General features: G+C 70.1%; 49 protein-coding genes and 2 tRNA genes (2 of these 51 running past the window's edge). 13 read left to right on the plus strand and 38 right to left on the minus strand.

Going from position 1 to position 56767, the window contains the following annotated elements; all coding sequences use genetic code 11:
• A protein-coding gene (locus FHR56_RS07020; protein ID WP_160947398.1) for a TonB-dependent siderophore receptor crosses the window boundary here: on the plus strand, positions 1-496 show its end. 1670 nt of this gene lie to the left of the window's left edge; the window shows 496 of its 2166 coding nt (coding positions 1671-2166); its start codon lies beyond the left edge, outside the window; the stop codon is at positions 494-496.
• Positions 497-591: 95 nt separating this feature from the next.
• On the opposite strand, the gene FHR56_RS07025 is transcribed toward FHR56_RS07020, so the two are convergent.
• Positions 592-1776, minus strand: a complete 1185-nt coding sequence (locus tag FHR56_RS07025; protein WP_160947397.1) for a hypothetical protein — start codon at positions 1774-1776, stop codon at positions 592-594.
• Positions 1777-2163: 387 nt separating this feature from the next.
• Between FHR56_RS07025 and FHR56_RS07030 the strand changes: the two genes are divergently transcribed.
• From FHR56_RS07030 to FHR56_RS07045, 4 genes are all read left to right on the plus strand, one after another.
• Positions 2164-2237, plus strand: a tRNA-Cys gene (locus tag FHR56_RS07030).
• Between the two features lie 193 nt (positions 2238-2430).
• Complete coding sequence (locus FHR56_RS07035; RefSeq protein ID WP_160947396.1) at positions 2431-3720, plus strand: Nramp family divalent metal transporter; 1290 nt, start codon at positions 2431-2433, stop codon at positions 3718-3720.
• 146 nt (positions 3721-3866) lie between these two features.
• Positions 3867-4451 (plus strand): hypothetical protein, encoded by a 585-nt coding sequence (locus tag FHR56_RS07040; RefSeq protein WP_160947395.1) that lies wholly within the window; start codon positions 3867-3869, stop codon positions 4449-4451.
• A gap of 229 nt (positions 4452-4680) precedes the next feature.
• Complete coding sequence (locus FHR56_RS07045; protein WP_160947394.1) at positions 4681-6015, plus strand: sigma-54 dependent transcriptional regulator; 1335 nt, start codon at positions 4681-4683, stop codon at positions 6013-6015.
• 101 nt (positions 6016-6116) lie between these two features.
• On the opposite strand, the gene FHR56_RS07050 is transcribed toward FHR56_RS07045, so the two are convergent.
• From FHR56_RS07050 to kdsB, 17 genes are all read right to left on the minus strand, one after another.
• A complete protein-coding gene (locus FHR56_RS07050) occupies positions 6117-6896 on the minus strand; it encodes a TIGR04290 family methyltransferase (RefSeq protein ID WP_160947393.1) in 780 nt (259 codons plus the stop codon).
• 36 nt (positions 6897-6932) lie between these two features.
• Complete coding sequence (locus FHR56_RS07055; protein ID WP_160947392.1) at positions 6933-7205, minus strand: hypothetical protein; 273 nt, start codon at positions 7203-7205, stop codon at positions 6933-6935.
• Entirely contained in the window at positions 7192-8310 is a 1119-nt protein-coding gene (locus FHR56_RS07060) for a glycosyltransferase (RefSeq protein ID WP_160947391.1), read from the minus strand. The genes FHR56_RS07055 and FHR56_RS07060 overlap by 14 nt, the downstream gene beginning before the upstream one ends.
• Entirely contained in the window at positions 8310-9401 is a 1092-nt protein-coding gene (locus FHR56_RS07065) for a glycosyltransferase (RefSeq protein ID WP_160947390.1), read from the minus strand. Before FHR56_RS07065 ends, FHR56_RS07060 begins: the two co-directional genes overlap by 1 nt.
• Positions 9394-10527 carry a glycosyltransferase gene (locus FHR56_RS07070; RefSeq protein ID WP_160947389.1) on the minus strand — a complete coding sequence of 378 codons (1134 nt, stop codon included), beginning with the start codon at positions 10525-10527 and terminating at the stop codon, positions 9394-9396. The genes FHR56_RS07065 and FHR56_RS07070 overlap by 8 nt, the downstream gene beginning before the upstream one ends.
• A complete protein-coding gene (locus FHR56_RS07075; protein ID WP_160947388.1) occupies positions 10524-11687 on the minus strand; it encodes a glycosyltransferase family 4 protein in 1164 nt (387 codons plus the stop codon). Before FHR56_RS07075 ends, FHR56_RS07070 begins: the two co-directional genes overlap by 4 nt.
• Positions 11677-12690, minus strand: a complete 1014-nt coding sequence (locus tag FHR56_RS07080) for a Gfo/Idh/MocA family oxidoreductase (RefSeq protein WP_160947387.1) — start codon at positions 12688-12690, stop codon at positions 11677-11679. The genes FHR56_RS07075 and FHR56_RS07080 overlap by 11 nt, the downstream gene beginning before the upstream one ends.
• Positions 12687-13649: a zinc-binding dehydrogenase gene (locus tag FHR56_RS07085; protein WP_160947386.1), complete on the minus strand. Its 963-nt coding sequence runs from the start codon at positions 13647-13649 to the stop codon at positions 12687-12689. Before FHR56_RS07085 ends, FHR56_RS07080 begins: the two co-directional genes overlap by 4 nt.
• Positions 13646-15766 (minus strand): NAD-dependent epimerase/dehydratase family protein, encoded by a 2121-nt coding sequence (locus tag FHR56_RS07090; protein ID WP_160947385.1) that lies wholly within the window; start codon positions 15764-15766, stop codon positions 13646-13648. The genes FHR56_RS07085 and FHR56_RS07090 overlap by 4 nt, the downstream gene beginning before the upstream one ends.
• Positions 15763-16920, minus strand: coding sequence for an NAD-dependent epimerase/dehydratase family protein (locus tag FHR56_RS07095; protein ID WP_343160760.1), 1158 nt, complete (start codon positions 16918-16920; stop codon positions 15763-15765). Before FHR56_RS07095 ends, FHR56_RS07090 begins: the two co-directional genes overlap by 4 nt.
• Positions 16907-17914, minus strand: coding sequence for a UDP-glucuronic acid decarboxylase family protein (locus tag FHR56_RS07100; protein ID WP_184502450.1), 1008 nt, complete (start codon positions 17912-17914; stop codon positions 16907-16909). The genes FHR56_RS07095 and FHR56_RS07100 overlap by 14 nt, the downstream gene beginning before the upstream one ends.
• Positions 17915-18440: 526 nt before the next feature.
• Positions 18441-18516: transfer RNA gene (locus FHR56_RS07105), tRNA-Gly, on the minus strand.
• A 36-nt stretch (positions 18517-18552) separates the two neighbouring features.
• Positions 18553-19188, minus strand: coding sequence for a CDP-diacylglycerol--glycerol-3-phosphate 3-phosphatidyltransferase (gene pgsA / locus FHR56_RS07110; RefSeq protein WP_160947384.1), 636 nt, complete (start codon positions 19186-19188; stop codon positions 18553-18555).
• A 9-nt stretch (positions 19189-19197) separates the two neighbouring features.
• Positions 19198-21057 carry an excinuclease ABC subunit UvrC gene (gene uvrC, locus FHR56_RS07115; protein WP_160947383.1) on the minus strand — a complete coding sequence of 620 codons (1860 nt, stop codon included), beginning with the start codon at positions 21055-21057 and terminating at the stop codon, positions 19198-19200.
• Positions 21054-22475 carry a hypothetical protein gene (locus FHR56_RS07120; RefSeq protein WP_160947382.1) on the minus strand — a complete coding sequence of 474 codons (1422 nt, stop codon included), beginning with the start codon at positions 22473-22475 and terminating at the stop codon, positions 21054-21056. Before FHR56_RS07120 ends, uvrC begins: the two co-directional genes overlap by 4 nt.
• Positions 22472-22960, minus strand: a complete 489-nt coding sequence (locus tag FHR56_RS07125; protein ID WP_160947381.1) for a low molecular weight protein-tyrosine-phosphatase — start codon at positions 22958-22960, stop codon at positions 22472-22474. The genes FHR56_RS07120 and FHR56_RS07125 overlap by 4 nt, the downstream gene beginning before the upstream one ends.
• A complete protein-coding gene (kdsB, locus tag FHR56_RS07130) occupies positions 22957-23739 on the minus strand; it encodes a 3-deoxy-manno-octulosonate cytidylyltransferase (protein ID WP_160947380.1) in 783 nt (260 codons plus the stop codon). Before kdsB ends, FHR56_RS07125 begins: the two co-directional genes overlap by 4 nt.
• A gap of 211 nt (positions 23740-23950) precedes the next feature.
• On the opposite strand from kdsB, the gene FHR56_RS07135 reads away from it, so the two are divergent.
• The gene (locus tag FHR56_RS07135) at positions 23951-26152 is read left to right on the plus strand and encodes a TonB-dependent siderophore receptor (RefSeq protein ID WP_237473263.1); all 2202 of its coding nucleotides are present in this window, start codon (positions 23951-23953) and stop codon (positions 26150-26152) included.
• A gap of 327 nt (positions 26153-26479) precedes the next feature.
• On the opposite strand, the gene lpxK is transcribed toward FHR56_RS07135, so the two are convergent.
• The 5 genes from lpxK to FHR56_RS07160 are packed head-to-tail and all read right to left on the minus strand — an operon-like array spanning position 26480 to position 32848.
• Positions 26480-27514: a tetraacyldisaccharide 4'-kinase gene (gene lpxK / locus FHR56_RS07140; protein WP_160947379.1), complete on the minus strand. Its 1035-nt coding sequence runs from the start codon at positions 27512-27514 to the stop codon at positions 26480-26482.
• The gene (msbA, locus tag FHR56_RS07145) at positions 27511-29283 is read right to left on the minus strand and encodes a lipid A export permease/ATP-binding protein MsbA (RefSeq protein ID WP_184502451.1); all 1773 of its coding nucleotides are present in this window, start codon (positions 29281-29283) and stop codon (positions 27511-27513) included. The genes lpxK and msbA overlap by 4 nt, the downstream gene beginning before the upstream one ends.
• Positions 29280-29717, minus strand: coding sequence for a biopolymer transporter ExbD (locus tag FHR56_RS07150; RefSeq protein ID WP_010342642.1), 438 nt, complete (start codon positions 29715-29717; stop codon positions 29280-29282). The genes msbA and FHR56_RS07150 overlap by 4 nt, the downstream gene beginning before the upstream one ends.
• Positions 29718-29721: 4 nt before the next feature.
• Positions 29722-30390 carry a MotA/TolQ/ExbB proton channel family protein gene (locus tag FHR56_RS07155; RefSeq protein ID WP_160947378.1) on the minus strand — a complete coding sequence of 223 codons (669 nt, stop codon included), beginning with the start codon at positions 30388-30390 and terminating at the stop codon, positions 29722-29724.
• Positions 30284-32848: a DNA internalization-related competence protein ComEC/Rec2 gene (locus tag FHR56_RS07160; RefSeq protein ID WP_160947377.1), complete on the minus strand. Its 2565-nt coding sequence runs from the start codon at positions 32846-32848 to the stop codon at positions 30284-30286. The genes FHR56_RS07155 and FHR56_RS07160 overlap by 107 nt, the downstream gene beginning before the upstream one ends.
• Positions 32849-33104: 256 nt before the next feature.
• On the opposite strand from FHR56_RS07160, the gene FHR56_RS07165 reads away from it, so the two are divergent.
• Positions 33105-34169: an SDR family oxidoreductase gene (locus tag FHR56_RS07165; protein WP_160947376.1), complete on the plus strand. Its 1065-nt coding sequence runs from the start codon at positions 33105-33107 to the stop codon at positions 34167-34169.
• An 822-nt stretch (positions 34170-34991) separates the two neighbouring features.
• Here the strand turns inward: FHR56_RS07165 and lolD are convergent.
• From lolD to FHR56_RS20580, 9 genes are all read right to left on the minus strand, one after another.
• A complete protein-coding gene (lolD, locus tag FHR56_RS07170) occupies positions 34992-35720 on the minus strand; it encodes a lipoprotein-releasing ABC transporter ATP-binding protein LolD (RefSeq protein ID WP_184502452.1) in 729 nt (242 codons plus the stop codon).
• Between the two features lie 16 nt (positions 35721-35736).
• On the minus strand, positions 35737-36981 hold the full coding sequence (locus tag FHR56_RS07175) for a lipoprotein-releasing ABC transporter permease subunit (protein ID WP_160947374.1): 1245 nt from the start codon (positions 36979-36981) through the stop codon (positions 35737-35739).
• Between the two features lie 23 nt (positions 36982-37004).
• Positions 37005-37457 (minus strand): hypothetical protein, encoded by a 453-nt coding sequence (locus tag FHR56_RS07180; RefSeq protein ID WP_160947373.1) that lies wholly within the window; start codon positions 37455-37457, stop codon positions 37005-37007.
• Positions 37408-37656: a succinate dehydrogenase assembly factor 2 gene (locus FHR56_RS07185; protein WP_160947372.1), complete on the minus strand. Its 249-nt coding sequence runs from the start codon at positions 37654-37656 to the stop codon at positions 37408-37410. The genes FHR56_RS07180 and FHR56_RS07185 overlap by 50 nt, the downstream gene beginning before the upstream one ends.
• Before the next feature lie 127 nt (positions 37657-37783).
• Positions 37784-38566, minus strand: a complete 783-nt coding sequence (locus FHR56_RS07190; protein ID WP_010342653.1) for a succinate dehydrogenase iron-sulfur subunit — start codon at positions 38564-38566, stop codon at positions 37784-37786.
• Positions 38567-38669: 103 nt separating this feature from the next.
• Positions 38670-40460 carry a succinate dehydrogenase flavoprotein subunit gene (gene sdhA, locus FHR56_RS07195; RefSeq protein ID WP_010342654.1) on the minus strand — a complete coding sequence of 597 codons (1791 nt, stop codon included), beginning with the start codon at positions 40458-40460 and terminating at the stop codon, positions 38670-38672.
• A 33-nt stretch (positions 40461-40493) separates the two neighbouring features.
• Positions 40494-40880, minus strand: coding sequence for a succinate dehydrogenase, hydrophobic membrane anchor protein (gene sdhD / locus FHR56_RS07200; protein WP_048488910.1), 387 nt, complete (start codon positions 40878-40880; stop codon positions 40494-40496).
• Positions 40877-41269 (minus strand): succinate dehydrogenase, cytochrome b556 subunit, encoded by a 393-nt coding sequence (gene sdhC, locus FHR56_RS07205; RefSeq protein WP_010342656.1) that lies wholly within the window; start codon positions 41267-41269, stop codon positions 40877-40879. The genes sdhD and sdhC overlap by 4 nt, the downstream gene beginning before the upstream one ends.
• A gap of 60 nt (positions 41270-41329) precedes the next feature.
• Positions 41330-41638 (minus strand): DUF1674 domain-containing protein, encoded by a 309-nt coding sequence (locus FHR56_RS20580; RefSeq protein WP_237473251.1) that lies wholly within the window; start codon positions 41636-41638, stop codon positions 41330-41332.
• Between FHR56_RS20580 and FHR56_RS07215 the strand changes: the two genes are divergently transcribed.
• Complete coding sequence (locus tag FHR56_RS07215) at positions 41540-42412, plus strand: folate-binding protein YgfZ (RefSeq protein WP_160947370.1); 873 nt, start codon at positions 41540-41542, stop codon at positions 42410-42412. The genes FHR56_RS20580 and FHR56_RS07215 overlap by 99 nt on opposite strands.
• Before the next feature lie 25 nt (positions 42413-42437).
• Here the strand turns inward: FHR56_RS07215 and ugpC are convergent, their stop codons facing one another.
• Positions 42438-43562 carry a sn-glycerol-3-phosphate ABC transporter ATP-binding protein UgpC gene (gene ugpC / locus FHR56_RS07220; RefSeq protein WP_160947369.1) on the minus strand — a complete coding sequence of 375 codons (1125 nt, stop codon included), beginning with the start codon at positions 43560-43562 and terminating at the stop codon, positions 42438-42440.
• 429 nt (positions 43563-43991) lie between these two features.
• Between ugpC and zwf the strand changes: the two genes are divergently transcribed.
• From zwf to FHR56_RS07245, 5 genes are all read left to right on the plus strand, one after another.
• Positions 43992-45428 (plus strand): glucose-6-phosphate dehydrogenase, encoded by a 1437-nt coding sequence (gene zwf, locus FHR56_RS07225; protein ID WP_160947368.1) that lies wholly within the window; start codon positions 43992-43994, stop codon positions 45426-45428.
• Entirely contained in the window at positions 45425-46432 is a 1008-nt protein-coding gene (glk, locus tag FHR56_RS07230; protein WP_160947367.1) for a glucokinase, read from the plus strand. The genes zwf and glk overlap by 4 nt, the downstream gene beginning before the upstream one ends.
• Positions 46429-47148 (plus strand): 6-phosphogluconolactonase, encoded by a 720-nt coding sequence (pgl, locus tag FHR56_RS07235; protein ID WP_160947366.1) that lies wholly within the window; start codon positions 46429-46431, stop codon positions 47146-47148. Before glk ends, pgl begins: the two co-directional genes overlap by 4 nt.
• Positions 47149-47262: 114 nt before the next feature.
• Positions 47263-49179 (plus strand): phosphogluconate dehydratase, encoded by a 1917-nt coding sequence (gene edd, locus FHR56_RS07240; RefSeq protein WP_184502453.1) that lies wholly within the window; start codon positions 47263-47265, stop codon positions 49177-49179.
• 76 nt (positions 49180-49255) lie between these two features.
• Positions 49256-49930 (plus strand): bifunctional 4-hydroxy-2-oxoglutarate aldolase/2-dehydro-3-deoxy-phosphogluconate aldolase, encoded by a 675-nt coding sequence (locus tag FHR56_RS07245; protein ID WP_160947364.1) that lies wholly within the window; start codon positions 49256-49258, stop codon positions 49928-49930.
• A 147-nt stretch (positions 49931-50077) separates the two neighbouring features.
• Here the strand turns inward: FHR56_RS07245 and FHR56_RS07250 are convergent, their stop codons facing one another.
• The 5 genes from FHR56_RS07250 to FHR56_RS07270 all read right to left on the minus strand — a co-directional run.
• Positions 50078-53194, minus strand: a complete 3117-nt coding sequence (locus FHR56_RS07250; protein WP_184502602.1) for a discoidin domain-containing protein — start codon at positions 53192-53194, stop codon at positions 50078-50080.
• Positions 53195-53628: 434 nt separating this feature from the next.
• The gene (locus FHR56_RS07255) at positions 53629-54465 is read right to left on the minus strand and encodes a carbohydrate ABC transporter permease (RefSeq protein ID WP_019796990.1); all 837 of its coding nucleotides are present in this window, start codon (positions 54463-54465) and stop codon (positions 53629-53631) included.
• Positions 54462-55343 carry a sugar ABC transporter permease gene (locus FHR56_RS07260; protein ID WP_160947363.1) on the minus strand — a complete coding sequence of 294 codons (882 nt, stop codon included), beginning with the start codon at positions 55341-55343 and terminating at the stop codon, positions 54462-54464. Before FHR56_RS07260 ends, FHR56_RS07255 begins: the two co-directional genes overlap by 4 nt.
• Positions 55340-56635 (minus strand): sugar ABC transporter substrate-binding protein, encoded by a 1296-nt coding sequence (locus FHR56_RS07265; protein WP_160947362.1) that lies wholly within the window; start codon positions 56633-56635, stop codon positions 55340-55342. Before FHR56_RS07265 ends, FHR56_RS07260 begins: the two co-directional genes overlap by 4 nt.
• Positions 56636-56646: 11 nt before the next feature.
• Positions 56647-56767: the final stretch of a glucoamylase family protein gene (locus tag FHR56_RS07270; RefSeq protein ID WP_160947361.1), read on the minus strand. Its footprint extends 1502 nt past the window's final position; the window shows 121 of its 1623 coding nt (coding positions 1503-1623); its start codon lies beyond the right edge, outside the window; it ends in the stop codon at positions 56647-56649.

Raw genomic sequence — 56767 nt, forward strand, 5'->3', positions numbered from 1 at the left:
GCGCCGGCGCAACTACCTGACCTACGACCCGGATTTCCTCCCGCGCCAGACCGGCGAGACACTGGTGCGCGGCCTGGAACTGGAGGCGGCGCTGCGGCCGCTGCCGCGGTTGCAGTTGATCGGCTCTTACAGCTACACGCCGACGGTGCACGTCACCGCCAGCAGCAACCCGCGCGAACTGGGCAAGCCACTGTCGGCGGTCTCGCGCCATGCCGCCGCACTGTGGGGCGACTACCGCTTCGACAACGGCATCCGGCTCGGCCTGGGCGCCCGCTACACCGGCGCCAACCGCGGCGACCTGGATGCCGCCCGCGCCGAGGTACCGGCATTCACCCTGTTCGACGCGCTGCTCGGCTACGACCGTGACCGCTGGAGCCTGGCCGTGAACGTGCGCAATCTTGCCGACAAGACCTACCTCAGCAATTGCGACGCCTACGACAACTGTTATTACGGTGAGCAGCGTCGGGTGACGGCCACGGCCACGTATCGCTGGTGAGGGTGCGGGTGCGATGGCGACACATGCCTATCGCGCCCGCGCCCTCAGCAAGGCGATGCGCAGGCTGCATCTCGACGAGATGCGGCGGGGGACGCTCACTCACCCGCTTTGGTTGCCTTGAAGCCGGCATGCCCACAGGCAGCGTCGTAGGCGTAGTCGCCGGCGGCGAGCAGGTGGCGCCCGCTGTTGATGTGCGCCGGCGGCGTCTTCAGCGGTCCGCGCCACTGCACGCTGTCCGGCGTCGCCGCCTTGCCGTCGCCGACCGCGAAGCCGTAGCCGAACACCGGCTGCCCCTTGGCGTCGACGACGTCGAGCCGCAGTTGGGTAGCATCCGGCACCACCCGCGTGGGGTGGCCGGCGATCTCCACGGTCTGTTGCAGGCTGCTGGGCGTGGCGGGCGGTACCATCGGGTTGAGCATCATGTAGGACACGCCGGTGTCGGGCAGCAGCTTGCCGCAGACGCGGTAGTCGCTGCCGCTACCGGGGAAGCTGGCGCAGGCGGTGGGCGCCTGCCAGTCGCTCGGTGCGGTGGCGGTGGCCGCACCGCGCTGCAGCGGCACCAGAGCGAAACCGCTCAGCGCCTGCTTGCTGACGCCCAGGGTGATGCCCTTGGCGCTGACGATGTAACCGGGGCTCATGCGCTGCGCACGCATCTGCACCAGATTGAGAAACGGATTGCGCGCGGCATCCACGCCGCGGTCGTAGCCCACGCCCATCATGCCGAAGTGCGGGGAGATGGTGCTGCAGTTGCGCAGCACCTGGGTGCTGCTGCTCAGCGCGGGGCTGCCGTCATAGCCGGCGCAGGTGGCCGGCACCTGCGCCAGCGGCTTGGGTCGCTGGGCCACGCTGGCGACATCGCAGGTGCACTGCGCGGCGAGCACGGTGATGCGGTCCACGCGCGCGGCGGCGGTCTTGCCGTCGGCGGAAACGCCGAGTTGCATCGGGACGTCCACGTACTTGCCGGGGTGATACTTGCTGTCGCTCGAATAGAAGATGTAGCCAGGCGTCTTGGAGGCGTCCCAGGCGCTGCGCAGCGCGTCGCTCAACGGCACCACCACGCCGGTGGAGCCGGTATCCACCTCCAGCACCTGGCTGCCGCTGCTGCGGCCATCGGCATCGCTGCCGAGTTGCACCCGCACCTGGTAAGCGAACGTCGGCGTGGCCTTGGAGGCCAGCGGCAGGTTCACGGTCTGCGTCTGCAGCGCGCAGGTCTGCGCGGCGGCGGTGGCGCTCGCGGCCAGGCACAGTGCGGCCCCGCTCCAGCGTGTCCATCGGTTCATGGCGATGTCTCGTTTGGGTGTGGCGCCATGCTAGAGCGCGGCAGCACACCGATCGTGCGCGGCGACGCGCCTCGTAGCGCTTGTCTACCGCCGCCGGCATGGCGCTGTGGTCGGCATTCCAGTCGGGCGGCGACGCCATGCGCATGTGGTGGTGTCCTCGGCGCGGTCTCGGTCACCCCTGCGCACGCGCAGCGCAGGGTTGCCAAGCCGGGGAGCTTGGTACACAATGCAGTCCGTTGTGCGCCGGGATGATTCAAAAACATCTTTTGAATCAATGCGTTGAACGAGAGCCGCAAGGCATCGTCCAGTTCCCGCCGCAAGGGCCCCGGCAGCGGGGCTTTGTTTTTGTCGGACGCCACTGGCGTTGCGGCAAGACGTCAGTCCACCGGCCTGGTGGCAGAGTGGTTATGCAGCGGACTGCAAATCCGCGTACGCCGGTTCAATTCCGACCCAGGCCTCCATCTTGTTTCAACGCGTTGGGCCGCTTGTTGCGGCCCTTTTGCATGATGCACCGTGCTGCCAGCGCCGAACTCGCGCTGGCTCCATGATCGCGGCGCGGTGCTGCATGCTTTCACTTCGCGTGCGCAGCAACGCCCACACGGCATTTAGGTCGGTCTACGTAGCGTCGCGGCATCACCCGAGCTGCCGATCGCGATGACGCCACCCGCTGCGCCTGCCGAATCCGCGCCTGCACCGCGGCGCAATCTGTTCCGTCTGCTCGGGTCCGGCGTGGTCACCGGCGCGGCCGACGACGATCCCTCCGCCATCGGCACCTACGCCAGCGCCGGCGCGCGCTATGGCTTCGCGTTCCTGTGGATCGCGCCGGTGCTGCTGCCGATGATGTACCTGGTGGTGTATCTGTCGGCCAAGCTCGGGCGCGTGTCCGGCAAGGGCCTGTTCGCGATCATCCGCGACCGCTACCCGCGCTGGGTGCTGTACCCGGCGGTGGCCGGCGCCTTCGTCGGCAATGTGATCGAGGCGGCCGCCAATCTCGGCGGCATCGGCGCCGCGCTGAACCTGCTTATCCCGCTGCCGGTGCCGGCGATCGTGGTGATTGCAGCGGTGACGATCTTCGCCCTGCAAGTCTTCGGCTCCTACCGCCTGCTGAAACGGATCTTCCGCTGGCTGGCGCTGGCGCTGTTCGCCTACGTCGCCGCCGCCCTGATGGCCCGACCCGACCTGCGCCAGGTGCTGCGCGGCACCTTCGTGCCGCATGCCGAGTTCAGCCGCGAGTACCTGTCGATGATCGTCGCCTGCATCGGCACCTCGTTGTCGGCCTATATCTTCACCTGGCAGTCCAATCAGGAGGTGGAAGAGCAGATCGCCAAGGGCCACCGCAGCCTTGCCGCACGCCAGGGCGCCAGCCGCGGCGAACTGCGTCATACCCGCCGCGACGTCATGGTCGGCATGCTGTTCTCCAACATCATCCTCTACTTCATCATCCTCTCCACCGCCGCCACCCTGCACCGCTCCGGCCAGACCGAGATCGCGACGGCGGCGCAGGCGGCCGCCGCGTTGGAACCGCTGGCAGGCCCCGCCGCCAAGTGGCTGTTCGCGCTGGGCGTGGTCGGCGTGGGCTTCCTGGCGGTGCCGGTGATGACCACGGGCGCGGCCTACGACCTGGTGCAGGGCATCGGCCGCGAGGGCAGCCTGCACGCGCGGCCGCGCGAGGCCAAGCTGTTCTACGCCACCATCGCGCTGGTCACGGCCATCGCCGTGGGGCTGAACTTCCTTGGCGTCAATCCGATGAAGGCGCTGGTGCTGTCGGGCATCGTGCAGGGCATGTCGGTGCCGCCGTTGCTGTTGTTGATGATGCTGATGAGCAACGACCGCACGCTGATGCGCGGCCGCGTCAACAGCCGCATCACCAACGCGCTCGGCTGGATCACGGTGGTGGTGACCTTTGCCGCCAGCGGCTGCCTGCTGGTCACGCTGTTGCTGTAGGCACGCAAAAGCTGCGCGACTGAAAAACTTTCGCCAGCGCGCTACGCGTGTCGCGCCGCGCCGGTGCACCACAGCGCACCGGGGGAAGAAGAAGATGCTGGCACGCATTCTGCGTTCCAAAGGCATCCGCTTTCGACGCCTCGCCGATGATCCTCAGCTTTCTGCAACACCGCCTGCCCGCCTGGCCGCTGCAAGATCCGGTCACCGCCGGACGCACCAGCGAGATCACGGCAGGCCAGCAGGCGCAGATCCTGGTGCTGTGGGGCGGCGAAGTGCGCAACGAGCGGGCGCTGTTCGGCCGCCGCGATGCGCCGGACGGGCCATTGATCACCAGCGAACGGCGCGACCGCACCTGGCCCGCCGCGCAGGCCGCGGTCTGGGAAACACAGCGCTGCCTGGTGCCGATCGCCGGCTTCAGTGTCGCAGGCGACGCCGCGCATGGCGCATGGATCTGCGACACGTCCGGTGCCCTGTTCGCGGCCGGCCTGCGCAGCAGCATGCAGACCCGGGACGGCTTCCATCTGTCGTGCTTTTCGCTGCTCACCGAGGTGCCAGCGACGCCGGAACTGCCGAACGAAATGCCATTGTTGATCGGTGCCGACGACGTGATCGAGTGGCTGTACCTCGACGGCGCCGAGGCCCTGCGGCGCCTGCAGCACGTGCCGGCGCAACGCTTCGTCTCCGTCGCTGCGCTGTTACGCGGCCCGCTACCGCACGAGCGCCCGCACTGAGTGCCACCACCGCACCGGCGCGGTGCAATGTGCCAAAGAACGCGAGTCGAACGCGGCATGCCGCACACATTGCACGCGCAAGCGCGCGGGACGCCGCGGCGCTTGACGACATTGCTGAAGCACCCTGGATCTGCTTCAGCATGATGAGGACACTTCTTAGCCTGTTTTCGCCTTGCGCTCACACACGCAGAGGACGATGGAATGACCTGATCCGCAGAGTGCAATCCGCATGACAAAACCCCTGCTGGCGATCGTGGAGGGCAATACCGCGTTGTCGGACCACGTGTCCACCTTCTCCCTGCGCCGCGGCCTGGCGTTGACCCGACTGCCCTCGATCGCGCACGCCCGGCATTGGTTGCAACAACAACGCATCGATCTACTGCTGCTCGATGGCGATGCCGAGCGCGTGGCGGCAATGGAGCTGATCAACAGCATGGCCGGCCGCGCCGATGCGCGCATCGTGCTGCTGGCCACCGAGGCGCAGATGCCGAAGTGGCGCGGCTTGGCCGGCGACAGCGTCGAATTGCTGCAGGCCTCCCTGCCGTGGCCGCAGATCGATGCCGAACTTGAGCAGGTCCTGCACCGGCTGCCACCACGGCGCGGCAAGGCCCGCTTCGGCCTGGTCGGCGAGTGCGCGGCGATCGCGCGCGTGCAGTCCGACATCGCCCGCGTCGCACCGCTGGACATCTCGGTGTTGATTGCCGGCGAAACCGGCACCGGCAAGGAACTGCTGGCCAAGGCGATCCACGATGCCAGCGGCCGCAGCGGGCGCCTGGTGGCGGTGAATTGCGGCGCGATTCCGCCGGAACTGCTCGCCAGCCAGCTGTTCGGTCACGAGCGCGGCAGCTTCACCGGCGCCAACCAGCGCCATGCCGGCTATTTCGAACAGGCGCAGGGCGGCACCCTGTTCCTGGACGAGATCGGCGAGATGGCGCCGGAACTGCAGGTGTACCTGCTGCGCTGTCTGGAAACCGGTGCGATCACCCGGGTCGGCAGCGATGCGGAGGTCAAGCTGGACGTGCGCATCGTCGCCGCCACCCACCGCGACCTGCTCGGCAGCGCCAGCACCCTGCGCCGCGACCTGTACTACCGGCTGTCGCACTACGTCATCGAACTGCCGCCGCTGCGCGAGCGCGGCGACGACGTGCACCTGATCGCCGATGCGTTGCTCGACACGCTCAACCGGCGTTACGGCACGCGCAAGCAGTTCGACGCCTTCTCGCGCACGGTGCTGGCCCAGCATCGTTGGCCGGGCAATGTGCGCGAACTGTCCAGTGCGGTGGCACGCAGCTACTACCGTGCCGATGGCGATGCGGTGACGGTCGAGCCCCTGCTGCAGGGCGAGGCGGCGTCGCCGGCGCGCGAGACGCATGGCCAGTACGCAACGACGGGCGACGAGGTAACCTTCCGCGTGGGCACGCCGCTGAAGCAGATCGAGCAGGAGATGTTGGCGCGCACCCTGCACGTCAACGGCGGCGACAAGTCCGCGGCCGCGCGCAGCCTGGGCATCAGCGTGCGCATGATCTACAACCTGATGTCGCGCAGCGATCGCGATTTCCGCTGAATCGCCGGCGCACCGCGGCAAGGCGGCCGCATCCAGAACGCCAGCGCCTCGCGGCTGAAGCCGCCCCTACAGCACGCTGCCCGACGTCAACCCGGCAGGCACTACGGAAGACCGCAGGCCGCGCGCAACTCGTCCTCGATCGGCGCCACCTGCCCCGGCGGCCGCGATTGCGGCCGGCACAGGTAGGTTTCCTCGGCGATGCGCGCGTCCACCGCAAATCCGGCACTGCGCAGCATGGCCTCCACGCCGGCGTGGTTCGGTGCCCACCAGTTGGTCGGGTCGTCCGCCAGGCGGTGCTCGATGAAGGCCATCTTCGGCCAGCCCGGTTCGCACATGAGGCCGCGATCGAGCAAGCCGATGTCGCGCGGTGCCGGATACACCGCCTCGCCCGGCATGGTCATGGTCTGCAGCACCAGGACGCGGCGGCACAGGCGCCGCACGATGTCCAGCGCCAACAGCGGATGCCGCAGGTGGTACAGCACACCCATCAGCCACACCAGGTCGTACTGCTCGGCTTCGCGCGCCAGATCGTACAGCTGCATCTGCCGGAACCGCACGCGCCGCTCCAGACCGAACTGTTGCGCCGCCCAACGCGCCTGCCGCAGGTAGTGCGGATTCATGTCGATCGCCACCACCTCGGCGCCGCGCCTGGCCAGCTCGAAGCTGTAGAAGCCGGCGTTGCAGCCGATGTCCAGCACCCGCCAGCCCTGCAGATCGGCCGGGATATGTGCGGCCATCTGCCGCCACTTGCAGGCCGGGAAGTCGCCGTACGGATGCGCCGGCAAGGTCTGGCGGCCATCTGGCAGGTGCAGGTTGTGGAACCACGGCCCCAGCGCCTGGATCGGGTCGGCGGGATCGGCGGACGGAACGGCGGAGTGCATGGACAAACCCTCCCGGGAAACGTGGCGTCCCGCGCTTCAGCGGTTGACCAACTTGAAGAAGCGGCTCTGGCTGCCATCGCTGGTCTTCTCCTGGTACAGGAAGGCCAGTTCCTCTTCTTCGAACTTGTCGAAGAAGTCGTCCCAGCTGATCTCCTCCAGCGCCGCATCGTCGCGGAACAGGATGCGCAGCACGCCGGCGTCCTCATCGGCTTCGGTGCCGCGCACGCTGGCCGGGCGGCCGCCGCGGGCCTCGGCCCAGCGGCGGATTTCATCGTGATCGGTGGTGGTCCTGGCGTCATGCGAGGGCATGGGGAGCGCTCCTGGCGGGGGTGGACGTGGTGGCCGCATCGGCGACGCGGTCGAGGGCATCGTGCAGGGTCTGCGCGCGATGCGCGGCGGTGTGTTCGGCGAGCACGCGGCGGCGCCCTGCCTCGCCGATCGCCAGGCGCTGCGCCTCGGGCAGGTCGCGGATCCAGCCCAGCACCTCGGACGTGCGCCGCGCGATCAGGATGTCCTTGCCGGGCGCGAACAGCGTCTCCAGCCCGTCCCATGCATCGGAAATGATCGGGGTGGCGCAGGCCGCCGCTTCGAACAGGCGCACGCTCGGCGACCAGCCCGCCAGCACCATGTCGGCGCGGGTCAGATTGAGGGTGAAGCGCTGTTGGTTGTAGAAGGCGCCGTGCTGCGCCGGCGGCAGGTGCTCGCAGCGTTGCACGTTGTCCGGCCAGACCAGATGCGGCGGATACAGGGGGCCGGCGACCACGAAACGGCCCTGCGGCCAAGCCATCGCCGGCTGCAGCAACAGCCGCTCCAGCGGCGGCTGTCGGTCGTCGCTGTAGGTGCCCATGTAGCCCAGGTCGTAGCGGTGCGCCTGCGGCTGCGGTCGGTATTGCTCCGGGTCGAACGCGCAGTACAGCGGCACGGCGCGCGGCGCGCCGTAGACGCGTTCCAACCGTTGCAGGGTCGGGCCGCCGGTGAAGGACAGATACAGGTCGTAGTGCGGAATCAGCGCCGGCGACAGATAGGCGCAGTCGCCGCGCTGCAGCGCCGCCAGGGTCACCGGCGTGTCGATGTCGTAGAAGCCGACCACGCCGCGCGCGGTCTGCTGTACCCACGCGCCCACCGCGATGCCGTCGGGCACGTAGGAGCCCACGATCACCAAATCCGCCGCGGCGATCGCCGCGGCGTGCCGATCCTGCAGTTCCTCGAGGCTGGCATACAGCACCGGCGCGCACGGCAACTGCGCCGGCGGATCCTGGTGCTCGGCGTACCACGGCACGTCGCGCTCCAGGAACACCACGCGGTCGCCACGCGCCTGCAGCGCGGCGATCAGTCCGCGGTAGGTGGTGGCGTGGCCGTTGCCCCACGACGAGCGCAGGCTCAGGCCGAGGATGACGATGTCGCGCGCGGCCATCACGCCGCCTCCCGCTGGCGCGCATCCAGCAGGGCTTCCACCTCGCGCGCGCGGTGCGTGTAGGTGTGATCGCGCAGCAGGCGCTGCCGCGCCCGCGCGCCGATCGCCTGCGCCTGCGCGGCATCGATGCGTTGCAGGTAGTGCGCCACCTGCTCGCTGTCGTGCGCGACCAGCACCTCGCGCTGCGGTTCGAGGAACGCCTCGATGCCTTCCCAGGCATCGACGATCAGGCAGGCGCCGGCGCCGGCCGCCTCGAACACCCGGGTCGGCGGCGACCAGCCGAAGCGCGCCATGCTGTCGCGGTTGACGTTGAGCACCATCCGCACGCTGCAGTTGAAGGCATTGTGGTCGCGCGTGGACACGTGGCCAAGCGTGCGCACGTTGTCCGGCAGCGTATCGTCCCAGCCGCTACCGCCGAGCAGGAAGCGCGCCTGCGGCAGGCGCCGCGCCGGCTCGAGGAAGAACTGCCGCACCCGTGCTTCGCGGTCCGGCAGCCGATTGCCGAGAAAGCCCAGATCGGCGGCGAACCCCGCCTGCGCCGGCGCCGGGTGGTGGCTCAGCGGATCCAGCGCGTTGTAGATCGGCACGCACTCGGCTGCGCCCAATGCACGATACGCCGCCACCACGCGCGGCCCGCCGCCGTAGGTCAGCACCAGGTCGTAGCGCGGGATCTGCGCGCGGAACGGATCCTCGGCATCGGCCTGCACGCGCTCCAGCGTGGCCGGTGCGTCCACGTCCCAGAACAGCACCTGGGTGCGCGAGGAGCGCAGTCCCAACACCTCGCGCTCCAGGAATGCATCGAACACGCCGACGCCGCTGGCCTTGACCACCACGTCGGCGGCGCGTGCCTGCTCCAGTGCGCGCGCCGCGTCGGCTTCGGCCGCCCCGGGATAGACGGTGACCTGGGCCCAGTCCGGATCGTCGATGTCGCGGTGCTGCTGGCGCCCGAACGCATCGGGTTCGAAGAAGTGGATGCGGTGGCCACGCTGCGCCAGCGCGTGCAGCAGGCCGCGGTAGTAGGTGGCGGCGCCGTTCCAGTACGAGGACACCAGGCTGGAACCGAAGAAGGCGATGTGCAACGGGCTAGGCATGACGGAGGCTCCGTTCGTCGGGAAGCGTGGCGCGCGGGCTGGGCGCGTCGAGTTCGGCGAGCACCGCCAGCAGTTCGTCGACGCGGTGCGCACAGCTGTGGCGGGTGCGGATGGTATGCAGGCCATGCATGCGCAGCGCCGCAGCCAGTTCGGCGTCGTGCAGCACGTCGTGCAGGTGGCGCTGCATCTGCGCGCCGTCGCGCGCCACCAGGTAATCGCGCCCGGGCGTAAACAACTGCTCGACGTCGTCCCACGGCGCACACACCAGCGGGATGCCACAGGCCAGCGCCTCGAACACGCGGATCGTGGGGATGCCGGGCAGCGCGCGCACATACGGCCGTCGCGGCACGTGCACGGTGACCCGGAAATGCGCGAACGCCTGCGGCGCGCGATGGTTGGGCAGCCAGCCGGCGTAGTCGATGCCGGCCTCGGCCAGCGCCTGCAAGGCCTGTGGCGGATAGCGCACGCCGTGGATGCGGGCGCGCAGGCGCAGCCGCCGTACCGGCTGGATCAGGAACGCGTCCAGTTCCTGCGCGCGCTCGTCGTCGCCCCAGTTGCCGATCCATAGCAGGTCGCCCTGCTGCGCCTGCCCGAGCTGCGGCTGGAACACGCGCAGATCCGCCGCCTCGTGCCAGGTCCACACGCGCCGGCTCCAGCCATGGCGCAGATACTGCTGGCGCACCGCTTCGCCGAAGGCGAGCACGCCGTCGTAGTCGGACAGATCGAACCGCGCCATCTCGTCGGGGGCGCTGACCGAACGGTGGTGGGTGTCGTGGAACAGCACGCGGCACCCGGCAGGCGCCTCGCGGCCGATCCGCGCGATCAGCGCGGGCGCGTTCCATTCGTGCACCAGCACCACGTCGGCGCCGTCCAGCACCTGCGCCAGATCCAGCGTGGCCAGGTCGTAGCGCGTGCTGCGCAGCTGCGGAAAGGCATCGGCGAAGGCCTGCAACGGCGCCTCGCCCTCCTCCGCCTGCAGTTGCGCACGGCTCCAGCTGTCGTGCGGCTCGTACACCGCCAGCGCATGCCCGCGCGCCTGCAGTTCGGCGACGATGCCACGCAGGAAATGCGCGTTGCCGTGGTTCCAGTCCGACACCAGCGAGTGATAGAACAGCACGAATTTCATGCACCGACTCCGATCGAGGAAAGCATGGGGACCGGCGGGCCGGCCCGTCCGGCCGCGCGGGGCGTGCCGCGATGCGCGATCAGCGCCCGATAACGCTGGCGGTAGGCCGCGGCCATGGCGGTGGCGGTGTAGCGCCGCGCCTGCGCAACCGCGCGCCGGGCCATGCGCTGCCGCAGCAGCGGATCGCCGATCAGGCGCTGCAACTGCGCCGTCAGCGCCCGTGCGTCGTCCGGCGCGACGTACAGCGCCGCATCGCCCCAGACCTCGCGCAGGCTGGGGATGTCGCCCAGCACCAGGGCGCAGCCGGCCTGCGCCGCTTCCAGCGCCGACAGCCCGAACGGCTCGTAGCGCGCCGGCAGCGCATACACGCTGGCGCGGGCCATCCAGCGGCGCAGACGCGACGGCGGCAGCTGGCCCAGCAGCAACGCCGGCGCGATCGGCGCGGTGCCGCCGTCCGGATGCGCCGCTTGCCCGGCGATGCGCAGCGCCCAGGGCAGCTGCGGCGCCACCGCGGCCAGCGTGCGCAGATTCTTCGCCTCGTCCCACAGCCGCCCTGCCGCCAGCACCAGGGGCCGCTTGGCGCTGGCCGGCACCGGCCGCGACAGCGGCGCGGCGCCATTGGCGATCACGCTGCACGGCACGTCCAGCGGATACTGCGCGCGCAACGCCGCCAGCATCGCCTGGGTCGGCGCGACCACGTGATCGGCCGCCGCCAGACCCGCGGCGACCGTGGCGCGGTAGTGATCCCACTCGGGCGGCAGCGCCTCGCCGCGCACCGCCTGCCACCAGGAGCCGACGCAGGAATGCGCGGTCATCAGCACCGGCGCAGGCCACGCCAGGGCGCCGTGCGCATAGTCGTTCAGATGCACCACATCCGGGCGCACCTGCGCCGCCAGCGCCTGCAGCCAGCGCCCGGCCGAGGACACATCGGCCCAGGGATCGTCCATCCACAGCAGCCGGTAGCCGCTGGCATGCAGGCGCAGCCCCTGGATCGCCGCGGCCTCGCGCCACTGCGCCGGCGTCGGGGTCGCGCCCATCGTCGCCAGTTCCACGCGGTCGCCCTGCGCGGTCAGCACGCGGCACAGGCTCAGCGCGTACTGCCACACGCCGCCGACGGTGTCGGCGGTCATCAGGATCCGCAGCGGACGCTCAGCGTCCATAGAGCGCATCCACCGTGCGAGCGACCTCGAGCAGGTGCAGCGCCGCCGGGTCGAAGCCGGGGTCGGCGCCCAGGCGCTCGGCCCAGTCCAGCAAGGCGCGGCCGCCCCAGGCGTCCGGTGGCGAGGCCAGGCGCTCGCAGCGTGTGCCGTCGAAGCGGTCCACGGTGAAGTCGAAGAACGAGCCGTCGACATTGCGCAGCGCCGCGCCGCCACCGGTGCCGTACACATGCGCCTGGATCACCGCATCGCAGCCGGCCGGCAGGCGCCAGGAACAGGCCATGCGCACGCTGGCGCCGTTGTCCATGCGCCACTGCGCGCTGGCGTAGTCCTCCACCTGCTGCACCGGCCGGGTCAGTTGCCGGCCTTGCGCGTACAGCGCCGCCTGCAGCTCGTGATGGCCGCCGCTGCCGGTCAGCCACATCGCCAGATCCAGCAGATGGATGCCCAGGTCCATCACGCAACCGCCGCCGGAACGGGCGATGTCGTAGAACCAGTCCTTGTCCGGGCCGTAGGCGTTGTGGAACAGCAGGTCGATCGCGAACACCTCGCCCAGTGCGCCCTGCGCGATCTGCTCGCGCAGCGTCGCCATGCCCTTGGCGAAGCGGTAGCTGAAATCCACCGCGAGCAGGCGGTCGTGGCGTTGCGCCAGCGCCAGCACCTGCTCGGCTTCGGCGGCGGTGCGGGTCAGCGGCTTCTGGCAGAACACCGCCAGGCCGCGCTGCAGGGCCGCGGCGGCCTGCGCGGCGTGCGCGCCACTGGGCGTGGCGATGACCACGCCGTCCAGGTCCTCGCGCGCCAGCAGCGCCTCCAGGTCAGGCAGCAGGTCGGCGGCCGGTGCGTCCTGGCGTGCGTCGAGCAGTGCCGTCGCGCTGGCATCGGCGATCGCCACCACCTGGCCCAGTCCGCTGTCGGCCAGGGCGCGCATGCGCGCACGGCCGATCCAGCCGACGCCGAGGAACCCCAGCCGCGGCGCACGCCAACGCGATTGCGCCCACGCGTTCATGCCAGCACCACGCCTTTGAGGAAGCCCTCGGGGCGCGCCTCCATGTCCGCGAACGCCTGCGGCAGCCGATCCAGCGGATAGCGGTGGGTCAACAGCGGAAACGGATCCAGGCGCCCGTCGGCGACCGCGTCCACCGCCTCCTGCAGACCACGTCGCGCCACCCGCGGATCGCGCTCGTGCGCGTTGACCACGTCCAGGCCGCGCCAGTTCCACTGCTGCATGTCGACCTGGCGCGGGCCGTCCTGGTGGTAGCCGGCGATGACCAGGCGCCCGCCTTCACTGCACAGCGCGCTGGCGATGTCGAGGGTGACCTGCTCGCCTGCGGCCTCGATCACCCGCAGGCAGCCGCTGCCGCCGGTGAGTTCGTGCACCGCGCCGATCGCCGCGTACCGATCCTCGGTGGCCAGCGTGGCGCTGGCGCCGCACTGGCGCGCGATCTGCAGCGCGTACTCACGCCGCGACAGCGCGATCACCTGCGCGCCGAGCCCGGTGGCCAACTGGATCAGCAACGCACCGATGAAGCCGACGCCGACCACTGCGACGGTATGGCCCGGCTGGATGTCGCTGCGGCGCAGGATGTTCATCGCGCAGGCCAGCGGCTCGCCGGGCAGATCGCGGCCGGACAGCGACGGCGGCAAGCGCACCAGCGCGTCGGGTTCGGCCAGGTCGTACTCGGCATAGGCGCGGCCGGACAGCAGCACGACGCGGTCGCCCGGCGCCCATTCGCGGACGTCGGCGCCGACCGCGTCGACCTCGCCCCAGCCTTCGTGGCCCGGCGCACCGGGCTCGAACGGATAGGCGAACCATGGCCGGCCGGCCCATACCGGCAGATTGGACGCACACACGCCGCAGCCATGCAGGCGCACCCGCACCTGCTGCGGCGCGGGTTCGGGGCGTGGCTGGCGCTGGGCGACGATGCGGCCCGGGCCTTCGAAGACGGCGGCATGCATGCTGTTCATGCGGCGTGGATCCTCCGTTGCGGTGGGGAAACAGGTGCGGCGCGCTCGGCCTGCGTGTGCAGCCAGCGGTGCAGCCGCGTGATGCCGGCATCGGCGCCGACGCGAGGCGACCAGCCGGTGGCCGCGGCGAAGGCGCGGGTGTCGGAGACGTAGTAGCGCTGGTCGCCGACCCGCGGCGCGGCATGCGCCAGTTCCAGGCGATGGCCGACCAGGACCTCGATCCGCCGCAGCACCTCGCGCAGGCTGGCGGCATTGGCCGGCCCGCCGCCCATGTTGAACGCCCGCCCGGACAGCCGCGGCATCTGCGCCTGGCACTGCAGGAACGCCTCCACCAGGTCGTCGACGAACAGCAGGTCGCGGACCTGGCGGCCATCGCCGTACACGGTGATCGGCTGCTGCTGCAACGCGCGGATCAGGAAGTGCGCGACCCAGCCCTGGTCCTCGTTGCCGCACTGGTGCGGGCCATAGATGCAGCTCATCCGCAGCACCACCGCCTGCAGGCCGAAGCTGCGCGCATAATCCAGCACATACTGGTCGGCACCGCCCTTGGAGCAGCCGTAGGGGCTGTGGAAATCCAGCGCGCGGCGCTCGTCGATGCCGCGCGCGCGCAGCAGCGGATCGCTGGGCTGGTAGCGCTGCGCGTCGGCTTCCAGCGGCACGTCGTCGAGCGCGCCATACACCTTGTTGGTGGAAGTGAACAGCAGCGGCGGCGGCCGCCGCGCGCAGCGGATCGCATCGAGCACGTTGAAGGTGCCGCGCAGGTTGACCTCGAAGTCGTGCGACGGATCCTCCAGGCTGGAGGTCACCGCCACCTGCGCGGCCAGGTGGAACACCTGCGCCGCCTGCGCCACCGCATCGCCGAGCAGGTGCCGGTCGCGCACGTCGCCCACCTCCACGTGCAGGCGTTCGGCGGGATAGTGGCGACGCAGCCATTGCAGGTTGTGCTCCACGCCGGGCCGCGACAGGTTGTCGTAGACGATGACGCGGCGCCCGCTGTCGAGCAGGCGCGCGGCCAGGTTGGTGCCGATAAAACCGGCGCCACCGGTGATCAGCACTGCATCGGCGCGCGGACGCGACAGCGCACGCACCGGCGCGCGGCTAGTTGCGCTGGGCGCTGTGGCGAGCGGCTCCTGGGCGACCTCCGGGCGCGGCGCGCGCGACAGGTTGGCGCCGTGCTCGTGGTGCAGCGACGCCAATGCCTCGATACCGTCGTAGCCCTGCTCGGCCCACAGCCGGTACAGCAGTTTGGCGCGGCCGCGCTCGTCGCGCAGGCCGAAGTGATAATGGCGCTCGTCCTCGTGGAAACCGTCCTGGTGGCTGATGCTGCCGTGCAGGTCGCGCGCGGCGTACCAGTACAGCCGCTCCACCGGCGCATCCAGCGTCTCGCGCAACTGCCGCACCTGCTCGATCTCGTCGTGGCGCCAGGTCGAGTAACCGGTCTCGCTGAGCCAGACCTGCGGCTGCAACCCGTGCGCGGCGAGCACCGCGCGCACCTCGCCGAGGACGTCCGCCCAGGGCCGGCGACGGAAATCCCAGGTGCCGGGGAACCCATGCACGCCGATCGCATCGATATGCGCCAGCGCGCCGCGCCGCGCCATCAGCGCCAGCCAGTTGGGATCGGTCGGGCACATGCCGCCCAGCAGGGTCTTCTTGCCCAACCGGTGCGCCCAGTGCGCGGCCTGGCCGATCATCTCGGCGAAGCGCTGCCAGTCGTGGTCCAGGTGCCAGTCCCAGTCGTTGAGGTTGTTCGGCTCGTTCCACAGCTCGATCCACTCGAAGCCGTCGCCGAAGCGCCCCACCACCTGGTCGATGAAATCGGCGAAGGCCTTGCTGTCGCGCGGCGGCGACGCGGTGCGCGGCTCCAGCCCCAGCGATGGCGGGGTGTAGCAGAAGCACGGCAGCACCTCGCAGTGCGCGCTGAGCAGCGGCATCAGCCAGGCATACCAGCGCTCGCCCTCGGCGGTGTGCCAGTCGGCCCAGGAAAACTGGGTGCGCAGCCGGCGCACGCCGAGCTCGCGCATGTCCCGCAACAGCGCATGCACGGCGTCCTCGTCGCCGATCCGCAACCATTCGATCAGGCCGATCTCGGCCAGCCGTTCGCGTGCCTGCGCGCTCATCCCTGCAACCCCCGCCGTGCCAGCTCGGCATTGGCCGCTTCGATGCCGTCGGCGGCGGTCTGCTCGCGCAGCCACGTCACCAGCTCGCCCAGCCCCTGCTGCAACTCCACCTGCGGCGTATAGCCGATGCGGTCGCGGGCCAGGGAGATGTCGGCGAAGCAGTGCCGGATGTCGCCCACCCGGTAGTTGCCGGACACCTGCGGCGGCAGGTCGTCGATGCCCATGGCCGCGGCGATGCGCTGCGCCACCTCGTTGATGCTGATCGCCTGGCCGCTACCGATGTTCAACGCCAGGCCCGCGGCGGAGTCGCTTTCGTAGGCCAGGCGGCAGGCACGGGCGACGTCGCTGACATGCACGAAATCGCGGCGTTGCGCGCCGTCCTCGAAGATCACCGGCGGTTTGCGGTTGAGCAGCCGCGCCGCGAAGATCGCCAGCACCCCGGTGTAGGGATTGGACAGCGCCTGGCGCGTGCCGTAGATGTTGAAGAAGCGCAACGCGGTGGTCGGGATCGCATAGGCCTGGCCGACGATCAGGCACAGGCGCTCCTGGTCCAGCTTGGACAGCGCGTATACCGACGAGGGTTCCGCCGGCTTGCCCTCGTCGGTCGGCACCGGCTGCAGCGGGCGCCCGTCCACGCTCGGCTCCCACTGCGCACGGCGCAGCTGCGCCAGCGGCCGTTCGCGCACCGGCACGCGTGTGCCGTCGGCATCGACGTAGGCGCCTTCGCCGTACACGCTCATGCTCGACGCCACCACCAGCCGCTGCACCGGCCGCTCCACCAAGGCTTCCAGCAGCACCGCGGTGCCGAGGTTGTTGGTGTGGGTGTAGTGGGCGATCTGGTACATGCTCTGGCCCACGCCGACCGCGGCGGCGAGATGGAACACGCCGTCCACGTCCTGCAGCGCATCGCGCACCGTCGCCGGATCGCAGACGTCGCCGACGATCAGCTCCACCTGCGCGGACAGGTAATCGGGCCGCGTGGGATTGGCGCCGTGCACCTGCGCGCACAGGTTGTCGAGCACCCGCACCCGGTAGCCCTGCGCCAGCAACTCGTCGGCCAGGTGCGAGCCGACGAAGCCGGCGCCGCCGGTGATCAGCACGCGCTTGCCGGCGTGCGGACGGCCCGTGCCGCCCCTGAGTTCATGCACAGTCACGTTGCACCTCCAGTTCCGGGATGTCGTGCAGATGCGCCTGGAACCAGGCGATGGTGCGGCGCAGGCCGTCGTCCAGCGCCACCCGTGGCTCCCAGCCGAGTTCGCGCCGCGCCAGGCCGATGTCCGGGCAGCGCCGGGTCGGGTCGTCCTTGGGCATCGGCCGGCGCACGATGCGCGAGGACGAGCCGGTCAGCGCCAGGATCCGCTGCGCCAGCTCGGCCACGGTGATCTCGTGCGGATTGCCGAGGTTGACCGGGCCGGTGAAGCCACGCGGGCCGCGCATCAATTGCACGATGCCCTCGACCAGATCGGAGACGTAGCAGAACGACCGGGTCTGGCTGCCGTCGCCGTACAAGGTCAGCGGCTGCTCGCGCAACGCCTGCACGATCAGGTTGGAGACCACCCGTCCGTCGTCGTTGCGCATGCGCGGGCCGTAGGTATTGAAGATGCGGCCGACCTTGATGTCGGTGGCGTACAGCCGGTGGTAATCGAAGAACGCCGCTTCGGCGCAGCGCTTGCCCTCGTCGTAACAGGCGCGCGGCCCGATCGGGCTGACCGCACCGCGATAGTCCTCGCGTTGCGGATGCACCTCCGGCTCGCCGTAGACCTCGCTGGTGGAGGCCTGGAAGATGGTCGCGCCGTTGCTGCGCGCCACCTCCAACAGGTTGATCGCGCCTTCCAGGCAGGTCTGCAAGGTATGCAGCGGACGCGCCTGGTAATGCACCGGCGAAGCGCAGCAGGCCAGGTTGAACACCCAGTCGACCTTGGCTTGGTACGGCTGCACCACGTCGTGGGCCACGAAACGGAAGCGCGGCTGTCCCAGCAGATGCGCGAGATTGTCCAGCGAGCCGGTCAGCAGGTTGTCCAGCACGGTGACGTCGTAGCCGTCCTCGAGCAGGCGCTCGCACAGATGCGCACCAACGAAGCCGGCGCCGCCGGCGACCAGCGCGCGCGGTGGCGCTTGGGTGGTAGGGGAAGCAATTGCGCCATCCATCATCGACTCCTCGCAGAGGCCGGGCGTCATCGCCTGGCGTGGGAGAGGTCAGCGCAAATGGCGTGCCAAGTGCGCGCGGTACGGGCCGCGCGCATGCCGATGCGGCGTCCTGTCAGGGTTTGGGCGCGAATCGTGTCTGCCGCGGCGCACGCACCTTGGCTGCACTCGTGTGGAGGGCGTGCACGCCGCCGTCAGCGGCCCGTGAAACGACGACGCCGCGTTGCAGCGACCGAGGAAAAATTTGCCAATGCCGCGACGCCGCGCCAGACAACGCGCAAACATGCGAGCCAACGGCGCGACCGTCGGCGCCGACATCGCGCCGCATCGCCGACGCGTCAGCGCTCGCTGCGCCATGCGCCGTTGGGTGCACGAGCGCCGCGCGGCACGCCATCGGTCATCGTCGGGAACGCGATCGCGTGCGCGGATCGCAGGCCTCGGCGTCGCGGCGCCCGAACGCCGGGCACAAAAAAAGAGGCTTGCGCCTCTTGGTTTGATCGGCCCTGCCGCGACGGCAGCACCGAGACTCTGGAGCGGGAAACGAGACTCGAACTCGCGACCTCAACCTTGGCAAGGTTGCGCTCTACCAACTGAGCTATTCCCGCTTGAGGCCGCGAATTCTACCGGGACCACGCAGGCTGTCAACCATTGCCTTCGATTTTTTTCGCGTTCTTTTCCGCCATGGCCGCGCGCTCGTCGTCGCGCAGGCTCGGCCAGGCCGCATGCAGGTACTGGATGCCCGACCACAGCGTCAGGATCGCCGCGATCGCCAGGGTCCAGTCGCCCACGTGGAAGATGAACAGGCCCATCCACACGCTCTCCGGCGGCGAGCCGTCGGGCATCACCGAATACAGCAGGCACAGCAGCGCCACCATCTGCGCGGTGGTCTTGATCTTGCCGATCATCGCCACACGCACCTTGGCGCGCTGGCCGATCTCGGCCATCCATTCGCGCAGCGCCGACACGGCGATCTCGCGGCCGACGATCACCGCCGCCCAGAACGCCATCCACGGCGTCGGATGGCCCTGCACGATCAGGAACAGCGCCACCGCCACCATCAGCTTGTCGGCCACCGGATCCAGGAACGCGCCGAATGCGGAGTACTGGTGGTAGCGCCGCGCCACCCAACCGTCCAGCCAGTCGGTGAACGCGGCCAGGCCGAAGATCGCCGCCGAGGCGAAGTTGGTCCAGGTGTACGGCAGATAGAACACCAGGACCAGCACGGGGATCATCACGATCCGCAGCAGCGTGAGCCAGGTGGGGATGGTCAACTTCATTGCGCTGCTCTACTCGCCTGCCGGATCGGGTACCGGCAGCCCGTGCAGGTTAGCGTAGATTCGTGCGGCCAGTGCGTCATTGATCCCTTCCACCCGCGCGATCTCGGCCTCGCCGGCGGCCTTGAGCCCGGCCAGTCCGCCGAAATGCTTGAGCAGGCTGGCGCGGCGCCGCGGGCCGATGCCGGGGATGTCCTCCAGCTTGCTGGTCATGCGCGCCTTCTGGCGGCGCCCGCGGTGGCCGGTGATGGCGAAACGGTGCGCCTCGTCGCGCACCTGCTGGATGAACTGCAGTGCCGGCGACGCCGCGCCCGGCCGCAGTTCGCGCCCGTCCGGCATCACCAGGGTCTCGTGGCCGGCGCGGCGCTCGGCGCCCTTGGCCACGCCGATCAGCAGCACCCCGTCCACGCCCAGGTCGGCGAGCGCACCCGTGGCCTGCGCCAACTGGCCGGCGCCACCGTCGATCAGCAGCACGTCCGGCAGCACCACGTCGCCCTTGCCCTCGCCTTCGGCGGCGCGACGGAAGCGGCGCTCGATCGCCTGGCGCATCGCCGCGTAATCGTCGCCCGGTTCGATGCCGCTGATGTTGTAGCGCCGGTACTGGCTGCGCACCGGGCCGCTGGCGTCGAACACCACGCACGAGGCCACCGTGGCCTCGCCCATGGTGTGGCTGATGTCGAAGCATTCCACCCGCTTGACCGGCTCGGCCAGGCCGAGCATCTCGCGCAGCGCCTCGCTGCGCGCATGCTGGGCGTTGCGGCTGGTCAGTTCGGTGACCAGGGTGGCCTGGGCGTTGCGGCTGGCCAGCTCCAGGTAGCCGGCGCGCTCGCCGCGCACGTTCCACTTCAACTGCACCTTGCGCTCGGCGGCCGAACTCAGCGCCGCCTCGATCAGCTCGGCGTCGGGGATCTCGCGGTCCAGCAGCACCTCGCGCGGCGGTGCGTGCTCGACGTAGTACTGCGACACGAACGCGCCCAGCACTTCGGCGGCGCTGTCCTCGCCGTTGGTCTTCGGGAAGAACGCGCGGGTACCGAGGTTGCGGCCGTCGCGGAACGCCAGCAGCAGCACGCAGGCATTGGCGCCCTGGGTGGCGCAGGCCAGTACGTCCAGGTCGGCGGCGCGGCCGTCCACGTATTGCCGGCTCTGCATGCTGCGCAGCGAGCCGAGCAGGTCGCGCAGGCGCGCGGCGCGCTCGAACTCCAGGCGTTCGCTGGCGGCCTGCATGGCCTGCACCAGTTCCTCGCCGAGCTGATCGCTGCGCCCTTCCAGGAACAGCGTGGAGCGGCGCACCGCCTCGGCGTACTCGTCGGCCGCCACCAGCGCCACGCACGGCGCGCTGCAGCGGCCGATCTGGTACTGCAGGCACGGCCGCGAACGGTTGCGGAACACGCTGTCCTCGCAGCTGCGCAGCTTGAACAGCTTGTGCATCAGGTTCAGCGTCTCGCGCACCGCGGTGACACCGGGATACGGGCCGAAGTAGCGCCCGGGCACCGCACGCGGGCCGCGATGCAGGGTGATCCGCGGCCATTCCTCGCGGGTCAGCAGCACGTACGGATAGCTCTTGTCGTCGCGCAACGACACGTTGTAGCGCGGCGACAGCGACTTGATCAGCTGGTTTTCCAGCAGCAGCGCCTCGCCCTCGCTGCGGGTGACGGTGACGTCCATGCGCGCCACCTGCGCCAGCATGGCCATGGTCCGCGCGTTCTTCGGCGAACCGCTGAAGTAGCTGGAGACGCGCTTGCGCAGCGCGCCGGCCTTGCCGACGTAGAGCAAGGTGTCGTCCGCGGCGTACATGCGGTAGACGCCGGGCGCGGTACTGAGATTGGCGGCAAAGGCCTTGCCGTCGAACGGCGGCGCTGCAGGAGTACTCATTCGCCGATCGCGACGTCGCGCAGTTCGCCGCTGGCGATGTCGTAGCGCAGCACCGCATGCGCGTCGGTCTCGGCGATCCACACCGTGCCGGCGCCCACCGCCAGCCCACCCGGGCCGTGCAGGCGCCGCGGCAAGGCCGCGGTGGACAGTTCGCCGCCGCCCAGGCGCAGGCTGCGCAGGCTGCCGTTGCCGCTGTCGGCGATCCACAGCAGCGGCGCGTCCGGGCTCAGCGCGATCGCCTGCGGGAACTGCAGGCGGGCGCGGCTGCGCGGCCCGTCCTCGTCGCCGAAATCCCACGGCCCCTGGCCGCCGAGCAGGGTCTGCACCAGGTCGCCGCGCAACTGCATCGAGCGCACCGCCGAGCCCAGCGCATCGCACACGTACAGCACCTGCTGCACCGCGGCCAGGCTGCACGGCTGCGCGAAGGCGGCCAGGTGGCCGCTGCCGTCGCGCAACTCCAGCGCGCCTGCGCCGGCCCGCCAGCGCAGGCTGCGGCTGCCCAGGTCGTAGCTCCAGATGCGGTTGTCACCGGCCATCGCCAGGTGCACCTGGTTGTCGGCGATCACCACGTCCTGCGGGTGGTTCAACGGCGCCAGCAGCGGTTGTTCCACCGGTCCTTCCACCGGCTCGCCGGCGCGGCCGTTGCCGCACAGGGTGTCGACCTGGCCAGTGAGCAGGTTGATTCGGCGCAGCGCATGGTTGCCGGTGTCGGCCACGTACAGCACGCCGCGCTCCAGGGCCAGCCCGCGCGGGCGGTGGAACGCCGCCTCGCCGATCGCGCCATCGATGAAGTCGGCGGTGCCGATGCCGAACTGGCGCAGCACGCGTCCGCTGGTGCTGCACTCGAGGATGCGGTGGTGGCCGCTGTCGGCGACGTACAGGCGGTCCTCGGCCAGCGCCAGGCCGGTCGGGAAGCGCAGCGGCAGGCGCGGCTCCGGGCGGGTCTCGCGGGCGTCGCGCAGGTCCTCGTCCAGCGGCAACGGCTGCCCGGCGCACAGCGCGTGCAGCGCCTTGTCCAGTTCCGCGCCGCCGATCCCGACCAGGCGCTCGCGCTCGACACCGCCGGCGTCGATCAGCACCAGGGTCGGCCAGGCCTGGATGCCGAAGCGCTGCCAGGCGGCCCAATCGGCATCGAGCAGGATCGGCGCGGACACGCCCTGGCTGCGCAGCAGCTTCAGCGCGCGCTGCGGCTCGCGCTCGCTGTCGAAGCGCGGCACCTGCACCACGATCACCTGCAGCCGTCCGGGATTGCGCGCCTGCCACTGGCCGAGTTCGGCCAAGCGCTGCGCGCACCACACCGAGGCGGCATTGACGAAGGCCAGCACCAGCGCCCTGCCCTGCAGATCGCGCAGGCGGATCGGCTCGGCGTTGAGCCAGGCGCCGGACGCGGGAAGTTCCAGGGCGGCGATGGAATTCATCGGCCGATTATGCCGGAGCCGAGGTCGACGGACAGTCGTGCCACGCTGCCGGCGGCCGCTTCGTCTACCAGTTGCCAGACCTGCTCGAACTGCGCGCTGCCGCCGGTGTACGGATCCGGGATCTCGCTCCGGCCTTGCACGCCGGCCCACGGCAGCCACAGCGCCACGCGCTCGCGCGCCGACGCCGGTGCGCGCTGCAGCACGTCGCGCAGGTTGGCCGCATCGGCGCACAGCAGCCAGTCGAATTCGGCAAAGTCGCGGTCGCGCAGTTGCCGCGCGCGCAGGCCGGCGATGTCCACGTCGTGGGCGGCGGCGCAGGCCACCGCGCGCCGGTCCGGCGGCTCGCCGCGATGCCAGTCGCCGGTGCCCGCCGAGTCGACCTGGACCAGCCCGGCCAGCGGCGAGCGCTGCAGGTGGTGGCGCAGCGCGCCCTCGGCCATCGGCGACCGGCAGATGTTGCCCAGGCACACCAGCAGCAGCTTCATGCCTGGCCGCCCTGCAGATAGGCCTCGGCGCGCGCCAGGTCCTCGGGCGTGTCCACGCCCGGCGGGAACGGCGCCGGCGACAGCGCCACCGCGATACGGAAGCCGGCTTCCAGCACCCGCAACTGTTCCAGCGACTCGATCCGCTCCAACTGCCCCGGCGGCATCGCCGCAAACCGGCGCAGGAAGCCGGCGCGATAGGCATAGATGCCGATATGCCGCAGCCACGGGCCGGGCAGCGGCAGCTGCGCCTGCGAGGCGGCGAAGGCGTCGCGGTGCCAGGGGATCGGCGCGCGGCTGAAGTACAGCGCATCGCCGTCGGCGCGGCGCACCAGCTTGACCACGTTGGGATCGAACAGGTGATCGGCCGCGTCCACCGGCGTGCCCAGGGTCGCCATCTCGGCGCCGCTGTCGGCCAGGGTCCGGGCCACCGCCACGATACCGGCGACCGGCGCGAACGGCTCGTCGCCCTGCAGGTTGACCACCAGGGTCGCGTCGTCCCAGCCGGCGATGTCGGCGCATTCGGCCAGGCGATCGGTGCCGGACGCGTGGTCGGTGGAGGTATGGGCCACGTGCACGCCGCCCAGGTCGGCCACCGCGGCGGCGATGCGCGCATCGTCGGCGGCCACCCACACCTGCTTGGCACCGGCGGCGAGCGCACGCCGGGCCACGTGGCGGATCAGCGGCTCGCCGCCGAGCGCACGCAAGGGCTTGCCCGGCAGCCGCGAGGCGGCATAACGGGCCGGGATGGCGACGACGAAGGACGGGACGGCGGCACTCATGCCGCCACCGCGCCGGCGGCGGGAACGTCGATGGCGGCGGCAGGCAGGTGCGGGAGCGGGGCGAATCCGGCCATGAATTGATCTTTCTCCGTCAATTATTGAGAATAGTTCGCATTCGCCATTTGACGACCGAACTGCCCCGGCACATGTGCCGCTGCGACAGCCTCTTGCGCGACGGCGTTGCCTCCCGCCCATTCTATAGACCCCACCGATGAACCTCCCTGCCCCCTCCTTCCGATCCGCTGCGCAGCTCCCTTCCGCCATCACGCGCCGCGCACTATGCCTGGCCATCGCCGCACTGCTTCTGCCAGCCGCGGCCAGCGCCGCCGAGGCCAGCATTGGCGCGGCCGATGCCCTGGCGACCGGCGACCGGCAACCCACCGAGTTGGAGAAACTGGATGTGGTCGCGCAGCGCAGCGACGGCTATACCCCGCCATCCAGCGCCACCGGCACCGGCCTGGTATTGAGCCCCCTGCAGACGCCGCAGTCAGTGAGCACGATCAGCCGCGAGCAGATGGACGATTTCGGCCTGGACAACGCCAACGCGGTACTGGCCCTGGCCACCGGCGTCAACGTGGAGAAGATCGAGACCGACCGCACCTACTACACCGCGCGCGGCTTCGACATCATCAATTTCCAGGTCGATGGACTGGGCCTGCCGTTCACCAACGGCGGCGCCGAGGGCGACCTGGACACGGCGATGTACGAGCGCGTGGAGGTGCTGCGCGGGGCCAACGGCCTGCTGTCCTCGACCGGCAACCCGTCGGCGACGATCAACTTCGTGCGCAAGCGCCCGACCCAGGACATGCAGGGAAGCGTCGGCGTCACCGCCGGCAGTTGGGACATGCGGCGGGTGGACGCAGACCTGTCGGGCAAGCTCAACCACAGCGGCAGCGTGCGCGGGCGCATCGTTGCCGCCGGCCAGGACGGCGACAGCTACCTGGACCGCTACTCGCTGAAGAAGCGCAGCGTCTACGGCATCGTCGAGGCCGACCTGAGCGACAGCACCCTGCTCAGCGTGGGCGCCAGCTACCAGAAGAACGAACCCCACGGCGGCATGTGGGGCGCCCTGCCCCTGTACTACAGCGACGGCAGCGCCACCCACTATGCACGCTCGACCAGCACCTCGGCCGATTGGTCGTACTGGAACAGCACCGACAAGCGCGCATTCGTGGAACTGCAGCAGGCGCTGGGTGGCGGCTGGCAGCTCAAGGCCGCGCTGAACTACCGCAAGCTGGAGTCGGCCGGCAACCTGTTCTACGCCTACGGCACGCCCGAGCGCGCCACCGGGCTGGGGCTGTACTCCTATCCTTCGCGCTACGTCAGCCACGAAACCCAGAAGTACGCCGACCTCTACGCCACTGGCCCGTTCGTGCTGGGTGGACGCGAGCACGAACTGGTGGCCGGGGTGAAGTGGGCCGGCATCGACGTCTCGCAGGTCTCCACCTACCCCGATTCCAGCGACACCAGCGCCTGGTTCGCCCTGCCCAGCCTGGAGAACTGGAGCGGCGACATCGCCCTGCCGGCGTTCACCACCGCGCCGACCGGCGCCGCGTTCGACATGATCCGCCGCAGCGCCTACGCCACTGCGCGCTGGAACCTGAGCGATGCGCTGAAGCTGATCACCGGCGTCAACCACACCCGGATCGAGAGCAGCGGCCAGAACTACGGCGTGCAGCACGTCTACGACGCCAGCAAGACCACCCCGTTCGTCGGCGCGGTGTACACCTTCGATCCGAACTACGCGCTGTACGCCAGCTATGCGGAGATCTTCAATCCGCAGACCGAACTGGACCGCAACCTGCGGGTGCTGGACCCGATCACCGGCAGCAACGCCGAACTCGGCATCAAGGGCCAGTGGCTGCAGCAGCGGGTCAATGCCTCGTTCGCCATTTTCCGCGCCAAGCAGGACAACACCGCCGAAGCCGATGCCTACGTCGGCACGCTGCAGACCTACAAGCCGGTGGACGCCACCTCCACCGGCTACGAGTTCGACATCGCCGGCCGGCTCGGCGAACACTGGCAACTCAATGCCGGCTACACCCAGCTGAGCCTCAAGGACGACGCCGGCAACAATGTGCGCACCTACGTGCCGCGCCGCACCTTCAAGCTCGCCAGCACCTATACCGTGCCGCAGTGGGAAGCGCTGAAGCTGGGCGCGACGCTGACCTGGCAAAGCGACATCTCCCGCGACCAGCAGGCCGTGGACACCAGCGGCAATGAAATTTTCACCCGACAGGACAGCTACGCGCTGCTCGGGCTGATGGCGCACTACGACTTCACCCCGCAGTTCAGCGCCACGCTCAACGTCTACAACGTCACCGACCGCAAGTACATCAACAGCCTGTACTGGGCGCAGGGCTACTACGGCGCCCCGCGCAACACCGCGCTGTCGCTGACCTACCGGTTCTAGCGCAGGCCGCTGGCGGAACGCGTCGCGCCGGGCCCCTGACGCGACGCGTGGTGCCGTCGCTGGTAATTGCGAAACGTGCGACGGCCGCTGGCGGAAGCGCGGTACGCGCGGACATCGGAACGCGCCGTCGGCGCGGCGCGACAGGTCGCGCGCCGCGCGCCGCTGCGTGCCGCGAGGACGCCGCTCATCACGGCGGAGAGTGTCTCGTAGGAGCGGCTTCAGCCGCGACGGGCCTTACCGGTAACGCCCCATCGCGGCTGAAGCCGCTCCTACGGCAGACGCTGGATCCGGCGCGACTGCGGCGGAAACAGCCGATGCGCGGCGCCGCTAGTCGCCCGACTCGTCCGCGCGGCCGCGCAGCTTGTCCAGCCGGTCCAGCAGGCCGATCCAGAACGCCGCCGGCAGTTCGGCGACCAGCGGCACGCTGAAGCACCAATCGTTGACGAAGGCGGCGCATTTGACCGCGTCCTTCTCGGTCATCAGCACCGGCAACTCGCTGCCGAAGGCCAAGTCCGCGGCGCGGTACTGGTGGTGGTCGGGAAAGGCGTGCGGGACCACGCCGATGCCGTGCGCTCGCAGCATGTCGAAGAAGCGCTGCGGGTGGGCGATGCCGGCGACGGCATGCACGCGCTGGCCGGCGAAGCTGCGCAGCGGCCGCGCACGGCCGCCGCGCAACGGCTGCGCGCTGTCGATGCGCAGGCGCATCGCCCATTCGCCGAAGCCGGCGTCGAGCGCGCCGCTGTCGCTGGCCTGGCCCAGGTTGATGACCCGGAAATCGCATTCGTTGCCGCGCGCCACCGGCTCGCGCAGCGGCCCGGCCGGCAGCAGGCGGCCGTTGCCGTAGCGGCGCTGGCCGTCCACCACCTCGATCTCGATGTCGCGCTGCAGACGGTAGTGCTGCAGGCCATCGTCGCAGACCACGATGTCGCAGCCGGCCTGCAGCAGCGCGCGCGCCGCGGCCACGCGGTCGCGGTCCACCCGCACCGGCACGCCGGTCTTGCGCGCGATCAGCACCGGCTCGTCGCCGCCCTGCTCGGCCGACGTGCCCGGCTCGATCCAGCGCGGTTCCTGCGGCTGGCTGCGGCCGTAGCCGCGGCTGGCCACGCCCGGGCTCCAGCCGGCGTCGCGCAGGCGCTGCACCAGGGCGATGGTCAGCGGCGTCTTGCCGGTGCCGCCCGCGGTGAGATTGCCCACCACCACCACCGGCGCGGCGATGCTGTGGCGCTTGCGCCAGCCGCGCCGGTACAGCGCACGGCGCAGCGCGATCGCCGCTGCGTACAGCGGGGTCAGCACGCGCGCGTGCAGCGGCGGCGCGCCCGTGCCGTACCAGTAGGCGGGGGTGTGTGGCCCGCGCTCGCTCATCCGAACTGCCTTTCGCGGAACTGCATGCTGTGCAGGTGCGCATACACCCCGCCCAGCGCCAGCAGCTCGTGGTGGGTGCCGCGCTCGACGATGCGGCCATGGTCCATCACCAGCACCTGGTCGGCGTGTTCGATGGTCGACAGGCGGTGGGCGATGACCAGCGTGGTGCGGTCGGGCATCAGCCGGTGCAGGGCGTCCTGCACCAGCCGTTCGGATTCGTTGTCCAACGCCGCGGTGGCCTCGTCGAGGATCAGGATCGGCGCGTCCTTGAGCATCGCGCGGGCGATCGCCAGGCGCTGGCGCTGACCGCCGGACAGGCGCCCGCCCTTGGCCCCGACCTGCGCCTGCACGCCCTCGGGCAGGTGCTCGACGAACTCCATCGCGTTGGCGTCGGCGATCGCCTGCTGCAGTTGCGCCGGGCCCGCCTCGCGCATCTCGCCATAGGCGACGTTCTCGGCGATGCTGCCGTCGAACAGCATCACCTGCTGGCCGACCAGGGCGATCTGCCGGCGCAGATCCTCCAGGCGGTACTCCTGCAGCGGATGGCCATCGAGCAGGATCAGCCCGGATTGCGGATCGTAGAAACGCGGGATCAGCTTGACCAGGCTGGACTTGCCGCTGCCGGAGCGGCCGACGATGGCGGTGACGGTGCCGGGTTCGGCGACGAAACTGACCTCGGCCAGCGCCGGCCGCGCCTGCCCCGGATAGGCGGCGGTGACCTCGCGGAACTCGATCCGGCCCTGCGCGCGCTCGATGCGGCGGCTGCCGCTGTCCTGTTCCTCCGGCGCGTCCAGCACCACGAACAGCCGCTGCGCCGAGGCGACGCCCCGCTGCAGCATGTTCTGCACGTTGGTGAGGTTCTTCAGCGCCGGGATGATCGCCATCATCGCGGTCATCAGCGAGACGAACTCGCCGGCGGTCAGGCGCCCGGCCAGGGCCTCGTGGCCGGCGATCAGCAGCAGTGCGGCCAGGCCGATCGCGCCCAGCAACTGCACCGCGGCCGAGGAGATGCCGCGGGTGGATTCGACCTTCATCGCCAGATGCAGGTTGGTGTCGGCCAGGTGCTGGTAGCGCTCCATCTCGCTGGCGCGCGCGCCGTAGACCTTGACCTCCTGGTTGCCGGACAGCGCCTGCTCGGCGGCCTGCATCAGTTCGGCGTTGCTCTCCTGGATGCGGTGGCTGACCCGGCGGTAGCGCTTGGCCACGCGGTCCATCACCCAGGCCAGCGGCGGCGCCACCAGCAGGATGGTGACGGTCACGGTCCAGCTGTACCACAGCATCACCGCCAGCGCGCCGACGATCTGCAGGGTCTGCTGCACCATCACCTTCATCGCGTCGACCGCGGCCTGCGCCACCTGCTCGCTGTCCGAGCCCAGCCGCACCAGCATCGAGGCCACCGGCTCGGCGTCGAAGCGGCTGCCCGGCAGGCGCAGGTACTTGTCCAGCACGTTGACCCGGAAATCGCGGGAGATGCTCCGCGCCGCGCGCCCCATCGACATGTCGGTGACGTAGCCGGCGATGCCGCGCAGCACGAACAGGCCGACGATCTGCAACGGCAGCCACATCGCCACCTCGCGATTGCGCGCGATGAAGGTCTCGTCGGTGATGGGCTTCATCAGCGCCAGGAAGCCGGAGCCGGCCAGCGCCTCCAGCAGCGCGCCGACCGCGGCGATCAGCAGCAGTCCGCGATAGCCGCCGGCATAGGACAACAGGCGGCGATAGGTCCGCCAGGGGGAATCCTGGACGGGCACGTCGGTAGGTACATTCACTTGGAGCTTCCGTCCCTGTTGACTTCGGGAGCAGTGGCGATGGCGATGCGGCGGAACCCGAGCTGGCCCAGCGCGTCCTGGGCGGTGACCACCGCCTGGTACGGCGTGCGCGCGTCGGCGCGCAGCAGTACCGGCTGCTCGCGGTCGTCGCCGGCGACCTGGGCGATGCTGCGCTTGACCGACTCCACGTCGGTGCGCAGCACTTCCTGGTCGTTGATGAAGTAATGCCCGTCGGCGTTGATCAGCACGCTCAGCGCACGCGCCGGCGGCGGCGCGTTGCGGTCGCTGGCATTGGGCAGCTGCAGTTGCAGCGTGGAACGGGCATCGAAGGTGGTGGTCACGACGAAGAAGATGATCAGCACCAGGATGACGTCGATCAAGGGCACCAGGTCGATATGCGGCTCGTCCTGGCCACGGTCGTCGCGGATCCGCACCGGCTCAGCCCTTGGCCGCCGCGGCGTTCGGCGCGGCGCCACGCGCCGGCGCGACCGGCGCCGCGGCACGGCCGTGGCCGTCCAGCGCGTCGGTCAGTGCGGTGGCTTCCTGCTCCATCTCGATCACGTAGCCGGCGATGCGGCCCTTGAAATGGCGATGGAAGATCAGCGCCGGTACCGCGATGATCATGCCGGTGGCGGTGCACACCAGCGCCTTGCCGATGCCGCCGGCGAGCTGGTTCACATCGCCCAGGCCATGGTCGAGGATGCCGAGGAACATCTGGATCATGCCGACCACGGTGCCGAGCAGGCCCAGCAGCGGCCCGGCCGAGGCGATCGTGCCCAACGCATTCAGGTAACGCTCCATGCGATGCACGACGTGCCGGCCGGTGTCCTCGATGCGCTCGCGCACGATCTCGCGCGGGCGGTTGCGCACGTCCAGGCCGGCGGCCAGCAGCGCGCCCAGCGGCGAATTGCGCCGCAGCGATTCGATGTGGGTGGGATCGAGCTTGCCGCGCGTGGCCCAGTTGCGCACTTCCTGGCCCAGTCCCGGCGGCAAGACCTCGCTACGGCGCAGGCTCCAGAACCGCTCCAGGACGATCGCCAGCGCGACCACGCCCAACAGCAGCAACGGCACCATCGGCCAGCCACCGGCCTTGACCAGTTCCCACACGTCGCAATCCTCCGGCACGCTCGGCCGTTCGTTCACTGGCCGATAGGATAGCAGCCGCCCGCGCCCGCTCCGCCGCATCCCACAGCCGCGCCCGCCAGGGCCGTCGCTCGCGCAGTTGCAGGCCGGCGCGCCCCAGCCACACGCGCAGCGCCCCGCCCTGCGGGGTACCGACGACTTCGGCCCCCGCCGCCTGCCAACGCGCCACCACGCCCGGATGCGGATGGCCGAAGCGATTGCCGTAGGCCGCCGAGACCAGCACCAGCCGCGCGCCGGTGGCGGCGACGAAGGCCGGCTGCGAGGAATGCGCGCTGCCATGATGCGGCGCCACCACCACGTCGGCGCGCAGCGCCTGCGGCGCCTCGCGCAGCAGCTTGCGCTCGACCACGTCGCCGATGTCGCCGGCCAGCAACAGCGCACCGTGCGCGGTCTCCACGCGCAGGACGCAACTGGACTCGTTGCGCAGATAGGGAAAGTGCGGCGTCGGATGCAGGAACCGGAAACGCACTCCATCCCACTCCCAGGCCTCGCCGGCCACGCAGGCCCGGCCCACCGGCAACGGCGCGCCGGCCGGCGCCTGGACCAGGCCGATCGGCAACGCCGCGCGCACCGCGGCCAGGCCGCCGGCGTGGTCGTTGTCGCCATGACTGATCACCGCGCGATCCAGCCGCGCCACGCCGAGCGCGTGCAGCGCCGGCACCACCACGCGCTCGCCGGCGTCATAGCCGTCCTCGACCGCCGGCCCAGTGTCGTACAGCACCTGGTGATGCGCGGTGCGCACCAGCAAGGACAGCCCCTGCCCCACGTCGAACATCACCAGATCGACCTCGCCCTGTCGCGGCCGCTCCAGCGGCGGCCACAGCAACGGCAGCCACAACAGCGCCGCCAGCGGCTTGCCCGGCACGGCGCGCGGCAGCAGCAGCCAGAACGCGCCCAGCAGGGCCAGCGGCAGCGCCCAGCCGCGCGCCTCCGGCAGCCAGTGCAACGCGAAGCGGCTTTCGCCCAGGGCGACGAACCACGGCCAGATCAGGTCGAAACAGGCGGCGGCCAGCCGCCACAGCCAGATGCCCGCGCCGGCATGCAGTGCCTCCAGCGCGGTGCCGAGCAGGGCCAGCGGCACCACCACCAGGCTCCACCACGGGATCGCCAGCAGATTGGCCAGCGGCCCGACCAGCGACGCCTGCCCGAACAGCATCGTGCTCACCGGCAGCAGGCCGACCGTGGCCACGCCCTGCGCGGTCAGGAAGCTGCGCAGCGTCTCGCGCCAGCCGCGACCGGCCTCGGGCATGCACCAGGCCAGCCAGGCGACACCGAGGAAGCTCAGCCAGAAGCCGGCCGAGAGCACCGCCAGCGGGTCGCAGAGCAGCATGGCGATCGCCGCCAGCGCCAACGCGTCGACCACCCGCACCGGCCGCCGCCACAGCCGCGCCGCGACCACCACCGCGATCATCAGGGCGGTGCGCACGGTCGGCAGGGCCATGCCCGACACCAGGGTGTAGCCGCCGGCGCCAAGCAGCGCCAGCGCGGCCGCGGCCTGGCGGCGCGGCCAATGGCGGCCCAGTTGCGGCCACAGCCGCCACAGGCCGCCGCCGAGCAAGGCGAAGGCGCCGGCCACCAGCCCGACGTGAAATCCGGAAATGGCGATGAGATGGGTCAGGCCGGCGGCACGCAGGATGCGCCAGTCGCGATCGTCCAGTCGCCGCGTATCGCCCAGCGCCAGTGCCTGCACGAAGCGCGCCGAGGCCTGCGGCACGGCCACGGCGATGCGCGCAGACATGTCCGCACGCCAGGCGTCAATGCCCTGCCCCGGCGCCAGTGGCGCTGCCGCATGCGGCGCCACCACGTAGCCGCTGGCGCTGATCCGCTGCGCCAGCGCATAGGCTTCGGCGTCGAAGCCGCCGGGATTGCTCAAGCCGCGCGGCGCGCGCAGGCGCACCTGCAGCTGCCAGCGCGCGCCGGCGCGCAGGGCGCTGCGCGGTCCGGCCTGATGCGTGCCGAAGTCGTCGTACCACGCCAGTTGCAGCAAACGCCCGCGCAACGGCACCGGCTGCGCCGCATCGGTATCCACGCGGAACAGGAAGCGGGTGCGCCGGGTCTCCGCCTGCGGCAGTTCCACCACCTGGCCACGGACGGTGACCACGCGCTTTTCCCAGTCAGCCGGCAACTGCCGCGCCAGCACCACGCCGGCGACCAGCGCCAGCCAGCCGGCGCCGATCGCGAACGCCCCCAGCCAGCGCCAGCGCGGCGCCGCCACGTACAGCGCCGCGCCGGCGAGCAGGATCGCCAGGGCCAGCGGCCAGGGCGGCAGGCGCGGCAACCACAGCGCGGCCAGCACGCCGGCGGCGAGGCTGGCGGCGACCGCAGCACCCAACGGCGCCAAGGCCGGCCAGATCGAGGCGCCAGCGCCAGTGTCAACGTCACCGGCGTCTCGGCGCGGCACGGCCTCTGCAGATCGGTGCATCTACTTGCCCTCCTTGGCATCGGCGAATTGCAACAGCAACACACGTCCGCGCCGACATACGCATCGCACTGCCATCGCGTTCGCCACGTCAGCGTCGCATCGCGGCTCGACGCGGGCCATCGGTCTACGCCGGGCGACTGCGTCAGAATTTGCCTAAGGCCCGGGCGCGCGCCGCGTCACAGTCCCGGCGAAGTTCGCCGCAGCTTCATCGGCGGGCGCCTATGGTGCGGTGCCCAACGTCGTAAGGAGCGCGCGCATGCGCAAGGGCATCGCACTGATCGTCGGAGTCACCGGCATCTCCGGCTACAACCTCGCCAACGTGCTGGTCGCCGACGGCTGGACGGTCTACGGGCTGGCACGCCGCCCGGTGCCGCAGGAAGGCGTGATCCCGGTGGCGGCCGATCTGCTCGACCGCGAGGCCACCGTGGCCGCACTGCGCGGGCTGCCGATCACCCACGTGTTCTTCTGCACCTGGACCCGACGCGACACCGAGAAGGAGAACGTCGCCGCCAACGGCGCGATGTTGCGGCATCTGTGCGAAGGCCTGGACGGTGCAGCGCTGCAGCACATGGCGCTGGTCACCGGCACCAAGCATTACCTCGGCTCGTTCGAGCACTACGGCAGCGGCAAGGCGGAGACGCCGTTCCGCGAGAGCGAGCCGCGGCAACCGGGCGAGAATTTCTACTACACGCTGGAAGACCTGCTGTTCGACGCCGCCGCGCGCCACGGCTTCGGCTGGAGCGTGCATCGCTCGCACACCATGATCGGCCAGGCCAACGGCAGCAACGCGATGAACATGGGCGTGACCCTGGCGGTGTATGCGACGCTGTGCAAGCACACCGGGCAGCCGTTCGTGTTCCCCGGTTCGCGCGCGCAGTGGGACAGCCTCACCGACCTCACCGACGCCGGCCTGCTCGGCCGCCAGCTGGCCTGGGCCGCGACCAATCCGGCCGCGCGCAACCAGGCCTTCAACACGGTCAACGGCGACGTGTTCCGCTGGCGCTGGATGTGGGGCGAGATCGCCGCGTTCTTCGGCCTGCCGCCGGCGCCCTATCCGGAGGCGCCGATGCCGCTGCAAGCGCGTCTGCAGGACACCGCGCCGGCCCTGTGGCGCGAGATCGCCGAGCGCAATGGGCTGGTACAGGCGGACGTGAACCAGCTCGCGTCATGGTGGCACACCGATGCCGACCTCGGCCGCGAGATCGAATGCGTCAACGACATGACCAAGAGCCGCGACCTGGGCTTCCTCGGCTACTACGACAGCCGCGCCTCGTTCCTGGAACTGTTCACGCGGCTGCGCGCGCAGCGGGTGATTCCCTGAGGCGCGCGGCTGGCTGAGGAGTCACCTCGGCAGCGGGAACGCGGCAATCCGAAGGGTTGCCGCCCTACGGCGCATGCGATGCGCTGCAGGACGGCCGCCGCTACAGGGACATCCGCGGCATTGCTGCGGCGACGTGTTTGCAGGGCTGCTGTGCGAGGGTTTCGGTGCCGACAGCAACGAGGGCCGGCGACGTGCCGACTCCGTTCGTCGCGGCTGAAGCCGCTCCTACGTGGGATGCACGTGTAGGAGCGGCTTCAGCCGCGACAGGCTCTACCGATGACGCACCGTCGCGACCGCAGCCGCTCCTATGAGGCAATGGTGTGTCTCGCCACATGGGGCGAAAGAAAGCGGTTAGATGTGCCTCGGAGTCACGCCCAGAAACGTACCGCAACGGCCAGGTTCGCGGCAGGGAGAGGTGGTTGCGGATCGCGCACTGAAGCGTCGCGTTCTCCGACTTGGCTCGTCGCGGCTGAAGCCGCTCCTACGGGGCGCTTGCGACCGAGGTGCTTCCGCCTGTCCGAGGCTCTTCGGCGTCGGCAGATGCAGTGAAGCCACTGCGGCTCGCTGCCTCGTTCGTCGCCCTGGCGTCGCTCCACCGCGCGGCGAAGCGGCGATGTGCACTGTGGGAGCGACCTCAGTCCCGACGCGCACTGCATCGGGTCGCAGGACACCGCTCTTGTCGTGACCGAGGGCGCCGTACAGCAAGCCAGGCTGTCACGCCCGGCCCCGCATGCAACAGGCTTCAGCGGCTCGCGACCTCAGGCCGCGAACCTGCCCGAGAACGTGCAAGGCGGCGGCACATGCGGCCGCCACCGCGCTCGCTCAAACGTCCGCAGGCGCCAGTTCGCGCAGCTTGCCCTGGTGCAGTTCCAGCACGCGGTCCAGCTTGCGCGCCAGGCTGCGGTCGTGGGTGACCAGGACCAGGCTGGTGCCCTGCGCGCGGTTGAGTTCGAGCATCAGCGCGAACACGTTGGCCGCGGTCTTGTCGTCGAGGTTGCCGGTCGGCTCGTCGCCGAGCACGCAGGCGGGGCGATTGACCAGGGCACGCGCCACCGCGGCACGCTGGCGTTCGCCGCCGGACAGTTCGCCCGGCTTGTGCTCCAGGCGATGGCCCAGCCCCACCGATTCCAGCAGCGCGCGTGCGCGCGCGTCGGCATCGGGCATCGCCGCGCCGCCCAGCAGCACCGGCATCATCACGTTTTCCAGCGCGGTGAACTCGGGCAGCAGGTGATGGAACTGGTACACGAAGCCCAGCGAGCGGTTGCGCAACTGTCCGCGCGCCGCGTCGGTCAGCGCCGACATGCGCTGCCCCGCCACGTAGACCTCGCCGGAGGTCGGCACGTCGAGGCCGCCGAGCAGGTGCAGCAAGGTGCTCTTGCCGGCACCGGACGCGCCGACGATGGCCACGGTCTCGCCGGCGGCCACGCTCAGCTCCAGCCCATCGAACACCGGCGTGCGCATCTTGCCTTCGGCGTAGGTCTTGGCCAGGCCTTCGGCGCGGATCGCCGCGTCCGCTTGTGGCTTCTGCATTCCCGACTCCCGATTCCCCATTCCCGATTCCCGGCCCTCATTCATAGCGCAGCGCCTCCGCCGGCTGCGTGCGCGCCGCGCGCCAGGCCGGGTACAGCGTGGCCAGGAAGCTCATCAGCAGCGCCACGATGGTGATCACCATGACGTCGTGCGGCTGCATGTCGGTGGGCAGGCCGGTGATGTAGTAGACGTCCTCGGGCAGCAGCTTGATGTTGAACACCGCCTCGATGGCGGCCAAGATCCGCTCCAGGTTGAGCGTCAGCACGATGCCGCCGATCACGCCGGCGACGGTGCCGATCACGCCGATCAGCGTGCCCTGCACCATGAACACCTGCATCACCCCGCCCGGGCTCAGCCCAAGGGTGCGCAGGATGGCGATGTCGGCCTGCTTGTCGGTCACCAGCATCACCTGCGAGGACACCAGGTTGAACGCGCCCATCGCGATGATCAGGGACAGCAGGATGCCCATCACCGTCTTTTCCATCTTCAGCGACTGGTACAGGTTGGCGTTCTCGCGGGTCCAGTCGCTGACCATGTACGGGCCGTGCAGGTTCAGCGCCAGGTCGCGCGCCACGTTCCAGGCCTGGTCCATGTCGTATAGCTTCAGGCGCACGCCGGTGACGCCGTCGCCCATGCGCAGCACCCGCTGCAGGTCCGGCATGCTGGTCACCGCCAGGCCGCGGTCGATCTCGTTGTAGCCGGCCTCGAAGATGCCGCTGACGGTGAAGCGCTTGTAGCGCGGCACCATGCCCATCGGGCTGGCCTGCGGCTCGCCGAGCATCACCACGACCTTGTCGCCGACGCCCACGCCCAGCCACAGCGCCAGTTCCTGGCCGAGCAGGATGTTGTACGAACCCGGGGTCAGGCTGTCGACCGAGCCCTGCTTCATCTTCTGCGCCAGCACCGAGACCTTGGCCTCTTCCTTGGGCAGGATGCCGCGGACGATCGCCGGCTGGTTGCGCTGGCCGGTCAGCAGCGCCTCTTCCTCGACGTAGGGCGCGGCGCCGGCGACGCGCTTGTCGCGCATGGCCACGTCCACCGCGTGCTGCCAGTCCTCCATCGGCGCGCCCTGCGCGCTGACCGTGGCGTGCGCCGCCATCTGCAGCAGGCGGTCGCGGATCTCCTTCTGGAAGCCGCTCATCACCGCCAGGGTGGTGATCAGCACGGTCACGCCCAGGGCGATGCCGAGGATCGAGGCCATGGAGATGAAGGAGATGAAATTATTGCGGCGCTTGGCGCGCAGATAGCGCAGGCCGATGGCCACGGGTAAGGGTTTGAACATGCGCAGCCACCATCCAGGGAGCGCTATGGTGCCATTTGCGGCGGCGCAGACGAAGCGGCATGGGCGGCAGCGGCCAGACGCAGTTCACGTCGTGCCGCCGGTGGCAGCGTGTCCGGCCACCACGCCAGGCGCTGGGTGCGCCCCTGCGCATCGCGCCAGCGCACGAACGCCAGCGGCCCGCGCCAGGCAACCTGCAGGTCGTTCACCGCCGCGCCGTCGACGCTGGGCGCACCGGCGCCGGCAGGAAGCACCAACGTGCGCGGCGCCCGCCCGGCCTCGCGGCGCAGCAGCCACGCCGCGTACAGCAGCGCCAGCAAGGCGGCCGGCCAGGCCAGGTGTGGCGGCAGGTCGGAACCGAGCAGCGACAGCGGCGCCAGCGCGCCGAGCAGGGTCAGCGCGGCCAGCAGCCAGCGCGAGGGGCGCCAGTCAAGCCGGCATGGCGCGGATGGAGGCGATGAGATCGGCGGCGCGTGCATCGGGACAGGCCTCGTAGCCCATGAACCAGCGCCACAACTTATCGTCCTCGCAATCGAGCAGGTATAGGAAAACCCCGCGCTCGTCTTCGGAAGCCTGCGCCCAGCGCCGGTCCAGGTAGCGGCCGAACAGCTGGTCCAGTTCGCGCATGCCGCGCCGGCAGCGCCAGCGCAGCTTCTTCAGTTCGGTGGTCTCGTCCATCGCATGCGCCCTTGCCTGGGGGCGGCGCCGCACGGCAGCCGCCGAAAACGAACGCGGCACCGAACCCGAAAGCCGGTGCCGCGCGGTCGGCGGGCAGGCCCGCCGCTTGGAACGTGCGCCGCTGCGATCAGGCGCGGCGCGCCATCATCAGCTTCTTGATCTCGGCGATGGCCAGCGCCGGGTTCAGCCCCTTCGGGCAGGTCCGCGCGCAGTTCATGATGGTGTGGCAGCGGTACAGCTTGAACGGATCTTCCAGATCATCCAGACGCGCACCGGTGTCCTCGTCGCGCGAGTCGATGATCCAGCGGTAGGCCTGCAGCAGGATCGCCGGACCCAGGTAACGCTCGCCGTTCCACCAGTAGCTCGGGCAGCTGGTCGAACAGCATGCGCACAGGATGCATTCGTACAGGCCATCGAGCTTCTTGCGGTCTTCCGGCGACTGCAGCCGCTCGCGATCCGGCGGCGGCGGGGTCTGGGTGCGGATCCACGGCTTGATCGAGGCGTACTGCGCGTAGAAATGGGTCAGGTCCGGCACCAGATCCTTGACCACACTCATGTGCGGCAGCGGGTAGATCGGCACTTCCTTCTTGCCGCAGTCGGCGATCGCCTTGGTGCAGGCCAGCGTATTGGTGCCGTCGATGTTCATCGCGCACGACCCGCAGATGCCCTCGCGGCACGAGCGGCGGAAGGTCAGGGTCGGGTCGATCTCGTTCTTGATCTTGATCAGCGCGTCCAACACCATCGGGCCGCACGCGTCCAGATCCACCTCGTAGGTGTCGGTCCGCGGGTTGCTGTCGTCGTCCGGATTCCACCGGTAGACCTTGAAGGTCCGCACATTCTTCGCGCCCTTGGCGGGAAAGTGCTTGCCCTTGCCGATCTTGGAATTCTTGGGGAGGGTGAACTCTGCCATGGCTTTAAAATCCGGGAATGGGGATTAGGGAGTGGGGAGGCGTTGAGAGCAGGAAGCGACGTGTTTCGAATCCCGAATCACCAATCCCCAATCCCGGCTTTGGTCAGTAAACGCGCGGCTTCGGCGGCACCACGTCCACGTCCTTGCTGAGCGTGTACATGTGCACCGGGCGGTAGTCGAAGCTGCACTGGCCCTTGTCGTCGACGGTGACCAGCGTGTGCTTCTGCCAGTTGACGTCGTCGCGGTCGGGGAAATCCTCGTGGGCGTGCGCGCCGCGGCTTTCCTTGCGCTGTTCGGCCGAGTTGATCGTCGCCACTGCGTTGAGCAGCAGGTTGTTCAGCTCGTAGGTCTCGATCAGGTCGGAATTCCACACCAGCGAGCGGTCGGAGACCTTGACGTCCTCGAAGCTGGCGAAGATGTCGGCCATCTTGTCCACGCCTTCCTTCAGCGTCTTGCTGGTGCGGAACACCGCCGCGTCGGACTGCATGGTGCGCTGCATCTTGTCGCGAATCACCGAGGTCGGGGTGCTGCCGTTGGCGTTGCGCAGCTTGTCCAGCAGGCCCAGCGCCTTGTCGCAGGCGTCGCCCGGCAGGCCCTTGTGCGGCGCGCCGGTCTTGATCGTCTCGGCGCAGCGGTTGGCCACCGCACGGCCGAACACCACCAGGTCGAGCAGCGAGTTGGAGCCCAGGCGGTTGGCGCCGTGCACCGACACGCAGGCGGCCTCGCCGATGGCGTACAGGCCCGGCACCACCGCATCGGGGTTGTCGCCGTCCTTGCGCACCACTTCGCCGTGGTAGTTGGTGGGGATGCCGCCCATGTTGTAGTGCACGGTCGGGATCACCGGGATCGGCTGCTTGTGCACGTCGACGCCGGCGAAGATGCGCGCGCTCTCGGCGATGCCGGGCAGCTTGTCGTCGATCACGCCCGGGCCGAGGTGGGTCAGGTCGAGCAGGATGTGGTCCTTGTGCTCGCCGACGCCGCGGCCTTCGCGGATCTCGATGGTCATCGAACGGGACACCACGTCGCGCGAGGCCAGATCCTTGTAGTGCGGGGCGTAGCGCTCCATGAAGCGCTCGCCGCTGCTGTTGCGCAGGATGCCGCCTTCGCCGCGCACGCCTTCGGTGATCAGGCAGCCGGCGCCGTAGATGCCGGTCGGGTGGAACTGCACGAACTCCATGTCCTGCATCGGCAGGCCGGCGCGCATCACCAGGCCGCCGCCGTCGCCGGTGCAGGTGTGCGCCGAGGTGGCGCTGAAGTAGGCGCGGCCGTAGCCGCCGGTGGCCAGCACCACGCCGTGGGCGCGGAACAGGTGCAGCGAGCCTTCGGCCATGTCCAGGGCGAGCACGCCGCGGCAGGCGCCTTCCTCGTCGAAGATCAGGTCGAGCGCGAAATACTCGATCATGAAGCGCGCGTTGTGCGCCAGCGACTGCTGGTACAGCGTGTGCAGCATGGCGTGGCCGGTGCGGTCGGCGGCGGCGCAGGTGCGCTGCGCCGACGGGCCTTCGCCGTACTTGGTGGTCATGCCGCCGAACGGACGCTGGTAGATCTTGCCGTCCTCGGTGCGGCTGAACGGCACGCCGTAGTGCTCCAGCTCGATGATCGCCGGGATCGCCTCGCGGCACATGTACTCGATGGCGTCCTGGTCGCCCAGCCAGTCCGACCCCTTGATGGTGTCGTAGAAGTGGTAGCGCCAGTCGTCCTCGCCCATGTTGCCGAGCGCGGCGGAGATGCCGCCCTGCGCGGCCACGGTGTGCGAACGGGTCGGGAAGACCTTGGTCAGGCAGACCGTCTGCAGGCCCTTCTGGGCCAGGCCGAAGGTCGCGCGCAGGCCGGCGCCGCCGGCGCCGACCACGACCATGTCGTACTTGTGTTCGGTGATCTTGTAAGCGGACATCGAAATGTGGTTCCTAGAGGGGGCGCCGATGGATCAGGCGATGCCCAGCGCGATGCGCGCCACGGCGAAGATGCTGACGATGGCGCCGAGCACGGCGACGAAGCGCACGATGGTCTGCGCGGCCAGGGCCAGCAGCGAGGTGTGCACGTAGTCTTCCAGCACCACCTGCATGCCGAGCTGGGCATGCCAGAACGCGGCGATCAGGAAGCCGACCAGCAGGATCGCGTTCCACGGCTTGGCCACGGCCTCGGTGGCGGCGACATAGTCCGAGCCGAGCAGGCTCAGCACGAAGATCAGGAACCAGATCGACAGCGGCACCAGCGCGGTGGCGGTCAGGCGCTGCACCACGAAATGCTCGGTGCCGGTCTTGGCCGCGCCCAGGCCGCGGACGTTCTTCAACGGAGTGCGATAGCGGCTCATGCGGTGGCTCCCAGCAGCACGTAGGCCCACACGGCGGCGGTCAGCACGAAGCTGAGCACGACCGACAGCCAGCCGATGGTGACGAAGGCGCGGACGGCGTAGCCCTGGCCGAAATCCTGCAGGATGTGGCGCAGGCCGCCGAACAGATGGAAGGCGAAGCACCAGGTCCAGCCGAACAGGAACACCTGGCCATACCAGGCGCCGGCGATGTCGCGGAAGAGATTCCAGGAGGCGGGGCCGAGCATCAGGGCCAACAGGCCGGCGGCGATGATCAGGGCACCGATCGACAGCACGATGCCGGTGGCCCGATTCAGGATCGAGGTCACCATCTGGATCTGCCAGCGATAGACCTGCAGATGCGGGGAAAGAGGACGTTCGCGCGTAGCCATTCGCTGGGCTCGTTGTCTCGGCTGGGCGGCGTGCTTAAGGCCGCGTTGGCTCAAAGCTGCTCAAAAATCGATGCAGCGTCCGTTTTTCTCCCAGTCGCCGTAGCGCGTCGGCTCGAGGCCGCCGCGCCCGCCGATCTCCCGCGGCGCAGGCTCGGTCTGCGGAGGGGTCTCCTCGGCGGGCCGCTGCGTTTCGGGATCGGACTCGGGTGTGGGGGTTGGTTGGCCTATCATGCGGGTCTCACAACTCGTCAATTTTAGTCCTCCCCTCTCGTGCCTGACAACCTGAATCTCGATTCCGGCGGTTTTTCCGCTTTGCCACACCTGCAATACGTCGCCTTGCGCGGTCCGGATGCAGTGGCCTTCGCCCATGCGCAGTTCGCCAACGACGTGCAGGCGCTGGCCGCGGGCCAATGGCAGTGGAACGCCTGGCTCACCGCCAAGGGCCGGGTGATCGCGGTGTTCGCACTGCTGCGCCAGGCCGACGACGCCTTGCTGATGCTGCTGCCCGACGGCGGCGCCGAGGACGTGGCGGCAGCACTGGGCCGCTTCGTGTTCCGGCGCAAGCTGCGCATCACCGTCGAGGACACGCTGTTAGCTTTGGGTCGCCTGAGCCTACCGGAGCAGGCCCGGGGCGCGACGTCGGCGCGCGATGAGGCCGGCGTGATCGAACTGGACATGGGCGGCGACGGCCTGCCGCGTACGCTGCACTTGGTGCCCGCGCCAGCGTCGGATATGCCGGCCGCCGACCCGGCAGTGGTGGAGGCCTGGCGCGCGGCCGACCTGCGCCTGGGCCTGGTGCGGCTGGCGCCGAGCCAGCGCGAACAGTGGACGCCGCAGCAACTGGGCCTGGACCGGCTGCATGCCTTCAGCGTCAAGAAAGGCTGCTACCCCGGCCAGGAAATCGTCGCCCGCACCCACTTCCTGGGCAAGGCCAAGCGCGCCGTGCAGTTGCTGGAAACAGAGGCCGCGGTCGCGATCGACGCGGCGGTGCTGCGCGACGGCCAGCCGTTCGGCAGCGTGGTCAGCGTCGCCGGCACCCTGGCACTGGCGGTGCTGCCGCTGGACGAGACGCCACCGGCGGGACTGGACGTCGACGGCCATCCCGCACGTTGGCAGCCCCTGATCGACGGCCTGGCGCGCTGAGCGCGCGCCGTAACGCAGCTTTTGCTTACGGCTGTTGCGAATCCCCAATCCCCAATCCCGGATCCCGCGCCTCCAGGCGCACCCCACTCTCGGCATCGAAGAAGTGCAGCGCGTCGCCGCGCACCGCCACCCGCAGGCGCTCGCCCAGGCCCGGCAGCGCGCGCGGCGCCACCCGCATCACCAGCGGCTGCGCGCCGTGGCTGAGATTGACGAAGATTTCGTTGCCGACCGGCTCGATCACCTCGATGGTCGCCTCGAAGCCGCCCTGCGCGTCGTCGCTGGGCTGCAGGTGTTCCGGCCGCACGCCGACCGCCAGTTCGCGGCCCAGCCACTGCGGCGCCAGCTGCGCGCCCGGCAGCGGCACCCGGCCGCCGTCCTGCAATTGCAACTGCAAGCCGCCCTCGTCGACCAGCCGCCCGCGCAGCACGTTCATCGCCGGGCTGCCGAGGAAGCCGGCCACGAACAGGTTGGCCGGGCGGTCGTACAGCGCCATCGGCGTGTCGATCTGCTGGATCACCCCGTCCTTGAGCACGACGATGCGCTGGCCCAGGGTCATCGCCTCGACCTGGTCGTGGGTGACGTAGATCATGGTGGTGCCGAGCTTGCGGTGCAGCTGCGCGATCTCGGTGCGCACCGAATGGCGCAGCTTGGCGTCCAGGTTGGACAGCGGCTCGTCGAGCAGGAACACCGCCGGCTCGCGCACCAGCGCGCGGCCCAGCGCCACGCGCTGGCGTTGGCCGCCGGACATGGCGCGCGGCAGCTTGTCCAGCATCGGGGTCAGGCCCAGGGTGTCGGCGGCGGCGGCCACGCGCTGGCGGATGACCTCCTTGCTCTCGCCGCGCAGCTTGAGTCCGAACGCCAGGTTCTCGGCCACGGTCATGTGCGGGTACAGCGCATAGCTCTGGAACACCATGGCGATGTCGCGGTCCTTCGGCGCGACCTCGTTGACCACACGCTCGCCGATGCGCAGCTCGCCGCCGCTGATCTCCTCCAGGCCGGCGATCATCCGCAGCAGCGTGGACTTGCCGCAGCCCGAAGGCCCGACCAGCACCATCAGTTCGCCGTCGGCCACTTCGAAGCTGGCCCCGTGCACGGCGACCTGGCCGTTGTCGTAGACCTTGCGGATGTTGTCCAGTTGTACTTTCGCCATGTATCCGGTTTCCGGCAGTGAGGAACGGGCTGCCGCCGGTCCCTCCCGAAGGCAGTGCATACGAATGCGGGTCGCATCGTGCCAGCGCGCAGGCAACAATGGATCGCGATGCGGTATTCTGCCATGTAACCGTTTTCACGGGGCAACATCGAGCCTGGGAGGGCACGCAATGCGATCCGCCGCCAGCCGCCGATCCGGCGCGCCGTCGTTATCCGGCCTGCAGCATGAGGCATTGGAGAGGTATGCTCAGAGGTCTGGCAGTCGTATTCATCTCCTGGATCGTGCGTCCCCGCCTGGCGGCCATCCCGCGTCACGCCTTCGCCCGAACCGGCCGGATACAGGCCGTTCCCGCCGTTCGCTTTCCCACGCCACGTCACTTCTAGCCCCCAGGTGATCGACACCATGTCACCCGAAACCGAAACCCGGTCGATGCACGATACCTTCCTGTTGTTCGGCGCCACCGGCGATCTGGCCCAGCGCTACCTGTTCCCCTCGCTGCTGCGCATGCTCGACGACGGCTTCCTGCCGGAAGACTTCCGCATCCGCGCGCTGGCGCTGTCGCCGCACGATACCGCCAAGTTCCACGAACTCCTCAAGCCGCGCCTGCAGGCGGCGATGCCGCAGATCGGCGAATCGATCGTGCAGGCGCTGCTGGCGCGCATCGACTACCGCTCGGTGGACCTGCGCGACGCCGAATCGGTGGCCGCGGCGGTGCGCGACCTGACCGCGCGCCGCTGCGTGAGCTACCTGGCGATCCCGCCGGGGCTGTACATCAGCACCTGCCAAGGCCTGGCCCTGGGCGGGGCGCTGGCCGCGCCGCACCGGCTGATGCTGGAGAAGCCGATCGGCCACGATTCGGACAGCGCCCGCGAGATCGTGCAGGCGATCGGCGCGCTGATCGACGAGGACCGCGTGTTCCGCCTGGACCACTACCTGGGCAAGGCCGCGGTGCAGAACCTGATCGCGCTGCGCTTCGGCAACACGTTGCTGGAGGCGGTGTGGAACCGCAACTACATCGAGTCGGTGGACATCCTGGTCGCCGAGAGCGAGGGCGTGGACGGCCGCGATGCCTACTACGCGCGTTCCGGCGCGCTGCGCGACATGGTGCAGAGCCATATCCTGCAGCTGCTGTGCCTGGTGGCGATGGAGCCGCCGGCGTCGCTGGAAGCCGACCGCATCCGCGACGAGAAGGTCAAGGTGCTGCGCGCGCTGCGGCCGCTGAGCGCGGAGCATGCCGCCCGCGACAGCGTGCGCGGGCGCTACACCGCCGGCACCATCAACGGCCAGCCGGCGCAGGCCTACCAGCCGCCGGAAGGCAGCGACGTGGAAACCTTCGCCGCGGTCACCGCCTACATCGACAACTGGCGCTGGGCCGGGGTGCCGTTCCGGCTGTGCACCGGCAAGCGCCTGGCCGAGCGCTCCACCCGCGTGGTGGTCACGCTCAAGCCGGTCACCCACTGGCTGTTCGAGCGCCCGGCCGCGCAGCAGGTGGCGCCGAACCGGCTGACCTTCCAGCTGCAGCCGCAGGAGAACATCGAACTGGGGCTGATGAGCAGCCTGGCCGGCCCGGAATGGGGCGCGCTGGAACTGCAGCCGCTGGAACTGGAACTGTCGGTGCCCACCGGCCTGCACCGGCGCATCGCCTACGAGCGGCTGATGCTCGACGCGCTCAACGGCAACCACGCGCTGTTCGTGCGCGACGACGAGGTGCGCGCCGCCTGGGCCTGGATCGACAGCGTCAGCGCCGCCTGGGCGCAGGCGCAACTGCCGCTGCTGCCCTACCCGGCCGGTAGCTGGGGGCCGGAGGAAGCGCAGGCCTACGTGTCCTGCGACCAGTCCGGCGCCGCGCCGCGGGTCGCTTCGTGAGCGCGCCGCAGCGCCCGGTGCTGGTGGCCGACATCGGCGGCACCAATGCCCGTTTCGCCCTCGCCGATCTCGACGCCTCGGTGCCGCTGCTCGACGACAGCACCCAGACCTACTCGGTGGTGGAGTTCCCGTCGCTGGGCGACGCCGCCCGGCATTACCTGGAACAGACCGGGGTGGACGCGCGCAGCGGCACCTTCGCGGTCGCCGGCCGCGTCGACGGCGACGAGGCGCGCATCACCAACCATCCGTGGGTGATCTCGCGGGCGCGCACCCGCGCCATGCTCGGCTTCGACGAACTGCACCTGATCAACGACTTCGCCGCGCAGGCGATGGCGATCAGCCTGCTGCGGCCGCAGGACGTGGTCCAGGTCGGCGGCGCCAGCTGGACGCCGGCGCCGGTCGAAGTGCCGCGCAACTACGGCGTGATCGGCCCCGGCACCGGCCTGGGCGTGGGCGGCCTGCTGATGCGCGGCGGGCGCTGCTTTCCGCTGGAGACCGAGGGCGGCCACGTCAGCTTCCCGCCGGGCACGCCGGAGGAGATCCGCATCCTGGAATTGCTGTCGCAGCAGTTCGGCCGCGTCTCCAACGAGCGCCTGATCTGCGGCCCGGGCCTGGTCAATATCCACCGCGCGCTCAGCGAGATCGCCGGCGACGATCCGGGCCCGCTGCAGCCGGAAGACATCACCGCGCGCGCCGCGCAGGGCGATTACCGGGCGATGCGCACGGTGGACGTGTTCTGCGCCGTGTTCGGTGCCATCGCCGGCGACCTGGTGCTGATGCAGGGCGCCTGGGACGGCGTGTTCCTGACCGGCGGGCTGGTGCCGAAGATGCTCGACGCGATCCAGCATTCCGGGTTCCGCCAGCGTTTCGAGCACAAGGGCCGGTTTTCGTCGATCATGGCGCGGGTGCCGTCGCTGGCGGTGATCCACCCCCGTCCCGGCCTGCTCGGCGCCGCCGCCTACGCGGTGGACACCGCGCGGCAATCCCCAGGAGCCATTGCATGAGCCCCACGCTGTCCGACCGCATCACGCTGATCCGCTACGACGATCCGGACGAATGGATCGACGCGGCGGCGGCCGAGATCGGCACCGCGCTGCGCGAGGAGATCCAGCGCCGCGGCGGCGCGCGCCTGCTGCTGTCCGGCGGCACCACCCCGGCGCCGGTGTACCAGGCGCTGGCCGAGCTGCCGCTGGACTGGTCGAAGCTGGAAGTCGGGCTGGTCGACGAGCGCTGGCTGTCGCCGCAGGACAGCGACAGCAACGCCTACCTGATCCGGCACAGCCTGCTGGACCGCGCCGAGGAGGCGCGCTTCGAGCCGCTGGTGCGGGTCGGCAAGCCGCTGCAGGACTGCGTGCACGCCGCCAACCTGCATGCGCGGCACGCCCCGGCCGCGTGCATGGCGGTGCTGGGCATGGGCGGCGACGGCCACACCGCCTCGCTGTTCCCCGGCGCCACCGACCTGAACAAGGCCCTGGCCAATCCCCTGCCCTACGCCGCGCTCGACGCCACCGGCTGCCCCGGCGCCAACACCTGGCCGCTGCGCATCACCCTGACCCCGGCCGGCCTGGCGCCGATCGGCCAGCGCATGCTGCTGTTGCGCGGCACGCAGAAGCTGGAGGTGCTGGAGCGTGCGCTGGCCGGCACCGATCCGCACGAGTATCCGATCCGCGTCGCCTTCGATACGCCGGGTGCGCGCTTGCGCGTGCATTGGTGCGAGTGAGGCCGGGACCCGGAACCCGGGACCCGTAACAGCCGCACCGCCGCCTTTGCCTTTCCCGGGTCCCCGGTCCCGAGCCCCGGGTCCCGCCCCCACCCTTCATAGCCACTTCCGCCAATGAGCCTGCATCCGACCCTCCACGCGATCACCGAACGCATCCGCCAGCGCAGTGCGCCGTCGCGGCGCGCCTACCTGGCCGGCATCGACGCCGCGCTGCGCGACGGTCCGTTTCGCAGCCGCCTGAGCTGCGGCAACCTCGCCCACGGCTTCGCCGCCTGCGGCCCCACCGACAAGAGCCGGCTGGAAGGCGGGATCACCCCCAACCTGGGCATCATCACCGCCTACAACGACATGCTCTCGGCACACCAGCCGTTCGAGCATTACCCTGAAATCATCCGCAGCACCGCGCGCGCGCTCGGCGCCACCGCGCAGGTGGCCGGCGGCGTGCCGGCGATGTGCGACGGCGTGACCCAGGGCCGTCCCGGCATGGAGCTGTCGCTGTTCTCGCGCGACGTGATCGCCCAGGCCACCGCGATCGGCCTCAGCCACGACATGTTCGACACCAGCCTGTACCTGGGCGTGTGCGACAAGATCGTGCCCGGCCTGCTGATCGGTGCGCTGGCCTTCGGCCACCTGCCGGCGGTGTTCGTGCCGGCCGGGCCGATGACCCCGGGCATCCCCAACAAGCAGAAGGCCGAGGTGCGCGAGCGCTACGCCGCCGGCCAGGCCAGCCGCGAGGAACTGCTGGCCGCCGAATCGGCGTCCTACCACGCTCCCGGTACCTGCACCTTCTACGGCACCGCCAATTCCAACCAAGTGCTGCTGGAAGCGATGGGCGTGCAGTTGCCCGGCGCCTCCTTCGTCAACCCCGGCACCCCGCTGCGCGAGGCGCTGACCCAGCAGGCGACCGAGCGCGCGCTGCGCATCACCGCGCTGGGCAGCGACTTCCGCCCGCTGGGCCGGTTGATAGACGAGCGCGCCATCGTCAACGCCGTGGTCGCGCTGATGGCCACCGGCGGCTCCACCAACCACACCATCCACTGGCTGGCGGTGGCGCGCGCGGCCGGCATCGTGCTGACCTGGGACGACCTGGACGCGCTGTCGCAGCTGGTGCCGCTGCTGGCGCGGGTGTATCCGAACGGCGAGGCCGACGTGAACCACTTCGCCGCCGCCGGCGGCATCGGCTTCGTGTTCCGCGAGCTGATGGACGCCGGGCTGATGCACGACGACCTGGCCACCATCGTGCCCGGCGGCATGCGCGCCTACGGCGACGAGCCGTGCCTGCAGGACGGCAAGCTGGCCTACGTGCCGAGCCCGGCCAAGAGCGCCGACGAAGCGGTGGTGCGCCCGGCGTCCAACCCGTTCGAGGCACAGGGTGGCCTGCGCCTGCTGCGCGGCAACCTGGGCCGCTCGCTGATCAAGCTGTCGGCGGTGAAGCCGCAGTTCCGCACCATCGAAGCCCCGGCCGTGGTCATCGACGCGCCGCAGGCGCTGAACAAGCTGCACGCCGCCGGCGCACTGCCGCACGACTTCGTGGTGGTGCTGCGCTACCAGGGCCCGCAGGCCAACGGCATGCCGGAACTGCATTCGCTGGCGCCGTTGCTGGGCCTGCTGCAGAACCAGGGCCGGCGCGTGGCGCTGGTCACCGACGGACGCCTGTCCGGCGCGTCCGGCAAGTTCCCCGCGGCCATCCACGTGACCCCGGAAGCGGCGCGCGGCGGCCCCATCGCCCGCGTGCGCGAGGGCGACGTCGTGTGCCTGGACGGCGAGGCCGGCACCCTGGAAGTGCTGGTGGACGCCGCCGAGTGGGCGGCGCGGCCGCTGGCGCCGAACACCGCGCCGGCCGCACACGACCTGGGCCGCAACCTGTTCGGGCTCAACCGCCGCATGGTCGGCCCGGCCGACCAGGGCGCGCTGTCGATCTCCTGCGGCCCGCCGGCCGCCGACGGCGACCTGTGGAACTACGACGCCGAGTACGACCTGGGCCGCGATGCCGAGGCCGCCGCCGCGCCGCACGAATCCAAGGACGCCTGAGCCGCGGCGCCGCCGCCTGCCCCACCCTGCCCTGGCCGGTCGCGGCCAGGGCCTCCCCCTCGCAACCGAGACCGTCATGACCATCGCCGAACACCAGACCAAGGCCGAGCAGCTGCTGCGCGCGGCCGGCATCCTGCCCGTCGTCACCGTTCACACCCTGGAGGAGGCGCGCCGCGTCTCGGCCGCGCTGCTCGAAGGCGGCCTGCCGGCGATCGAACTGACCCTGCGCACGCCGGTAGCGATGGAAGCGCTGGCGATGCTCAAGCGCGAACTGCCGGACATCGTGATCGGCGCCGGCACCGTGCTCAACGCCACCCAGCTGCAGCAGTCGATCGACGCCGGCGCCGACTTCATCGTCACCCCCGGCACCACCCCGACCCTGGCCGACGCCCTGGCGCAGGCGCCGCTGCCGGTGGTGCCGGGCGCGGCCACCCCGAGCGAGCTGCTGGCGCTGATGGAACGCGGCTTCCGCGTGTGCAAGCTGTTCCCCGCCTCCGCCGTCGGCGGCCTGGCGATGCTCAAGGGCCTGGCCGGCCCCCTGGCCGAGCTCAAGCTGTGCCCCACCGGCGGCATCGGCGAAAGCACTGCCGCCGAGTACCTGGCGCAGCCCAACGTGGTCTGCATCGGCGGCTCGTGGATGGTGCCAAAGGACTGGCTGGCCGACGGCGCCTGGGACAAGGTGCGGGAGAGCTCGGCGAAGGCGGCCGCGATCGCGGCCGGGACCCGGGGCCCGGGACCCGGGACCCGGTAAAGCTGGAAAGCCGGGACTCGTGTCCCGGGGCAGTAAAGCAAAAAAAGCGCCGGCATGCCGGCGCTTTTTTTCAGAGCCAACCAGGCTTCACCGCTTTAGCTCCGCTCTTGCCCTTCCGGGTCCCCGGTCCCGGGTCCCGGCTTCACCTCACCGCACCTCAATCTGCACATCCGCCGGCAACGCGTGAATGCGCAGTTCGCCGTGTTCCCACTGCGCCGCTTCGCCGTTGACCAGCGTGCGGCCCGGTTCGCCCGGGTACGGCCACGGCAGCACCAGGCCGCCGCTGGGCATGCGCAGGCCGTCGGGGATGTTCAGCAACAGCCGGTTCTTCTGTCGCCGCAGCTGGTAGCTCAGCGGTCCCTGCGGGGTGCGCAACTGTTCGATCGCCACGCCCTTGCCGTCGAACCAGTCGGCCGGGATGCCGGCGGCCAGCACCAGGCTGTCGTCGACGTCGCGGGCGTAGGCGAACATGTCCAGCACCGAGCGCACGAAGTCCGAGGCGACCCAGGCATGCGGCAGGTCGCCCAGGAAGAACGGCTTGCGCGGCGTGCGCGAGACCACCTCGGCCCACTGGTTCCAGGGCTGCAGCGCGCGGTCCTTGAAGAAGAACGCGGTCGCCTCCCAGGCGCGCTCGCGCCAGCCCAGGCGCACGAACGCGGACACGTTGCGCCACTCGTAGGGGGTGTAGTCCTTCCACTCGCGGGTGCCGTCGCGGCGGCCGACGAATTCGCTCCAGTAGCGCTCGAAGGTGTTGTCGAGCAGCGCCTGCGGCAGCCGGCCCTGCTCGCCGCCCGGCGCCAGCGCGATGGTGGTCGAGGTCGGATCGAAGTCGCCCAGCTCCGCCGAACCCGGCAGGAAGTTGATGTGGTGCTGCTGGGTGGCCGCGTCCAGCGAGGCGTACAGGTCCTGGCGGAACTGGTCGCGCGAGGCGGCGAAACGCGCGGCGTCGTCGATGCGGCCCAGCTCGGCGGCGATGCTCACCGCGTCCTTGTAGCCGCGCAGCGCCCAGAAGTTGTCCCAGTACGAGTGCATCGGCTTGGCCGAGTAGCCCTCGTGGCTGATCGACACCGGCATCATCCCGTAGAAGGCCGCATTGCGCGCGCGGTTCTCGTCGGTGCGCTCGCTCAGCCGCAACTGCTCCATGTAGTCGTAGGCGCCGAGCACGTGCGGCCACATCTGCTCGAGGAAGGCGCGGTCGCCGGTGTAGCGGTAGTAGTCGGCGACGCTGTAGATCAGCTCGCCGTGGCTGTCGTTTTCCGGCACCGGGTCGCTGCCGCGATCGTCCACGCAGCACGGCACCATGCCGTTGGCGAACTGGTACGGCGCGTACCACGCCACGTACTCGCGGACCACGTCGGCGCGGCCCAGCCGCAGCAGGCCTTCGGAGATCATCGCGCCGTCGCGGATCCAGCTGCGCGAGTACGAGCGCGTGCCCGGCTGCAGGCGCGGCCCGATGCGCGAGATCAACATGTGCGCCAGCGCGGTGCGCAGCGTATCGGCGACCGCCTTGCCCTGCGCCGGCACATGCAACTGCACGCGGTCCAGCTTCTCGTGCCACTGCGCGGCGACCTGCTGCTGCGCGCGTGCGGCATCGAAGCCCGCCGGCAGCGCGGCGTTGCCGGTCTGCGGGATCACCAGCGCAACCTCGCGCACCTCGCCCGGGGCCAGGCGTCCGCGGTACAGCAAGGCGCCGGACGCCAGCCCGTCCGGATCCTGCGCCTGCTGCGGCAGGCCGCCGGCATCGGCGCCGAGCCGTTCGATGTCCATGCCGGCGTCGAACGCGCTGGCATAGGCGGCATCGGGCTTCTGCACGGCGAACACCCGCGGCTGGCCGTTGACCTGCACCTGCGTGCCGGCGAAGGCGAGCGAGCGGATCGGGCTGACCCCGCCGACGGTGTTGAGGAACTGGCTGGGCGGATTGACCTGGAACGGGCGCACCGCCAGCGCCAGGGTGTAATCGTGCGGCTGCTTGCTGGGGTTGCTGAGCCGGTAGCGCGCCACCAGTTGCGCCTGCTCCGGCTCGCCCTGCACGAAGGCGGTGACGCGCAGCGCGGCGTTGTCGTGGGTCCAGTCCACGCTGGGAATCGGCAGATAGTCGTCCTGCAGGCTCTGCGCGGCCTTGACGTCGGCCCAGCTCAGGCGCTTGCCGTCCAGCAGCAGGAACGGTTCGATGCTGAAGCCGCCCTTGCCCACCTCGATCGCGCCATCCTCGCCGACCAGGCCCTGTTCGCGGCCGCCGTCCAGGCCGATGATGGTCCAGTACGGTTGCTCGCCGCTGAAGCCGCGCGGGAACCAGCCGCGGGTGGACTGCGCCGCCACCGACTTGATGAAGTCGTTCTGGGTCGCGGCGAAGGCCAGCGGCTGCAGTGCGATGTCGGCGATGCCGTAGCGGAAGCTGGGGCCATCCTGCAGGTCGAAGCGCACGTAGCGCGCCTCGGTGTCCGGCAGCGCCAGCCAGTCGGTGCCGCCGTTGCCGGCGGTCACCGCGCGCAGTTCGCGCCAGCTGCGCCCGTCGGCCGAGCCCTGCACGGTATAACGCGAGGCGTACACGCCCGGCGCCCACTGCACCTTGGCGCCGCCGAACTCGCGCACCTTGCCCAGGTCCAGCATGATCGTCTGGGTCTTGGCGTTGCCGCTGTACCAGACCGTGTCCGGCTTGCCGTCGGCAATGCGCTGCTGCAGCGCTGGCGCAGTATCGGCGCTGACCTTGACCGTCAGCGGCGAAGTGTCCTGCGGCGGCAACGGGGTCAGGGTCAGTTGGTCGAAGCACACCGTGCCGGCGCCGCCGACCTGGTTGTAGATGGTGAACTCGATCTGCGCGCTGCGGGTCAGTTCCTTCTCCGGGCTCGGGCCCCAGGCCTTGTCGATCTGCCGCTTCTTGAAGGTGACCGTGCTCCACTGCGTGGTGAATGCGTAGCGCGGCCGGTTGACCCACCACACGTTGTCGCCGCTGGCGTCGACCAGCTTGAACTGCAGGTCGTTGCTCGGCGAATCGCCGCGCAGCTGGAACGCGAACTCATAGTTGTCCGGATAGTCGATCGGCACGTTGCGGCGGATCCCGGCATAGCCGGAGACGCCGTTGAAGTCGTAGTCCAGGCACAGCGCCTTGGCGCGGCCGCCGCTGGGCGCCTGCACCAGCCGGGTCGAGGCGGTGACCTGGTTGGAGACGACGATCTGCCATTTGTCCAGATCGTTGAAGCTGTCCAGCGCCACCGTGGAGGTCGGCGGCGCGGCGACGGCATGGGCGGCCGCCAGTCCCAGCATCGCCAGCATCGCACGTGCGCACGTCATCGCCATCCCGTCCCTCATCGCCTTCCCCGTTGCTGTCGTCGTGTCTGCTTCTGTCGGAGGGGCATCGGCCCCGATGGAGTATCCGGTCCTGCTGTCGCGGCTGACGCCGCTGCGACAGGCGCGCGCCCGAGACCGCGCGCGCGGCGTGGTTTGGGCTTACGGCGCCCGATGATACGCATCCATGCTGCCGTCCATGGCGTGACAGTCCCACGCCAGAACGTCCGGCCCGGCCATCCATGGCCGGGCGTTCGGCAACGCGCGAGCCAGTGGCTCGCAAGCGCGTCGCCGCACTCGCCTCGTTCCCATGCCATCCCTGGCGCAACTGATCGGCTCCGGACGACCCGGCCCGGCCATCCGTGGCCGGGCGTTCGGCGCAACGCGCGCCAGTGGCGCGCAAGCGTTGCGCCTCACCCCTTCACGCTGCCGAGCAGCAGGCCCTGGATGTAGTAGCGCTGCAGGGCCAGGAACAGGGCCAGCACCGGGATCACCGTGACCACCGCGCCGGCCATCATCATCTCCACGTCCATGATGTGCTCGCGCGACAGCGCCGCCAGCGCCACCGGCAGGGTGTAGTGCTCCTGGTCGGTCAGCACGATCAGCGGCCACATGAAGTCGTTCCACGCCGCCATGAAGGTGAAGATGGTCAGCGTCACCAGCACCGGCTTGAGCATTGGCAGCACGATCTGGAAGAAGATCCGCAGCTCGCCGGCGCCGTCGATGCGGGCGGCCTCCAGCAGCTCGTCCGGGATCGAACGCGCGTACTGGCGCACCAGGAAGATGCCGAACACCGTCGCCAGCGCCGGCACGACTACCCCGCCGAAGCTGTTGACCAGGTGCAGCTGCTTCATCAGCAGGAACAGCGGCAGCATCGCCACCTGCGCCGGGATCACCAGCGCCGCCAGCAGGATCTGGAAGATCCGCTCCTTGCCGACGAAGCGCAGCTTGGCGAAGGCATAGCCGGCCATGGTGTTGATCAGCAGCGAGCCGAAGGTGATCGCGCACGACACCAGCAGGCTGTTGGCGAAATTGCGCGCCATGCCGGTGCGCGAGAACAGCTCGCCGTAGTTGGCCAGGGTGGCGCCGGTGGGCAGCATCGGCGGCGGGAAGCGACTGGCCTGCCCGGCCGGCATGAACGACACCGACACCATCCACAACAGCGGCGCCAGGCTGATCACGGCGAGCAGCAGCAGCCCGCCGTTGACCAGCAGCGTGTTCCAGCGCGAGGCGCCGATCTCCCGGCTCATACCAGGTCCCTCTTGCGGCCGAAGCGCAGCATCACCGTCGTCACTCCCAGGATGATCAGGAACAGCAGGAACGCCACCGCCGAGGCGCGGCCGAGGTTCCACCACTTGAAGCCTTCCTCGAACATGTAATACAGCACGCTCACCGTGCTCTGCAGGGGGTCGCCACGGGTCATCACGTAGGGTTCGGCGAACAGCTGGAAGTAGCCGGACACGGTAATCACCCCGACCACCAGCAGCACCGGCCCCAGCATCGGCAGGGTGATGTGCAGGAACTGCCGCCACTTGGAGGCGCCGTCGATGCGCGCGGCCTCGTACAGGTCCTGCGGGATGGCCTGCAGGCCGGCGAGGAAGATCACCATGTTGTAGCCGAAGTTCTTCCACACCGCGAACAGCATGATGGTCGGCATCGCCCAGTGCGGGTCGCCGAGCCAGTCGATCGGGCCGATGCCCAGGTGCGCCAGGCCGTAGTTGACCAGGCCGTAGCTGGTGTGGAACAGGTAGCGCCAGATCACCGCCACCGCCACCAGCGTGGTCACCACCGGCGCGAACAGCGCGGTGCGGAACAGCGCCTTGAAGCGTGCCACCGGTGCGTTCAGCAGCAGCGCCGCGCCCAGCGAGGCGCCGATGGACAGCGGCACGCCGACGATCACGAAATACGTGGTGTTCCACAGCGACTTCCAGAACATCGGCGTCTGCAGCAACTCGATGTAGTTGCCGAAGCCGACGAAGCGCAGGTTGTGGCGGTCGGCCAGCGCATACAGGTCGAAGTCGGTGACGCTCAGCGCCAGCGCCGACAGCACCGGCAGGCCGAAGAACACGCCGATCACGATCAGCGCCGGGCCGGCGAACAGCCAGCCGATCAGGGAACCGCGCTTCATGGCGTGGCTCCCGCGGCCGGCGCCGCCGTGGCCTCGCGGTGCTGCTGATGGATCCAGCGGCGTTTCTCCAGGATCTCGTCGACCCGCTTGTCCAGTTCCCGCATTGCCTTCTCCTGCGGCTCACCGCCGCGCACCACCCGCTCGGTGGCCAGCCGCATCTCCTGCACGATGCGCTCCCACTCCAACACCTTCGGTGCCGGCTTGACCCGCTCCAGCTGATCGCGGAACGCATGCGCCAGCGGATCGTCGGCCAGCGACGGATACGCCCAGGTGCTGCGCCGCGGCGGCATGTCGCCGATCAGCGCGTGGAAGCGCGCCTGGATCTGCGGCCGCGACAGGAACTCGATCAGCTTCCAGGCCGCGTCCTTGTGCTCGGACTTGCGGAAGATCACCAGGCTGGTGCCGCCGGCGATGCCGGCGCCGGGGCCGTCCGGACCGGGCAGCGGCATGGTGCCCCACTGGTCCTTCAACGCCGGCGGCTGCACCTTGCGGAACTCGCGGATGTTCCACGGGCCGGAGATGTAGAAGGCGTAGAAGCCGTTGAAGAACTCGTCCCAGACGTTGGAGATCTGCGTCTCCGACATCTTCGGCGCCCAGCCCTGGTCGAACATGTTGGCGTAGAACGCCAGCGCCTTGCGGAAACCGGGGCTTTCGAAGTTGCCGTAGTTGTTGTGGTCGCGCAGCAGCGGATCGGGCAGTTGCAGGCCCAGCGACAGCTGCTGCTCGAACTCGTTGAGCGGCATCAGGATGGCGTAGCGCTTCGGGCCCACGTGCTTCTTCACCGCCGCCATCGCCTGCTCCCACTCGGCCCAGGTCTGCGGCAGCTTGGTCACCCCGGCGTCGCGCAGCATGTCCTTGCGGTAGAACAGCAGGCGCGTGTCCACGTACCAGGGGATGCCATAGAGCTGGCCGTCGATGACGCTGGTGTCCCAGATGCCGGGGAAGTAGTCCTTCGGGTCGACCACCTTGGAGCGGTCGACGTAGGGCTGCAGTGGCTGCAGCGTGCCCAGCTCGGCGAATTCCGGAATCCAGGTGTTGCCCAACTGGCACACGTCCGGCAGGCCGTCGGCCGCGAACGCGGTCAGCAGCTTCTCGTGCGCGGCGGTCCAGGGGATGTTCTGGATGTCCACGTGGATGCCGGGATTTTCCTTCTCGAACTCCGGGATCAGCTCGGCCACCACCTCGGCCTCGCGGCCCATCGCCCAGAACCGCACCACCTCGCCCTGCGGCGCGCGTGCGCAGCCGCACACCGCCAATACAACCAGACCCAGCGAAACCCAACGACCGATCATGCGTGCTGTGCTCATTCCGGTTGCTGCGGCTGGCGCTGTGGAGGGGTGGACTGCGCCTCGGCGGCGGCGGCGCGCGACTCGGCGATGCCCAGCGCACGCGCATTGGCCGCCTGCTCGTCCTTCTTGGGCAGC

The organism is Xanthomonas sp. F10, assembly GCF_014206815.1.
Lineage (GTDB): Bacteria > Pseudomonadota > Gammaproteobacteria > Xanthomonadales > Xanthomonadaceae > Xanthomonas_A > Xanthomonas_A indica.

What these genes read in the sequence shown, in the direction of transcription:
- sdhD (WP_048488910.1), bottom strand. Translation starts at nt 40,880, where the DNA reads ATGAGCCGCTATCGCACTCCGTTGAAGAACGTCCGCGGCCTGGGCGCG.
- FHR56_RS07025 (WP_160947397.1), bottom strand. Translation starts at nt 1,776, where the DNA reads ATGAACCGATGGACACGCTGGAGCGGGGCCGCACTGTGCCTGGCCGCG.
- FHR56_RS07055 (WP_160947392.1), bottom strand. Translation starts at nt 7,205, where the DNA reads ATGCCCTCGCATGACGCCAGGACCACCACCGATCACGATGAAATCCGC.
- FHR56_RS07250 (WP_184502602.1), bottom strand. Translation starts at nt 53,194, where the DNA reads ATGCTGGGACTGGCGGCCGCCCATGCCGTCGCCGCGCCGCCGACCTCC.
- zwf (WP_160947368.1), top strand. Translation starts at nt 43,992, where the DNA reads ATGCACGATACCTTCCTGTTGTTCGGCGCCACCGGCGATCTGGCCCAG.
- FHR56_RS07185 (WP_160947372.1), bottom strand. Translation starts at nt 37,656, where the DNA reads ATGGACGAGACCACCGAACTGAAGAAGCTGCGCTGGCGCTGCCGGCGC.
- FHR56_RS07050 (WP_160947393.1), bottom strand. Translation starts at nt 6,896, where the DNA reads ATGCACTCCGCCGTTCCGTCCGCCGATCCCGCCGACCCGATCCAGGCG.
- FHR56_RS07175 (WP_160947374.1), bottom strand. Translation starts at nt 36,981, where the DNA reads ATGTTCAAACCCTTACCCGTGGCCATCGGCCTGCGCTATCTGCGCGCC.
- FHR56_RS07090 (WP_160947385.1), bottom strand. Translation starts at nt 15,766, where the DNA reads ATGAGCGCGCAGGCACGCGAACGGCTGGCCGAGATCGGCCTGATCGAA.
- FHR56_RS07255 (WP_019796990.1), bottom strand. Translation starts at nt 54,465, where the DNA reads ATGAGCCGGGAGATCGGCGCCTCGCGCTGGAACACGCTGCTGGTCAAC.
- FHR56_RS07260 (WP_160947363.1), bottom strand. Translation starts at nt 55,343, where the DNA reads ATGAAGCGCGGTTCCCTGATCGGCTGGCTGTTCGCCGGCCCGGCGCTG.
- FHR56_RS07085 (WP_160947386.1), bottom strand. Translation starts at nt 13,649, where the DNA reads ATGAACAGCATGCATGCCGCCGTCTTCGAAGGCCCGGGCCGCATCGTC.
- sdhC (WP_010342656.1), bottom strand. Translation starts at nt 41,269, where the DNA reads ATGGCTACGCGCGAACGTCCTCTTTCCCCGCATCTGCAGGTCTATCGC.
- FHR56_RS07040 (WP_160947395.1), top strand. Translation starts at nt 3,867, where the DNA reads ATGATCCTCAGCTTTCTGCAACACCGCCTGCCCGCCTGGCCGCTGCAA.
- FHR56_RS07080 (WP_160947387.1), bottom strand. Translation starts at nt 12,690, where the DNA reads ATGAACGCGTGGGCGCAATCGCGTTGGCGTGCGCCGCGGCTGGGGTTC.
- FHR56_RS07045 (WP_160947394.1), top strand. Translation starts at nt 4,681, where the DNA reads ATGACAAAACCCCTGCTGGCGATCGTGGAGGGCAATACCGCGTTGTCG.
- lolD (WP_184502452.1), bottom strand. Translation starts at nt 35,720, where the DNA reads ATGGGGAATCGGGAGTCGGGAATGCAGAAGCCACAAGCGGACGCGGCG.
- kdsB (WP_160947380.1), bottom strand. Translation starts at nt 23,739, where the DNA reads ATGAGTGCCGCCGTCCCGTCCTTCGTCGTCGCCATCCCGGCCCGTTAT.
- FHR56_RS07070 (WP_160947389.1), bottom strand. Translation starts at nt 10,527, where the DNA reads ATGAAATTCGTGCTGTTCTATCACTCGCTGGTGTCGGACTGGAACCAC.
- FHR56_RS07120 (WP_160947382.1), bottom strand. Translation starts at nt 22,475, where the DNA reads ATGAATTCCATCGCCGCCCTGGAACTTCCCGCGTCCGGCGCCTGGCTC.
- uvrC (WP_160947383.1), bottom strand. Translation starts at nt 21,057, where the DNA reads ATGAGTACTCCTGCAGCGCCGCCGTTCGACGGCAAGGCCTTTGCCGCC.
- FHR56_RS07035 (WP_160947396.1), top strand. Translation starts at nt 2,431, where the DNA reads ATGACGCCACCCGCTGCGCCTGCCGAATCCGCGCCTGCACCGCGGCGC.
- FHR56_RS07065 (WP_160947390.1), bottom strand. Translation starts at nt 9,401, where the DNA reads ATGCCTAGCCCGTTGCACATCGCCTTCTTCGGTTCCAGCCTGGTGTCC.
- ugpC (WP_160947369.1), bottom strand. Translation starts at nt 43,562, where the DNA reads ATGGCGAAAGTACAACTGGACAACATCCGCAAGGTCTACGACAACGGC.
- pgsA (WP_160947384.1), bottom strand. Translation starts at nt 19,188, where the DNA reads ATGAAGTTGACCATCCCCACCTGGCTCACGCTGCTGCGGATCGTGATG.
- FHR56_RS07125 (WP_160947381.1), bottom strand. Translation starts at nt 22,960, where the DNA reads ATGAAGCTGCTGCTGGTGTGCCTGGGCAACATCTGCCGGTCGCCGATG.
- FHR56_RS07180 (WP_160947373.1), bottom strand. Translation starts at nt 37,457, where the DNA reads ATGCACGCGCCGCCGATCTCATCGCCTCCATCCGCGCCATGCCGGCTT.
- FHR56_RS07100 (WP_184502450.1), bottom strand. Translation starts at nt 17,914, where the DNA reads ATGGATGGCGCAATTGCTTCCCCTACCACCCAAGCGCCACCGCGCGCG.
- FHR56_RS07245 (WP_160947364.1), top strand. Translation starts at nt 49,256, where the DNA reads ATGACCATCGCCGAACACCAGACCAAGGCCGAGCAGCTGCTGCGCGCG.
- edd (WP_184502453.1), top strand. Translation starts at nt 47,263, where the DNA reads ATGAGCCTGCATCCGACCCTCCACGCGATCACCGAACGCATCCGCCAG.
- lpxK (WP_160947379.1), bottom strand. Translation starts at nt 27,514, where the DNA reads ATGAGCGAGCGCGGGCCACACACCCCCGCCTACTGGTACGGCACGGGC.
- FHR56_RS07160 (WP_160947377.1), bottom strand. Translation starts at nt 32,848, where the DNA reads ATGCACCGATCTGCAGAGGCCGTGCCGCGCCGAGACGCCGGTGACGTT.
- FHR56_RS07165 (WP_160947376.1), top strand. Translation starts at nt 33,105, where the DNA reads ATGCGCAAGGGCATCGCACTGATCGTCGGAGTCACCGGCATCTCCGGC.
- FHR56_RS07190 (WP_010342653.1), bottom strand. Translation starts at nt 38,566, where the DNA reads ATGGCAGAGTTCACCCTCCCCAAGAATTCCAAGATCGGCAAGGGCAAG.
- sdhA (WP_010342654.1), bottom strand. Translation starts at nt 40,460, where the DNA reads ATGTCCGCTTACAAGATCACCGAACACAAGTACGACATGGTCGTGGTC.
- FHR56_RS07265 (WP_160947362.1), bottom strand. Translation starts at nt 56,635, where the DNA reads ATGATCGGTCGTTGGGTTTCGCTGGGTCTGGTTGTATTGGCGGTGTGC.
- FHR56_RS07060 (WP_160947391.1), bottom strand. Translation starts at nt 8,310, where the DNA reads ATGGCCGCGCGCGACATCGTCATCCTCGGCCTGAGCCTGCGCTCGTCG.
- pgl (WP_160947366.1), top strand. Translation starts at nt 46,429, where the DNA reads ATGAGCCCCACGCTGTCCGACCGCATCACGCTGATCCGCTACGACGAT.
- FHR56_RS07135 (WP_237473263.1), top strand. Translation starts at nt 23,951, where the DNA reads ATGAACCTCCCTGCCCCCTCCTTCCGATCCGCTGCGCAGCTCCCTTCC.
- FHR56_RS20580 (WP_237473251.1), bottom strand. Translation starts at nt 41,638, where the DNA reads ATGGGCGAAGGCCACTGCATCCGGACCGCGCAAGGCGACGTATTGCAG.
- FHR56_RS07075 (WP_160947388.1), bottom strand. Translation starts at nt 11,687, where the DNA reads ATGGACGCTGAGCGTCCGCTGCGGATCCTGATGACCGCCGACACCGTC.